General features: G+C 59.4%; 60 protein-coding genes, 1 tRNA gene and 1 pseudogene (2 of these 62 running past the window's edge). 37 read left to right on the top strand and 25 right to left on the bottom strand.

Features of this window, described 5'->3' with window-relative positions:
- On the top strand, positions 1 to 383 hold the 3' portion of the coding sequence (locus tag ACVVH8_RS06950; RefSeq protein WP_103307434.1) for a TPM domain-containing protein. 235 nt of this gene lie to the left of the window's left edge; 383 of the gene's 618 nt are visible here — the last part of the coding sequence; its start codon lies beyond the left edge, outside the window; its stop codon occupies positions 381 to 383.
- Between the two features lie 335 nt (positions 384 to 718).
- Positions 719 to 1,936, top strand: coding sequence for a class I SAM-dependent methyltransferase (locus ACVVH8_RS06955; protein ID WP_475229187.1), 1,218 nt, complete (start codon positions 719 to 721; stop codon positions 1,934 to 1,936).
- Positions 1,937 to 2,016: 80 nt separating this feature from the next.
- Here the strand turns inward: ACVVH8_RS06955 and ACVVH8_RS06960 are convergent, their stop codons facing one another.
- On the bottom strand, positions 2,017 to 2,922 hold the full coding sequence (locus tag ACVVH8_RS06960; protein WP_475229190.1) for a DMT family transporter: 906 nt from the start codon (positions 2,920 to 2,922) through the stop codon (positions 2,017 to 2,019).
- Positions 2,923 to 3,276: 354 nt separating this feature from the next.
- On the opposite strand from ACVVH8_RS06960, the gene ACVVH8_RS06965 reads away from it, so the two are divergent.
- Positions 3,277 to 3,858 carry a DJ-1/PfpI family protein gene (locus ACVVH8_RS06965; RefSeq protein WP_475229192.1) on the top strand — a complete coding sequence of 194 codons (582 nt, stop codon included), beginning with the start codon at positions 3,277 to 3,279 and terminating at the stop codon, positions 3,856 to 3,858.
- Between the two features lie 13 nt (positions 3,859 to 3,871).
- Positions 3,872 to 4,177, top strand: a complete 306-nt coding sequence (locus tag ACVVH8_RS06970) for a ribbon-helix-helix domain-containing protein (RefSeq protein ID WP_103305539.1) — start codon at positions 3,872 to 3,874, stop codon at positions 4,175 to 4,177.
- 84 nt (positions 4,178 to 4,261) lie between these two features.
- Here ACVVH8_RS06970 and ACVVH8_RS06975 read toward each other — a convergent pair.
- The 3 genes and pseudogenes from ACVVH8_RS06975 to ACVVH8_RS06985 all read right to left on the bottom strand — a co-directional run.
- Positions 4,262 to 6,811, bottom strand: a pseudogene (locus ACVVH8_RS06975) (TonB-dependent receptor); the annotation flags it as partial.
- A gap of 121 nt (positions 6,812 to 6,932) precedes the next feature.
- Positions 6,933 to 7,892: a FecR family protein gene (locus ACVVH8_RS06980; RefSeq protein WP_103305541.1), complete on the bottom strand. Its 960-nt coding sequence runs from the start codon at positions 7,890 to 7,892 to the stop codon at positions 6,933 to 6,935.
- Positions 7,889 to 8,425 (bottom strand): RNA polymerase sigma factor, encoded by a 537-nt coding sequence (locus ACVVH8_RS06985; protein WP_475229195.1) that lies wholly within the window; start codon positions 8,423 to 8,425, stop codon positions 7,889 to 7,891. Before ACVVH8_RS06985 ends, ACVVH8_RS06980 begins: the two co-directional genes overlap by 4 nt.
- A 156-nt stretch (positions 8,426 to 8,581) precedes the next feature.
- On the opposite strand from ACVVH8_RS06985, the gene ACVVH8_RS06990 reads away from it, so the two are divergent.
- The gene (locus ACVVH8_RS06990) at positions 8,582 to 8,926 is read left to right on the top strand and encodes a YegP family protein (RefSeq protein WP_475229198.1); all 345 of its coding nucleotides are present in this window, start codon (positions 8,582 to 8,584) and stop codon (positions 8,924 to 8,926) included.
- A 139-nt stretch (positions 8,927 to 9,065) separates the two neighbouring features.
- Here ACVVH8_RS06990 and ACVVH8_RS06995 read toward each other — a convergent pair whose 3' ends face one another.
- Together ACVVH8_RS06995 and ACVVH8_RS07000 are read right to left on the bottom strand one after the other, a co-directional pair.
- On the bottom strand, positions 9,066 to 9,947 hold the full coding sequence (locus tag ACVVH8_RS06995) for a dihydrodipicolinate synthase family protein (RefSeq protein ID WP_475229201.1): 882 nt from the start codon (positions 9,945 to 9,947) through the stop codon (positions 9,066 to 9,068).
- Positions 9,948 to 9,971: 24 nt separating this feature from the next.
- Complete coding sequence (locus ACVVH8_RS07000) at positions 9,972 to 10,754, bottom strand: aldolase (protein WP_401297924.1); 783 nt, start codon at positions 10,752 to 10,754, stop codon at positions 9,972 to 9,974.
- A gap of 106 nt (positions 10,755 to 10,860) precedes the next feature.
- On the opposite strand from ACVVH8_RS07000, the gene ACVVH8_RS07005 reads away from it, so the two are divergent.
- Positions 10,861 to 11,403, top strand: coding sequence for a helix-turn-helix domain-containing protein (locus ACVVH8_RS07005; RefSeq protein ID WP_103305546.1), 543 nt, complete (start codon positions 10,861 to 10,863; stop codon positions 11,401 to 11,403).
- Between the two features lie 166 nt (positions 11,404 to 11,569).
- On the opposite strand, the gene ACVVH8_RS07010 is transcribed toward ACVVH8_RS07005, so the two are convergent.
- Positions 11,570 to 12,586, bottom strand: coding sequence for a DUF4917 family protein (locus ACVVH8_RS07010; RefSeq protein WP_475229204.1), 1,017 nt, complete (start codon positions 12,584 to 12,586; stop codon positions 11,570 to 11,572).
- Between the two features lie 154 nt (positions 12,587 to 12,740).
- Here ACVVH8_RS07010 and yiaY point away from each other — a divergent pair, with 154 nt between their 5' ends.
- Positions 12,741 to 13,889 (top strand): L-threonine dehydrogenase, encoded by a 1,149-nt coding sequence (gene yiaY, locus ACVVH8_RS07015; protein WP_401297915.1) that lies wholly within the window; start codon positions 12,741 to 12,743, stop codon positions 13,887 to 13,889.
- A 173-nt stretch (positions 13,890 to 14,062) separates the two neighbouring features.
- On the opposite strand, the gene ACVVH8_RS07020 is transcribed toward yiaY, so the two are convergent.
- Positions 14,063 to 14,551: a DMT family transporter gene (locus ACVVH8_RS07020; RefSeq protein ID WP_475229207.1), complete on the bottom strand. Its 489-nt coding sequence runs from the start codon at positions 14,549 to 14,551 to the stop codon at positions 14,063 to 14,065.
- A gap of 77 nt (positions 14,552 to 14,628) precedes the next feature.
- Between ACVVH8_RS07020 and ACVVH8_RS07025 the strand changes: the two genes are divergently transcribed.
- The 8 genes from ACVVH8_RS07025 to ACVVH8_RS07060 all read left to right on the top strand — a co-directional run bounded on the left by ACVVH8_RS07025 (position 14,629) and on the right by ACVVH8_RS07060 (position 20,453).
- Positions 14,629 to 15,540 (top strand): LysR substrate-binding domain-containing protein, encoded by a 912-nt coding sequence (locus ACVVH8_RS07025; RefSeq protein ID WP_475229210.1) that lies wholly within the window; start codon positions 14,629 to 14,631, stop codon positions 15,538 to 15,540.
- A 21-nt stretch (positions 15,541 to 15,561) separates the two neighbouring features.
- Positions 15,562 to 16,296, top strand: coding sequence for a PA3715 family protein (locus ACVVH8_RS07030; protein ID WP_475229212.1), 735 nt, complete (start codon positions 15,562 to 15,564; stop codon positions 16,294 to 16,296).
- A gap of 37 nt (positions 16,297 to 16,333) precedes the next feature.
- Positions 16,334 to 17,050, top strand: coding sequence for a PA3715 family protein (locus ACVVH8_RS07035; RefSeq protein ID WP_103305552.1), 717 nt, complete (start codon positions 16,334 to 16,336; stop codon positions 17,048 to 17,050).
- A gap of 4 nt (positions 17,051 to 17,054) precedes the next feature.
- Positions 17,055 to 17,471 (top strand): fosfomycin resistance glutathione transferase, encoded by a 417-nt coding sequence (gene fos, locus ACVVH8_RS07040; protein ID WP_475229214.1) that lies wholly within the window; start codon positions 17,055 to 17,057, stop codon positions 17,469 to 17,471.
- Between the two features lie 60 nt (positions 17,472 to 17,531).
- Entirely contained in the window at positions 17,532 to 18,170 is a 639-nt protein-coding gene (locus ACVVH8_RS07045) for a LysE family translocator (RefSeq protein ID WP_475229217.1), read from the top strand.
- Between the two features lie 79 nt (positions 18,171 to 18,249).
- Positions 18,250 to 19,599, top strand: a complete 1,350-nt coding sequence (locus ACVVH8_RS07050; RefSeq protein WP_475229219.1) for a diguanylate cyclase domain-containing protein — start codon at positions 18,250 to 18,252, stop codon at positions 19,597 to 19,599.
- 116 nt (positions 19,600 to 19,715) lie between these two features.
- The gene (locus ACVVH8_RS07055) at positions 19,716 to 19,874 is read left to right on the top strand and encodes a KGG domain-containing protein (RefSeq protein ID WP_081500477.1); all 159 of its coding nucleotides are present in this window, start codon (positions 19,716 to 19,718) and stop codon (positions 19,872 to 19,874) included.
- 75 nt (positions 19,875 to 19,949) lie between these two features.
- On the top strand, positions 19,950 to 20,453 hold the full coding sequence (locus ACVVH8_RS07060; RefSeq protein WP_475229222.1) for a DUF4142 domain-containing protein: 504 nt from the start codon (positions 19,950 to 19,952) through the stop codon (positions 20,451 to 20,453).
- 59 nt (positions 20,454 to 20,512) lie between these two features.
- On the opposite strand, the gene ACVVH8_RS07065 is transcribed toward ACVVH8_RS07060, so the two are convergent.
- Entirely contained in the window at positions 20,513 to 20,923 is a 411-nt protein-coding gene (locus tag ACVVH8_RS07065) for a low affinity iron permease family protein (protein WP_103305557.1), read from the bottom strand.
- 233 nt (positions 20,924 to 21,156) lie between these two features.
- Between ACVVH8_RS07065 and tam the strand changes: the two genes are divergently transcribed.
- The 16 genes from tam (at position 21,157) to ACVVH8_RS07145 (ending at position 35,956) form a co-directional block, all read left to right on the top strand.
- Positions 21,157 to 21,930 (top strand): trans-aconitate 2-methyltransferase, encoded by a 774-nt coding sequence (gene tam / locus ACVVH8_RS07070; RefSeq protein ID WP_315447850.1) that lies wholly within the window; start codon positions 21,157 to 21,159, stop codon positions 21,928 to 21,930.
- A 167-nt stretch (positions 21,931 to 22,097) separates the two neighbouring features.
- The gene (locus tag ACVVH8_RS07075) at positions 22,098 to 23,099 is read left to right on the top strand and encodes an ATP-grasp domain-containing protein (RefSeq protein WP_475229225.1); all 1,002 of its coding nucleotides are present in this window, start codon (positions 22,098 to 22,100) and stop codon (positions 23,097 to 23,099) included.
- 93 nt (positions 23,100 to 23,192) lie between these two features.
- Positions 23,193 to 24,332, top strand: coding sequence for a trypsin-like peptidase domain-containing protein (locus tag ACVVH8_RS07080; protein ID WP_103305561.1), 1,140 nt, complete (start codon positions 23,193 to 23,195; stop codon positions 24,330 to 24,332).
- A gap of 70 nt (positions 24,333 to 24,402) precedes the next feature.
- On the top strand, positions 24,403 to 25,530 hold the full coding sequence (locus ACVVH8_RS07085; protein ID WP_315447846.1) for a phosphoribosyltransferase domain-containing protein: 1,128 nt from the start codon (positions 24,403 to 24,405) through the stop codon (positions 25,528 to 25,530).
- Entirely contained in the window at positions 25,520 to 26,278 is a 759-nt protein-coding gene (locus tag ACVVH8_RS07090; protein ID WP_315447844.1) for a trehalose phosphatase, read from the top strand. The genes ACVVH8_RS07085 and ACVVH8_RS07090 overlap by 11 nt, the downstream gene beginning before the upstream one ends.
- Positions 26,271 to 27,365: a cysteine protease StiP family protein gene (locus ACVVH8_RS07095; RefSeq protein ID WP_103305564.1), complete on the top strand. Its 1,095-nt coding sequence runs from the start codon at positions 26,271 to 26,273 to the stop codon at positions 27,363 to 27,365. The genes ACVVH8_RS07090 and ACVVH8_RS07095 overlap by 8 nt, the downstream gene beginning before the upstream one ends.
- On the top strand, positions 27,365 to 28,315 hold the full coding sequence (locus ACVVH8_RS07100) for an HpcH/HpaI aldolase/citrate lyase family protein (RefSeq protein WP_103305565.1): 951 nt from the start codon (positions 27,365 to 27,367) through the stop codon (positions 28,313 to 28,315). The genes ACVVH8_RS07095 and ACVVH8_RS07100 overlap by 1 nt, the downstream gene beginning before the upstream one ends.
- Positions 28,312 to 29,067, top strand: a complete 756-nt coding sequence (locus ACVVH8_RS07105; protein ID WP_475229228.1) for an HAD family hydrolase — start codon at positions 28,312 to 28,314, stop codon at positions 29,065 to 29,067. The genes ACVVH8_RS07100 and ACVVH8_RS07105 overlap by 4 nt, the downstream gene beginning before the upstream one ends.
- 2 nt (positions 29,068 to 29,069) lie before the next feature.
- Entirely contained in the window at positions 29,070 to 29,654 is a 585-nt protein-coding gene (locus tag ACVVH8_RS07110; protein ID WP_103305567.1) for a TerD family protein, read from the top strand.
- Complete coding sequence (locus ACVVH8_RS07115) at positions 29,654 to 30,835, top strand: TerD family protein (RefSeq protein WP_475229231.1); 1,182 nt, start codon at positions 29,654 to 29,656, stop codon at positions 30,833 to 30,835. The genes ACVVH8_RS07110 and ACVVH8_RS07115 overlap by 1 nt, the downstream gene beginning before the upstream one ends.
- A 46-nt stretch (positions 30,836 to 30,881) precedes the next feature.
- Positions 30,882 to 31,331 (top strand): tellurite resistance TerB family protein, encoded by a 450-nt coding sequence (locus ACVVH8_RS07120; protein ID WP_103305569.1) that lies wholly within the window; start codon positions 30,882 to 30,884, stop codon positions 31,329 to 31,331.
- 44 nt (positions 31,332 to 31,375) lie between these two features.
- The gene (locus ACVVH8_RS07125; RefSeq protein WP_103305637.1) at positions 31,376 to 32,377 is read left to right on the top strand and encodes a TerC/Alx family metal homeostasis membrane protein; all 1,002 of its coding nucleotides are present in this window, start codon (positions 31,376 to 31,378) and stop codon (positions 32,375 to 32,377) included.
- A 32-nt stretch (positions 32,378 to 32,409) separates the two neighbouring features.
- Entirely contained in the window at positions 32,410 to 32,985 is a 576-nt protein-coding gene (locus tag ACVVH8_RS07130) for a TerD family protein (RefSeq protein WP_475229233.1), read from the top strand.
- Between the two features lie 27 nt (positions 32,986 to 33,012).
- A complete protein-coding gene (locus ACVVH8_RS07135; RefSeq protein ID WP_213027823.1) occupies positions 33,013 to 33,591 on the top strand; it encodes a TerD family protein in 579 nt (192 codons plus the stop codon).
- A 174-nt stretch (positions 33,592 to 33,765) separates the two neighbouring features.
- Positions 33,766 to 34,725 carry a lysozyme inhibitor LprI family protein gene (locus ACVVH8_RS07140; RefSeq protein WP_475229235.1) on the top strand — a complete coding sequence of 320 codons (960 nt, stop codon included), beginning with the start codon at positions 33,766 to 33,768 and terminating at the stop codon, positions 34,723 to 34,725.
- Positions 34,726 to 34,777: 52 nt separating this feature from the next.
- Entirely contained in the window at positions 34,778 to 35,956 is a 1,179-nt protein-coding gene (locus ACVVH8_RS07145; RefSeq protein ID WP_213027825.1) for a DUF4236 domain-containing protein, read from the top strand.
- Between the two features lie 49 nt (positions 35,957 to 36,005).
- Here ACVVH8_RS07145 and ACVVH8_RS07150 read toward each other — a convergent pair whose 3' ends face one another.
- Entirely contained in the window at positions 36,006 to 37,250 is a 1,245-nt protein-coding gene (locus ACVVH8_RS07150; RefSeq protein ID WP_475229238.1) for a VWA domain-containing protein, read from the bottom strand.
- A 142-nt stretch (positions 37,251 to 37,392) separates the two neighbouring features.
- On the bottom strand, positions 37,393 to 38,121 hold the full coding sequence (locus tag ACVVH8_RS07155) for a class I SAM-dependent methyltransferase (protein ID WP_475229240.1): 729 nt from the start codon (positions 38,119 to 38,121) through the stop codon (positions 37,393 to 37,395).
- A 571-nt stretch (positions 38,122 to 38,692) separates the two neighbouring features.
- Between ACVVH8_RS07155 and ACVVH8_RS07160 the strand changes: the two genes are divergently transcribed.
- Positions 38,693 to 39,055, top strand: a complete 363-nt coding sequence (locus tag ACVVH8_RS07160) for a DUF6124 family protein (RefSeq protein WP_475229243.1) — start codon at positions 38,693 to 38,695, stop codon at positions 39,053 to 39,055.
- 70 nt (positions 39,056 to 39,125) lie between these two features.
- On the opposite strand, the gene ACVVH8_RS07165 is transcribed toward ACVVH8_RS07160, so the two are convergent.
- The gene (locus tag ACVVH8_RS07165; protein ID WP_103305577.1) at positions 39,126 to 39,533 is read right to left on the bottom strand and encodes a type II toxin-antitoxin system HicB family antitoxin; all 408 of its coding nucleotides are present in this window, start codon (positions 39,531 to 39,533) and stop codon (positions 39,126 to 39,128) included.
- A 36-nt stretch (positions 39,534 to 39,569) separates the two neighbouring features.
- Positions 39,570 to 39,749 carry a type II toxin-antitoxin system HicA family toxin gene (locus tag ACVVH8_RS07170; protein WP_475229247.1) on the bottom strand — a complete coding sequence of 60 codons (180 nt, stop codon included), beginning with the start codon at positions 39,747 to 39,749 and terminating at the stop codon, positions 39,570 to 39,572.
- Between the two features lie 360 nt (positions 39,750 to 40,109).
- On the opposite strand from ACVVH8_RS07170, the gene ACVVH8_RS07175 reads away from it, so the two are divergent.
- A complete protein-coding gene (locus ACVVH8_RS07175; RefSeq protein WP_213027829.1) occupies positions 40,110 to 40,628 on the top strand; it encodes a BRCT domain-containing protein in 519 nt (172 codons plus the stop codon).
- A gap of 19 nt (positions 40,629 to 40,647) precedes the next feature.
- Here ACVVH8_RS07175 and ACVVH8_RS07180 read toward each other — a convergent pair whose 3' ends face one another.
- From ACVVH8_RS07180 to ACVVH8_RS07205, 6 genes are all read right to left on the bottom strand, one after another.
- A complete protein-coding gene (locus ACVVH8_RS07180) occupies positions 40,648 to 40,830 on the bottom strand; it encodes a hypothetical protein (RefSeq protein WP_475229249.1) in 183 nt (60 codons plus the stop codon).
- Between the two features lie 253 nt (positions 40,831 to 41,083).
- Positions 41,084 to 41,157 (bottom strand) — tRNA-Gly (locus ACVVH8_RS07185).
- A 158-nt stretch (positions 41,158 to 41,315) separates the two neighbouring features.
- Positions 41,316 to 42,200, bottom strand: coding sequence for an alpha/beta fold hydrolase (locus tag ACVVH8_RS07190; protein WP_213027831.1), 885 nt, complete (start codon positions 42,198 to 42,200; stop codon positions 41,316 to 41,318).
- Positions 42,201 to 42,516: 316 nt separating this feature from the next.
- A complete protein-coding gene (locus ACVVH8_RS07195; RefSeq protein WP_315447823.1) occupies positions 42,517 to 43,209 on the bottom strand; it encodes a pseudouridine synthase in 693 nt (230 codons plus the stop codon).
- 33 nt (positions 43,210 to 43,242) lie between these two features.
- On the bottom strand, positions 43,243 to 43,473 hold the full coding sequence (locus ACVVH8_RS07200) for a cysteine-rich CWC family protein (RefSeq protein WP_103305583.1): 231 nt from the start codon (positions 43,471 to 43,473) through the stop codon (positions 43,243 to 43,245).
- Positions 43,466 to 44,953, bottom strand: a complete 1,488-nt coding sequence (locus ACVVH8_RS07205) for a sensor domain-containing diguanylate cyclase (RefSeq protein ID WP_475229252.1) — start codon at positions 44,951 to 44,953, stop codon at positions 43,466 to 43,468. The genes ACVVH8_RS07200 and ACVVH8_RS07205 overlap by 8 nt, the downstream gene beginning before the upstream one ends.
- Positions 44,954 to 45,191: 238 nt before the next feature.
- On the opposite strand from ACVVH8_RS07205, the gene ACVVH8_RS07210 reads away from it, so the two are divergent.
- Entirely contained in the window at positions 45,192 to 45,455 is a 264-nt protein-coding gene (locus tag ACVVH8_RS07210) for a hypothetical protein (protein ID WP_103305585.1), read from the top strand.
- A gap of 178 nt (positions 45,456 to 45,633) precedes the next feature.
- Entirely contained in the window at positions 45,634 to 46,041 is a 408-nt protein-coding gene (locus tag ACVVH8_RS07215; protein WP_475229254.1) for a hypothetical protein, read from the top strand.
- A 66-nt stretch (positions 46,042 to 46,107) separates the two neighbouring features.
- Here ACVVH8_RS07215 and ACVVH8_RS07220 read toward each other — a convergent pair whose 3' ends face one another.
- Positions 46,108 to 47,220: an enoyl-CoA hydratase/isomerase family protein gene (locus ACVVH8_RS07220; protein WP_475229256.1), complete on the bottom strand. Its 1,113-nt coding sequence runs from the start codon at positions 47,218 to 47,220 to the stop codon at positions 46,108 to 46,110.
- A gap of 132 nt (positions 47,221 to 47,352) precedes the next feature.
- Between ACVVH8_RS07220 and ung the strand changes: the two genes are divergently transcribed.
- The gene (gene ung / locus ACVVH8_RS07225) at positions 47,353 to 48,045 is read left to right on the top strand and encodes a uracil-DNA glycosylase (RefSeq protein ID WP_213027835.1); all 693 of its coding nucleotides are present in this window, start codon (positions 47,353 to 47,355) and stop codon (positions 48,043 to 48,045) included.
- 139 nt (positions 48,046 to 48,184) lie between these two features.
- On the opposite strand, the gene ACVVH8_RS07230 is transcribed toward ung, so the two are convergent.
- The 5 genes from ACVVH8_RS07230 to ACVVH8_RS07250 all read right to left on the bottom strand — a co-directional run bounded on the left by ACVVH8_RS07230 (position 48,185) and on the right by ACVVH8_RS07250 (position 53,622).
- Positions 48,185 to 49,219: an AbrB family transcriptional regulator gene (locus ACVVH8_RS07230; RefSeq protein ID WP_103305588.1), complete on the bottom strand. Its 1,035-nt coding sequence runs from the start codon at positions 49,217 to 49,219 to the stop codon at positions 48,185 to 48,187.
- Positions 49,212 to 50,726 carry a tripartite tricarboxylate transporter permease gene (locus tag ACVVH8_RS07235; protein WP_475229258.1) on the bottom strand — a complete coding sequence of 505 codons (1,515 nt, stop codon included), beginning with the start codon at positions 50,724 to 50,726 and terminating at the stop codon, positions 49,212 to 49,214. Before ACVVH8_RS07235 ends, ACVVH8_RS07230 begins: the two co-directional genes overlap by 8 nt.
- A 1-nt stretch (position 50,727) precedes the next feature.
- Entirely contained in the window at positions 50,728 to 51,186 is a 459-nt protein-coding gene (locus ACVVH8_RS07240) for a tripartite tricarboxylate transporter TctB family protein (RefSeq protein WP_103305590.1), read from the bottom strand.
- 56 nt (positions 51,187 to 51,242) lie between these two features.
- A complete protein-coding gene (locus ACVVH8_RS07245) occupies positions 51,243 to 52,220 on the bottom strand; it encodes a Bug family tripartite tricarboxylate transporter substrate binding protein (RefSeq protein ID WP_103305591.1) in 978 nt (325 codons plus the stop codon).
- Between the two features lie 109 nt (positions 52,221 to 52,329).
- Positions 52,330 to 53,622, bottom strand: coding sequence for an OprD family porin (locus tag ACVVH8_RS07250; RefSeq protein ID WP_103305592.1), 1,293 nt, complete (start codon positions 53,620 to 53,622; stop codon positions 52,330 to 52,332).
- 236 nt (positions 53,623 to 53,858) lie between these two features.
- Between ACVVH8_RS07250 and ACVVH8_RS07255 the strand changes: the two genes are divergently transcribed.
- Positions 53,859 to 54,390: the 5' portion of a response regulator gene (locus ACVVH8_RS07255; RefSeq protein WP_475229261.1), read on the top strand. The gene runs 140 nt beyond the window's last position; 532 of the gene's 672 nt are visible here — the first part of the coding sequence; the start codon lies at positions 53,859 to 53,861; its stop codon lies off the right edge, out of view.

Here is a 54,390-nt window from a genome sequence, read left to right on the forward strand (position 1 = left end):
TGCTGTGCCTGCTGTTTCGTCTGCCGAAGATCACCACCCATCTGGTACCGCGCCGTGTCCGGCACTGGCGCGCATCGAACCTGGCGCGGCGGCAGTTTCTCGAACAGAACCTGCATCACACGGTGGGCAGTACCGGGATGCTGATTTTTGTTTGCGAGGCGGAAAGGTACGTGGAGATTCTGGTGGATGAGGGCATTTCCAGACGGCTGGACAACAAGAGCTGGGATGCAATTGTCGCGGCGTTTACCGAGCAGGTCCGGCAAGGGCGCACGCTGGAAGGGTTTGTCAGCTGTATCGAGGCGTGTGGAGAACTGCTGAAAGTGCATGTGCCGGTGACGCAGGTGAGGAATGAATTGCCGAATCGGTTGATTGTGCTGGGGTAAGGCCTGGATTATTCGTCGATGCAGAGATCCAGCCCCTCACCCCAGCCCTCTCCCGGAGGGAGAGGGGGCCGATCGAGGTATCTGGCGCTCGACATCGACCTGTGGAACCGAGTCGATTATGGATTTGAAGCAAAACCTTCAAACCTGAGTTCGACTCGGTAATTCAGGTCGGCGTAACTTGTGAAAACACCTCGGTCAGTCCCCTCTACCTCTGGGAGAGGGCTAGGGTGAGGGTGCTTCTGACAACCGTTGGGTAAATAAGAGCGTGTCCCCAACCCCCATCCCCCCTAAAATACCGGCCATTCCCGATTTTGCCTGCCCGAGGCCGCTTGTCCATGTCCGTTACCGCCCCTTCCACCAAACCCACGCCAGACCACCACGCCCAGTTCATCGAGCTGCTGCAAACCAGCCTCGAACAGAACGGCTTCATCAAACTGGTGCTGGCCAAATACGTCGGTGAAGAGGCTGATCTGCAGCGGGTCATCATCAAACCGGTGACGGTCAAGGCGCAGCCGAATCTGTCGTTCGTCTATCGCTACAAGACCCGCGACATCACCAAGAACCTGCCGCTGAGCGAAGGCGTGGCGACAATTGCCGCGCTGTTGCCGACCTCGTTCAAAAATGCGCACTTGCTGGCCGTGACTGACGAAGCGCAGCTGGAATACAGCAAAAAGGGCAAATCTTCGCTGTTCAAGAGCAAACCTCAGCAGTTGCGCGAGGCGCCGTCCGCCGAGCACAACCGTGAGAAAAACCGTTTCCTGGAGTTGAGCCGACCGTTCCTCAAGGATCTGGGCGTGACCAACGCCCAGTACGAGTTGATCCCGGCGATGTCGCGCAAGTGGAAGCAGATCAACAAGTTCATCGAAGTCTTCAGCCATGCCCTGACCTCGTCGCCGCTGGCGCTGGACAAACCGGTGCGGGTGGCGGATTTCGGTTCGGGCAAGGGCTATCTGACGTTCGCCATCCACGATTACCTGCGCAACACCTTGAAGGCCGAGGGCGAAGTCACCGGCGTCGAGCTGCGCGAGGAAATGGTCAACCTGTGCAACGCCGCAGCAGCGAAGCTCGATCATCCGGGGCTGGTGTTCAAGTGCGGTGACGTGCGCAGCGTCGCGCCGAGCGAGCTGGACGTGATGATCGCCCTGCATGCCTGCGACATCGCCACTGATTATGCGATCCACACCGGCATCCGTTCGGGCGCGTCGATCATCATGTGCTCGCCGTGCTGCCACAAGCAGATCCGTCTGCAAATCCAGAGCCCGGCGCTGCTCAAGCCGATGCTGCAATACGGTTTGCACCTTGGTCAGCAGGCGGAAATGGTTACCGACAGTTTGCGTGCATTGTTTCTGGAAGCCTGCGGTTACGAGACCAAGGTTTTCGAGTTCATCTCGCTGGATCACACCAACAAGAACAAGATGATTCTGGCGGTGAAACGCGCCGAACCGGTGGACCCGGCGCAGTTGTTGGTGAAGATTCAGGAGTTGAAAGCGTTCTACAACATCAGCGAGCACTGCCTGGAAACCCTGCTGCGCGCCGACGGTTACCTGGCCTGAGCCAGATCCTGTGGGAGCGACGGTGCGACGACTCGACCTGCTCGCGAAAGCGCACTGACAGTCAGCGATGATTCTGTCTGTTACGGCCCCTTCGCGAGCAGGCTCACTCCCACATTTGATTTCACTGCGGTCTTGCGCCCGAGCATGACGGTCGCAATCACGCCGCAGGCAAACACCCAGGTGATTGGCTCGACATGCTCGCCAAAGAACAACGCCGAAAAGGCGATGGTGAAGAAGATCTGCAACAGCTGGATCTGACTGACCCGGGCAATGCCGCCCATGGCCAGCCCGGCGTACCAGGCGAAGAATCCCAAAAACTGCGAAAACAACGCCACATAGCCAAACGCCCACCAGGTCTTGGCGGACACCGCCCCTTGATGCTGCAGCGCCAGGTACAACACCGGGCCGATCAACAAGGGCGTCGACAGCACCAGCGCCCAGCAGATCACCTGCCAGCCACCCATCTCCTTGGCCAACCGGCCACCTTCGGCGTAGCCCAGCCCTCCGACGGCAATCGCGCCGAGCATCAACAAGTCACCAGCCTGAATACTGCCGGCACCGGTGTACAACGCATAACCGAGCACCAACGCACTGCCCAGCGCCGCGCAGGCCCAAAAGGCTTTTGACGGGCGCTCGTGGGACAACCACGCGGCGTAGAGGGCCACGCACAGCGGTTGCAAACCGTTGACCAGCGCTCCGTGGGACGCCGGCAAGGTCTGCATGGCCCACGCCGACAACACCGGAAAACCGAGAATCACCCCGGCGATCACCAGGCTCAGGCCTTTGATCTGTTTCCAGGTCGGCCACTTTTCCCGGCGCCACAACAACAGCAGCGCCGCCGGAACCGCCGCGAACAGCGCCCGACCGAGGCCGTTGAGCAGCGGATGCAGTTCCTGCACGACGATGCGGGTGAAGGGCAGGGTGAGGCTGAAAATCACAACCCCGAGCAGGCCGAGGGCCATGCCGGTGTTTTCGCGCGAGGACATGAGGGGGACCGGAATTGAAGGTGGCTGGGAATGACCTTCATAAAGCCATAAACCGCAGCGTTCGGGCTGCTACAGCTAGGCACAGACTTATCCGTACAGTTCCAGGCCGCCATCGCTGGCAAGCCAGCTCCCACAGGTTCTGAGGCGATCACCAATCTGCTGTTCAACTCGGACACTGTGGGAGCTGGCTCCCACAGGTTTCTGAGGCGATTACCAATCTGCTGTTCAACTCGGTCACTGTGGGAGCTGGCTTGCCAGCGATGAAGTCAACTCGGTAGTAGCCGGTTGTTACCCCGCCTCAGGGATAAGGTCTACCTTGAATACTCCCAAGTATTCTCCAGAGGAGTCCTCCCCATGGCCGCGAAAAAAATCCTGATGCTGGTCGGCGATTACGTCGAAGATTACGAAGTGATGGTGCCGTTCCAGGCCCTGCAAATGGTCGGGCACACCGTCCACGCCGTGTGCCCGGACAAGGCGGCGGGCAAAACCGTACGCACCGCGATCCATGACTTCGAAGGCGATCAGACCTACAGCGAAAAACCCGGACACCTGTTCGCGCTCAACTTCGACTTCGCCAACGTCAGTGAGGCCGATTACGACGCGCTGGTGATCCCCGGCGGTCGTGCGCCGGAATACCTGCGCCTCAACGAAAAAGTTCTCGATCTGGTACGTGCCTTCGACAAGGCCGGCAAACCGATTGCCGCAGTCTGCCACGGTGCGCAATTGCTGGCGGCGGCGGGCGTTCTCGAAGGTCGCGAATGCAGCGCCTATCCGGCCTGCGCGCCTGAAGTCCGACTGGCGGGCGGCACGTACATCGACATTCCGGTGACGGATGGCCACGTTCAAGGCAATCTGGCCACCGCCCCGGCATGGCCGGCGCATCCGAACTGGCTGGCCGGTCTCCTTGGCTTGCTCGGCACCAAAATCACCCTGTAACGAGGAAGCGCCGATGTGCGAGCTCTACGTCAAGGCTGACCCGATTCTCTACGAGTCACGCTCGCGCTCGCTGCGCATTTGCGGCGTGGTGACGACGTTGCGCCTGGAGAACCAGTTCTGGGACATCCTCAGCGAAATCGCCGAGGTCGACGGCATGACCACCAATCAGTTGATTGCCAAGCTGTATGAAGAGGTGATGGATTATCGCGGGGAAGTGGTGAATTTCGCGTCGTTCCTGCGAGTGAGTTGTACGCGGTATCTGAGTCAGCGGCGGGTAAGTGCGCCGGAGTTATCAGTGGTGCGGGCAGCGGTGAAATAGCCCGGACCGGGGTGACACTATCGCGAGCAGGCTCACTCCTACAGTTGGAATGCGTTCCCCTGTAGGAGTGAGCCTGCTCGCGATAGTNACACTCACCTTGGCATTGCGCCCCTGGCTATAAGCCAGGTCGCCGCTAAGCTCCGGGCGGTAGCTTTTGTTGAACAGGTTGTCGATGGTCAGGTTGACCTCGGTGCCCTTGAGGTACGCCTGCTGCGGTTTCCAGTTGGCGAACAGGCCCTGCACGTTGTAGCGGTCGTTGGCGTATTGGTCGTAATACACGTCACCGAGGGTGTTCTTGCCACCGCTGTAGCGATCGCTTGGCAAGCGATCGGTCTGGCGCACGAACTCACCCTGCCAGCCCACTTGCGCATCCCAACCCGGAATTTTCACGCCCATGACCGCCACCCATTTGGCCGGCTGAATGTCTCGTGCCCAGACGTTTGGCCCCCACGGGTTGGTGTAGGCACCTTCGTGCTTGCCGGTCATCCACGAGTAGGACAGCGAGCCAAACAGGTAGGTCGAGTCGTAGAAGCTTTCGACCTCGAAGCCCTTGATGGTCAGGCTGCCGATGTTGCGGTAGTTGCTCATCGGGCCAGAGCCCTTGCAGTCCGAATCGATCGTGCCGCCCTTGATCGCCTGATTCTGGCAGCCGACCCCGGTGGCCTTGAAGATCTCGTCGTCGATCTTGTTGCGATACAGCGTGGTGCGAATCTGCACGTTGTCGTTGTCGGTGAACACATTGGAGAAGTGGCTGATGTTACCGGCGCGCCAGCCCGTTATGCGTTCCGGGTCGAGGTCGACGCTGGTCGCGGTGCGATTGCCGATGCCCTGGACTTCGTACTGCTCGTCGATCACCGGTGCGCGCCAGGTTTTGCTGTAGTCGACGAAGAACGCAGTATCCGGTGTGACCTTCCAGAACGCTGACAAACGTGGCGACCAACCCGTATAAGTGCGGTCGCTGTAATCGTGGCCCATGGCCGGATTCGGGCTGCTGTAATACGGCGCGTCGTTGGCTTCGCCGCGGTTGCGTACGTGGTCGTAACGCACCGACGGCGTCAGGGTGAAATCGCCCAGCGTGATCGCGTCTTGCAGATAGAAAGCGTTGGTGTCGACCTTGCCCTTGGGCATGAAATACGGCTGGAAATGGCCAAAGTTGTACTTCGGCACATCATAGGCGGCGCCCGGCATCCACATGTCCGTGTCGCGGCTGTGCTTGCGGATTTGCACACCAGTGGTCACGGCGTGGGCCAAGGCGCCGGTTTCGAACAGGCTGATGTTGCGTAACTCGACGACGCGATCCTGGTAAGCCGTGTCCATTTTGCGACCGCCCGAGGCCGGCTGGAAAAACGCAGTAGCGTCACGCTCGTCGGTCTGGTCAGTGTCGGATTGCGAGTAGCTCAACTTCATGTCGATCAAACGGTTGTCCAGCGGCTGGTACTGGTAGAAACCGGACCAGGTGGTGTCGAGGGTTTCGCGGTTGGCAATCAACCGTTTCAACGCGCCTTCGTAACCGTATTTCTGGATGTTGAACGCGCTCGGCGGGCTCGGGTAAGAGGCAGAGGAAAAAGGGGTCCAGCGCTGGCTTTCCGAGTGCGAGTACGACAGGCCGGCGCTGTGCTCATCGGTCAGGTGCAGATTGACCTTGACCAGTTGACCGGCGACATCCTGGGCGCTGTTGGGCAGGCGCTTGGGGTTGAGCGGGTAGTTGTGGTCGCGATCCGGCAGGTTGTCGGCGAGCTTCATATCGTCGCCATCGCGTTTGGTCAGGTACACCAGCGCGTCGGCGCGCCCGTCGTCGGTGCGACCGAACACGGCACCCGTGTAAGTCTGCTGATGGTCGTTGCTGGCGTAGCCATATTTGACCATCGCGCCGCTATTACGGCCTTCTTGCAGCAAGTCCGGGGCATCTTTGGTTTCCATGTGCACGGTGCCACCGAAGCCACCGTTGCCGGTGAACAGCGAGTGCGGACCTTTTTCCACCTCGATGCTTTTGATCAGCTCCGGCTCGATGAAAATGGTGCCCTGCTGATAGCGCTCGAAGCCGCTTTTGCTCGCGCCGTCGAGGGTCATTGGCACATCTTCGGCCTCGCCCAGGCCCCAGATGTTGATCTTCTGGCCGCCGGGTTTCATCGAGCCGCTCATGCTCACACCGGGCAGCGTCTTCAACAGCGCGGGAATGTTGTTCGGTTGATGACGATCGATGTCGGCCTGAGTCAGCGTCGAGCGGCCGACAGTGCTGGAGTCGACTTCGGTGCCGGTACCAATCACGCTGAGCGCATCGAGCTGAATGCTGTCGCTGCTGCTGGTGACCGACTCCACCGGGCGCACCACGTACGTCTGGTTGACCTTGATCAGTCCGAACTGGCTGTGGTCGAGCAACTGGCGAATCGCCGCTTCCGCGCTGTAATCACCGTCGATGGCCGGAGCCTTGAGGTTGCGCAATTGCGCCTCGTCGAACAGCAACTGGATCTTCGCCTGCTGGGCGATCTGGCTCAGCGAAGTTGCCATCGATTGTGCCGGCAGGTGCAGGCTGATCGATTCGGCATGGGCTTGCATGCTGAATGCCAGGCAGGCGGCGGCGAGCAGGGTCGGTCGAAGGCAGGTGAGCGGGTACGGCGAAAACACGCGAAACATGGAATCCCCCAAAGCGGCAAAAGGCCAAAAAGGCCTGCGTCAGCAACGCAGACCGGAGGAAGACGCGGCAGACAAAAAAAACCTCACATGCGAATGCAAAATATTCTCATATGAGCCGATGTCAGCGGTTTTCGAGACGGATGCGCCCGTCGGCAAGGGCCACTGTTTTCACCGGGATCAGCGCGGGCAGGGCGTTGATCAGTGCGTCCGGATCCTCGACGTCGAGGTTGCCGGAGACTCTGATATGGCCCAGTTTTGCATTGGCCAGCAGCACCGGTCTGGCGCGATACAGGTTCAGCTCATCCACCAGACTGGCCAGTTCGCGGTTGCGAAACGACAGGTGCCCGGTGCGCCAATCGGCGACCTGGCTGACGGCCAGCGTTTGCTGCTGCACGCTGCCGCTGTCCAGATCGACCGCCGCTTGTTGTTGTGCGCCGAGCAGCAATGACGTGCGCGGGTCCGGTGCGAAAGCGACCTGGCCATGGGCGACGCTGACTACCAGCTGCTTGTCGGTGCGCCGGACATCAAAACCGGTGCCGACCACCCGCACGGTGGCGTCGCCGGTTTGCACCCACATCGGCCGTTCCTTGTCCGGGGCGACGTCGACATAGAACTGGCCGCGTTCGAGAAAGATCCGCCGCTGATGGCTGTCGTAATCGACGCGCAGTTGCGTGTTGGCGTTCACCGACAGCGTGCTGCCATCCGGCAATTCGACGGTGCGCATGCCTTTGGATTGCGCGGCGATCTGCTGCTGGAAAACCCCGTAGGACGTGCCCAACTGCGTGGCGAGCACCGCGCCGACCAACGCCGCCGCAACGGCCAGGGTAGGGCGCCAGAGGCGTTTGGGTTTTTGCAGCTTGAGCGGCGTCGGCCGATTCAGTTGCTGCAATTCGCCAAGATCGGCCCACAGTTCTTCGAACGCCCGATAGGCCTTGGCGTGTTCCGGTTCGCGCAGCCATTGCTCGAATGCCTGTCGGACAGCGCGGCCCTGTTGCTGGCGATTGCGGGTAAACCATGCGGCGGCCTGACCGTCGATGCTGTCGTCCGGCAATTCGCTGTCGACTTCGTGCGGGCGGTTCATTCTGGCTTCTCCATGCCGTTGTCTTGCTCAAGGCGTTGTTTGCAATGCATCAGTGCGAAGGCGATGTGTTTCTCCACCATGCTCAGCGAAATCCCCATGCGCTCGGCAATCTGCGCCTGACTCAAGCCTTCAAAGCGGTGCAGCATAAGGGCCTCGCGCCGACGTGGCGAGAGTTCGGCCAATACTTCCTTGAGATGCTCCAGCCGTTGCTGGCGCTGCGCCGCTGCCATCGGATCGTGCTGCTCATCGGTAACCGGTTCGATATCGCTGTCGTGATTGGGCTGGACGATGTGCCGCACTTTCTGCCGGCGCCAGTGATCACGCAGCAGATTGCGCGCCATCTGGAACAGGAAAGCGCGCGGCTGCTCGACCTTGGCCCGGTCGCGATAGTCGAGCCATTGGGTAAATACGTCCTGGGTCATGTCCGCCGCGTCGCTGGGATTTTCCGTGCGTTTGCGCAGGTAATGCAGGATGTCCCCGTAAAACCGGCGAAATGAATCAGCCGACAGAGGATCGGGCGTGAGGCGGGGCATGGATATCCTTCTCGACGAAGCGGGGGCGCAGAAAGTCGCGGATGATATCGAGAATTATTGTCATTTGTCATGTTGGCGATTTGGCGCTCATCCAGCAGTGGCTAAACCGGCGAAACCGTCTTTACTGTCGAGGGTTCAATCCACAGGAGCAGCAACATGTCCGGATGGTACGAGTTGAGTAAAAGCAGCAACGGCCAGTTCAGGTTCGTGCTGAAAGCGGCGAATGCCGAGACGATTCTGACCAGCGAGCTGTACACCACCCGCGCGGCAGCCGATGGCGGCATTGCCTCGGTGCAGACCAACAGCCCGCTGGATGAACGTTACGAGAAGAAGTCGACCAAGGACGGCCATCCGTACTTCAATCTGAAGGCGGCCAATCACCAGGTCATCGGCAGCAGCGAGTCGTATTCCTCGGACGCCGCTTGCGATAAGGGCATTGCCAGCGTGAAGGCCAACGGACCGACCAAAGTCATCAAGGACAAGACCCTGCCGGTCCTCTGAACTCACTTTCAAATCCAGCATCATTCCTGTGGGAGCTGGCTTGCCAGCGATGAGGCCATATCATTCAGCATTGATGTTGACTGATACGCCGCCATCGCTGGCAAGCCAGCTCCCACAGTTTTTCTGTATTGCCGAAAAATCAGCGCAGGGTTTTGAGGATTGCCTGCAGCTGACCCCGCCCGGTTTCGCTCAACGGAAACACCGGCAAGCGCGGATCGCCGACTTCCAGCCCCGTCTCACGCAAACCGGCCTTGATCGTCGCCGGCAAACCACCTTTGAGGATGAAATCCAGCAGCGGCAACTGGCGGTAGAACAGTTCGCGCGCCTTGGCCATATCTCCCGCCAGCGACGCCGCGTACAGATCCAGGTTCAGTTGCGGGATCAGGTTCGGCGCCGCTGTGCACCAGCCTTTCGCCCCGGCCGCGAACGCTTCCAGCGCCAGCGGGTTGCAGCCGTTGTAGAACGGCACCTGGCCTTCGCCAAGCAATTGCAGCTTGTGCATGCGCTGGATGTCGCCGGTGCTCTCCTTGACCATGGTGACGTTTTCCACCGCACCGACGATCCGCAGAATCAGGTCGACCGACATGTCGGTGCCGCTGGTGGCCGGGTTGTTGTAGAGCATGATCGGCACGCTGATGCTGTCGCCAATGGCACGGTAGTGGGCGAGGATTTCTGCCTCGGTGAGTTTCCAGTAGGACGCCGGCAGCACCATCACCACGTCGGCGCCATGGGCCTCGGCAAAGCGCGCGCGGCGTGCGGCTTTGGCGGTGGTCAGGTCGGACACGCTGACGATGGTCGGCACACGTTTGGCCACATGTTTGATGCTGAACTCGGCGACCTGATCCCACTCCGCGTCGCTCAGGTAAGCGCCTTCGCCAGTGCTGCCCAAGGGGGCGATAGCGTGCACGCCGCTGTCGATCAAGCGATCGATCGATTTGCCCAGCGCCGGCAGATCCAGCCCTTCGCCGTTGGCGCCGAACGGGGTGATGGTGTAGCCGATGATGCCGTGAATGTTGGACATGGGGATGACTCCGTCAAATGGGTTTCAGTTCAGGCAATCGGCGTGTTGGCGCAGGTTCTGCCGAGCGTAATAGTTGAAAGCGGCGGCGTGGCGTTTCGGTTTCGACACCCAGTCATGCGCCTCGCGGCCCAGCTCAGGAATGATCGGCTTGATCGTTCCGGCCGCCATCGCCAACAGTTGCAGCTTGGCGGCGCGCTCGATCAATTGCGCAATGACACAGGCTTCCTCGATCGTGGTACCGGTCGACAACTGGCCGTGGTGCGACAGCAGGATCGCGCGCTTGTCGCCCAGGGCCCCGGCGATCAATTCGCCTTCTTCGTTGCCCACCGGCACGCCCGGCCAGCCTTCGAGAAACGCGCAGTCGTCGTACAGCGGGCATAGATCCATGTGCGAGATTTCAAGCGGCACTTCCAGCATCGACAGCGCAGCAATGTGCGTCGGGTGGGTGTGGATGATGCAATTGACGTCCGGGCGGGCGCGGTACACCCAACTGTGGAAACGGTTGGCCGGGTTGGCCATGCCGTGACCTTCGAGCACTTCCAGGTCCTCGTTGACCAGCAGCAGATTGCTCGCCGTGATTTCATCGAAGCCCAGGCCCAGTTGCTGGGTGTAATAGGTGCCCGGTTGCGGGCCACGGGCGGTGATCTGCCCGGCGAGGCCGGAGTCGTGACCGCTCTCGAACAGAATCCGGCAGGTCAGGGCCAGCTTTTGCCGGTCTGTCCACGTATTATCCGCCAGGGTGTTTTGCATCTGGGTCAGCGCTTGCTTGACCAGTTGGTCTTTGGGTAGTGCTAATGTCTTGGCCATGTCTGTGTCCTTTGGGTGATTGCAAATGACACTAAAGAGGCTATATGACACAAAGTGTCATTGGCAAGCACAAATCGTCGCCTCCTCAATGGAATAACCGCTGCGCATGTCTATCCGTTTGAAATTATTGAGAAAAAAACTTGGCGTAACCCTTGAGGCATTGGCCGAAAAATCCGGCATGACCAAGAGTTATCTGTCGAAAGTCGAGCGCGGGCTGAACACCCCGTCGATTGCCGCTGCGCTGAAACTGGCGAAAGCGCTGAACGTGAAAGTCGAGGAACTGTTCTCCGAAGACAACGTCAGCCTCGACAGCTACAGCCTGGTGCGCAGCCACGAGCGGCAGTCACTGGCGGCCAACGATCAGAGCCCGGGTTATGCGGTGCTGGCGCATCAGGTCAGCGAGCGCAACCTGCTGCCGTTCATCATCTACCCACCGAGTGAGTTCACCGACAAAACCTTCAAGGAGCATTTGGGCGAGGAGTTTCTGTTTGTCCACGAAGGGCAGGTGGAAGTGGATTTCATGAACGAGCGGGTGCTGCTGGAACGCGGCGATGCGCTGCACTTCAATGCGCAGAAACCGCATCGGATTCGCTCGGTGGGCGAGGTGCAGGCGCAGTTGCTGGTGGTGGTGCACAGCGCCGAAGAATGAATGTTCTGTTGGAGTTGGCCAGTATCCGCAGCCTGGATGTCGACGGGTTTATCGCTATCGCTGGCAAGCCAGCTCCCACAGTGTCATGTGTCGAACTTCAAATTCTGATCCAGGCAGAAGTCCTGTGGGAGCTGGCTTGCCAGCGATGGCGTCAGAAGCCTTGCCGCTAAACCTCGACGGGCACCGACAGCTTTGGATTCCCTAGCGCATGCGTCTTCGAATCAAAGAAGCGCAACTCAACCCCCATCCCCTCGAACACCTTCGCGTAATGCCGCTTCTGGTGCTGAATGAACGCCGCACTGCGCGGGTAAATCGAGATCGCCACCATCTTCGGTTTCGCCAGACGCAACGCCCGAACGATATGAGCGTCGTGCTCACCCAACGCATGGCCAAAGATGCACAGACTGTCTTCATGGCCCAATAACTGCTCATAACAGAACGACAGATAATCCGAACTGCGGATGGTCTTGAGCTTGTCCGCGCTCGGCCCTTCGGTGACGAACAGCGGCACGTCATCCAGTGTCTTGATCGTGTTGTTGATCGCGAAACTGCCGAGCAGTGTGCCCTCAGTCGAGGTCAGTTTGCGTGCGGTGCCGTCCTGATTGCGCACCAGGTGCAGACCACCGTGCAGGTACAGCAGGCGCGGTTTGCCGGTGGCGGTTTCGCTCAGGTCGAAACTCGCGTTGGCAGCGTTGAACAGGTCGTCGATGGCTTCGCTTTTGTGCTGCAGAGCCCAGTAATTGAGCAGGTCGTAATTGGTCGTGAACACCGTGCGATAACGCGCCAGTTCTTCATTCAGCGTGGCCAGCGTCGAGGCCTGCACCAGGCGCCATGGAATGTGCACGGCGTGCACGGTGTTGATCAGCGCTTCCTTGATCGCGTAGTAGCGATTGCGCGGCGCCGCCGAGCTGACGGCCAGTGCCTTGTTGACCCGGCTGGTGGTTTTCAGTGCGCCGAGGACTTGCTCGAAACTGCGTGTCTGCATTGCATCGAACACCGCCAGTTCCGACGGGCTCAACGGTTTCTCTTCCACCGTGCGGGCGTTTTCGAACAGCGAGTCGTAGCCGAAGTCGTCCCACACCGCGCGGCTGGCGCCGTTACCCACCAGCAAACCCTTGAAGTCGGTCGTGCGCAGGGTGTTCCAGTCTTCGAGGGTCGCGTCGACATCCAGAAAATCGCTCATTGCTTGGCACATCTCAAAACATAGGGGCTGATGGGCGGCGACTTTATCACGAGCGGGCATTGAGCCAGATCAACATCGGCCGTGACTGATCGGTCGATCCTGTATCCATCCACCGAGTCGGACGGTCGGTTCGGCCCCAGTCAGGAGATACACGATGAGCAGCACCTTTTTCATTCCGGCGGTCAACATCATGGGCAGCGGATGCCTCGACGAAGCCATGATCGCGATCCGCAACCATGGTTTTCGCAAGGCGCTGATCGTTACCGACGCGGGGTTGGCCAAGGCCGGTGTGGCGAGCATGATCGCCGAGAAACTGGCGATGCAGGACATCGATTCGGTGATCTTCGATGGCGCCAAACCGAACCCGAGCATCGCCAACGTCGAGGCCGGGTTGGGGCTGCTGAGGGAAAGTCGCTGTGATTTCGTGGTGTCGCTGGGCGGCGGTTCGCCTCACGACTGCGCCAAGGGCATTGCCCTGTGTGCGACCAATGGCGGACAGATCCGCGATTACGAAGGCGTCGATCAATCGAGCAAGCCGCAACTGCCGCTGATCGCCATCAACACCACCGCCGGTACCGCCAGCGAGATGACCCGGTTCTGCATCATCACCGACGAATCGCGCCACGTGAAAATGGCCATCGTTGACCGCAACGTCACGCCGCTGCTGTCGGTCAACGACCCGGCGCTGATGGTCGCCATGCCGAAAAGCCTGACCGCCGCTACCGGCATGGACGCCCTGACCCACGCCATCGAAGCCTACGTCTCAACCGCCGCCAACCCGATCACCGACGCCTGCGCGTTGAAGGCCATGACCCTGATCAGCAACAACCTGCGTCTGGCCGTGCGCGACGGCAGTGATCTTGCCGCGCGGGAAAACATGGCTTACGCGCAATTCCTCGCGGGCATGGCGTTCAACAATGCATCGCTGGGTTACGTACACGCGATGGCGCACCAGTTGGGCGGTTTCTACGACTTGCCTCACGGCGTGTGCAACGCGGTTCTGCTGCCGCACGTGCAGACGTTCAACGCGCTGGTGTGTGCCGATCGCCTCACCGATGTTGCGCACGCAATGGGCGCAGACATTCGTGGCTTCAGCCCGGAAGAGGGCGCGCAAGCGGCGATCAGCGCGATCCGCTGCCTGGCCAGTGACGTCGAGATTCCCGGCGGGCTGCGTGATCTCGGCGCGAAATGCACCGACATCCCGATTCTCGCCGCCAATGCCTTGAAGGATGCCTGCGGTTTCACCAATCCGCGGGCGGCGGATCAGCGGCAGATCGAGGAGATTTTCCGCAACGCGTTTTGAGATCGGCTGCATTCTGAAAGAGTTTGGCTGCTACACCGACGCCATCGCGGGCAAGCCCGCTCCCACAGTTTGCGCGGCGATACATAAATCTGTATTCGCCGCAGAACCCTGTGGGAGCGGGCTTGCCCGCGATGACTGACTTCAAGGCAGCGCAAATCCATCTGCTATTCCCATCACCCAACCGTCACTACATTCCTCTCAAACACCCCGCCAAACTGAATCAACACCACCCCGGCAATCAGCAAAACCGCGCCAGACACCCGCGACAATGTCAGCTGCTTCTCGACCAACCCGAACAGCCCGAAGTGATCCAGCACCATCGAGGCAATTACCTGGCCCGCCAACGCCAACGCCACAAACCCTGAGGCCCCAAGCCTGGGCAAAAGCATCACCGCCAGCGCCACAAAACACACCCCGAACGCGCCCCCCGCCCACATCCATAACGGCGCCTTGCTGATAAACGCCAACGACGGCAACGGCAAGCGCAGCGCCACAATCACCGGCAACAACACCAGAACGCTCACCAGCAAGGACGCCAGCGTCGCCCACAACGGATGCCCCAATCCGCGCGCCAGGTTGCTATTGATGGCGCTCTGAAACGGCACAACCGCCCCGGCAAAAGCGGCCAACGCCAACAAACCGGCCCACTGCAACGTACTCATGTTCTACCTCCAACAGGTTTTGCTGGACTCTAGGCTATTCGTCGAGCAGATTTAAATTCCGTTTTGTCATCCAGAACATGCATCAAATGAATGATCTGCGCCGTATCGATCTCAATCTGCTGGTGATCCTCGACGCTTTGCTCAGTGAGCAACATGTCACCCGCGCAGCCGAGCGCCTGCACCTGAGTCAACCGGCGGTCAGCCATGCGTTGGCGCGCTTGCGCGACCTGCTCGGCGACCCGTTGCTGGTGCGCGCCGGTTCCAGTCTGGCGCCCACTGCGCGGGCGTTGGAACTGGTCGCGCCACTGGCCGAAGCGCTGGCCCAGGTGCAATCGTTGCTGGCGCCTAACACTTTCGATCCGGCCAGTGCCCGCCGTACTTTTCGCGTGGCGATGTCGGACTATGGCGCGGCGATTATCCTGCCCGCACTGATCCGCACCTTGCGCCGCGAAGCGCCGGGCATCGATTTGCAGATCAGCCACGCCAGCCGCGAAGGCATGCTTGAAGGCGTGCTCAACGGCGATATCGACGTCGCTGCCGGGGTGTTCCCGGAAATGCCCAATGAACTGCGCAGCACGCTGCTGTTCGAAGAGCGCTACGTGTGCCTGCTCGACCGTCAGACATTGCCCGCCGACGGTGTTCTTGATCTGCCGACCTACCTGTCACGCCCGCACGTGCTGCTGGAAATGCGCGGCAGCGGTACGCCGGAAATCGAACGGGCGCTGACCGCTTTGCGCGAACGCCGCCGCGTTGCGATCAGCCTGCCGCACTGGAACGTCGCACCGCAGTTCATCAGCGGCACAGACCTGATTCTTACGGTGTCGTCGCGGGGGCTGCGGGAGATTGATCAGCGCGAATTGATCGTCGTGCCGCCGCCATTCGAGATACCGCCGTTCACGTTTGTGTTGGCGTGGCATAAGCGTCGGGGCGGGGATCAGGCGTTGAACTGGTTGAATCGCACGATTGAGGAGGGGATAGTGCGCGGCTGAAAAGTTATCAAGGAGCGGGATGTGACAGTGAAGTCTGGATTGATCCGGTGCGTGGCGCTGGGTGGGTGGCTGCTGGCGGGGCAGGCGTTTGCCGATTGCACGCCGCCAGCGGTGACGGGGCAGTGGGACTTTTCTGTGTGCAAGGATTGGCCTGTCGATCCGCTCCTGACGATCACCGCGGTATCAAAATTTGTAGCGGATCCGGTGTACGCCAAAGGCGAAAAAATCGGCACCTACGATTTGGATTTATCGGTGTTGTCAGCAGACGATTCGACATCGCTCGCCACCTGGCATCAACCCTCTGCGTTTTCCACGGATGCCATCGAAATGGAGAGCGTGGAACTCGACACCGCGCGCTACAAGCTCACACCGACGCTGCGTGCTTTTGGTGTACGGGCGATTTTCAAAGGCTCTTCAAGCGTCAATCCGTTGAATGAAACCGTACTCTCGCTCTATGTGAAAGAGGGCGGAAAATTGCGTCCGGTGCTGGATCGTCTGGTGGTTTACCGCTTCAGTGGCGAGTGGGATGGCAACTGTGCGGGCGATCGCGGGACTACGGTTCGCACGATTGAAATAGGTAAAACCAGCTCTCACGGATTCGCTGACCTGATCCTCAAATCGGTCACTACCGGGCTCACCGGAGAAGGGCCACCGGACACCTGTGAAATCAAGACCACCCATTACAAGCCCGAACTGACCACGCTGCGCTACGACGGCAAATCGTACGTTTTGCCTAACGATGTCCAAGGCCTGTAACCGGCCTGCCACACTCGATTTTTATCAAGGAAGAACAATGTTCAGCCCAACCAGACTTCTTATTGCTCTCGGTTTTCTGGCCATCACCGCCCAAGCCCAGGGCGCCTGTACCACCAAGGCCTATGACGGCCAATCAATGTCACGTTGCGTCGTCTGGCCGGCCTTCCCGAATCAGGCGATCTCAGTCAAGACCACGTACCTTGCCGACTCCGGCGGCGACGATGCCGGGGTGCTCGATCTGGATCTGGCGATCGTCAATGCCAGCGACGCAAAAACCATCGCCACTTACCGTAAACCAGGCGCGTACAACTCTGATGCCATTCGCTTTGACGATCTGCGCATCGACACCGGCCGCTATCGACTGGCGCCGGACATCCGCGCGTTTGGCCTGCGTTCAATGTTCGGGCACAGTTCCAGCGCGATTCCCTACGAGAAAACCGATCTGGCGCTGTATGTCCGCGAAGGCAATGAGCTGCGCCCGGTACTGGAAGGCTTGGTGGTCTACAAGAACCACGGTGAGTTCATGAGCGGTTGCGCGGGCTACATGAAGAAAACCCGCAGGACGCTCGAAATCGGCACCACCAGTCATCACGGCCTCGCCGATCTGATCATCACCACCAGCGGCAGCAAGATGAAAAACACCCAGTCGGGCGATCAGTGTGTTTCGAAAACCACCGACCTGAAGAAAACCCAGATCACCCTGACTTACGACGGCCAGCAATACGTCGTCCCTGAAGACCTCAGAGGTTACTGATCCGATGCTCAACGGCCTCAACCACCTGACCCTGGCCGTCACTGATCTGAATCGCAGCCTGGCGTTCTATCGCGACGTGCTGCAATTGCGCGTCGACGCGACGTGGGATGCCGGTGCCTATCTATCGCTGCCCGGGTTGTGGCTGTGCCTGTCGCTTGACCCGAAACGTAACGCCGAGGCGTCCGCCGACTACACCCATTACGCTTTCAGCCTCAATGCGGCGGATTTTCCGCTGTTCGTCGAGACACTAAAAGCGGCCAACGTGCAGGAATGGCGGGATAACCGCAGCGAAGGTGCGTCGTTCTACTTTCTCGATCCCGATGGCCACAAGCTCGAAGCCCACGTCGGTGGACTGGCTTCGCGGCTGGCGGCATGTCGACTGAAACCGTACGCCGGCATGCGTATTTACGACGCGCCGTGATCTGACACATTTTGCTGATATAGACTGGCGGCCACGTGTTCTGGCGCTTGCAGGTATTCCATGACCCCATCGTTACTAATGGCCGTTCTGGCCTCGGGTTTCATTTACGGCATTACGCCCGGGCCGGGTGTGCTGGCGGTATTCGGCATAGGCGCGGCCCACGGGCGACGGGCCGGGGCAGGGTTTCTCTGTGGGCACCTGCTCGGCGACGTGGTCTGGTGCAGCACCGCATTGATCGCGATTGTCGGCGCACGGGAAATAGGCAGCACTGCGTTCGATGTGCTCGGCGTACTCAGCGGCTTGTACCTGTTCTGGCTGGGCTGGCGCGCGGTGCGTGCGCAAAGCCGCAGCGATGACCAGCCGCAAGGCGCGGCGCGCAATCCGTTCTGGCACGGCATCCTGTTCGGCTTGACCAATCCCAAGGCCTATCCGGTGGCGGTGGCGACGTTCACAGCGCTCCTGTCGAGCCGCGCCGAACTACTCAACTGGTCGATGCTGCCAGCGCTGATCGCCCTGAGTTTCCTCGGCGGATTGCTGGCTTACGCTATCCTCATTGGCGTTGTCGGCGCGCAGCGAGTGCGCACGATTTATCAGCGTCATGAACTGCTGATCACCCGGTTGTGCGGTGTGATGTTCATCGGTTTCGCCGTCAATGCGCTGCTACATGCGCTGCCGGGGCTGATGCCGAACAAGGTTTGATGTTACGTGCAGGGATGCGGGATCGAACGGTCAAGGATGGTTGATCAGTGCTGCATTGCCCGGACACCTGTGCTGAACCATGGAAAGCCGAAATTCCGCGCCGTTGGCGAGTTTTATCGACCTGTTGCTGGACGCCGTTTGCGCGGTGGACAAGCAGGGTCGCTTCGTTTTTGTCAGTGCCGCCTGCGAGCGCATACTCGGCTACACGCCTGAGGAATTGATCGGCCGGCAAATGATCGAGCTGGTGCACCCGGCGGATCGCCAGCGCACCCTCGCTGCCGCCAGCGAGATCATGGGTGGCGAGCCTAAGCTCAATTTCGAGAACCGCTACGTGCGCAAGGACGGCGGCGTCGCTCACATTCTCTGGTCGGCGCGCTGGTCGGAAGTGGATCAGTTGCGCATCGCCGTGGCCCGCGACATTACCGAACGCAAGCAGGCCGAATCGCGGCAAGCGGCGCTGTATGCGATTTCCGAGGCGGCGCATGTGGCGGAAGATTTGCTGGCGTTGTTCAAACGTATCCACCTGATCATCGGCGAGTGGCTGCCGGCGATGAATTTCTCGGTGGCGCTCTACGACGAACACTGTGCACAGCTGAACTTTCCCTATCACGTTGACGATCACGAATTGCAGCCCGAGCAACCCGGGACGATCACCGGGCGCCTGTGTACGCAAGTGATCCGTAGTGGTCAGCCGATTCTTCTGACGCCGGACAGCGCCGATTCCCCGCCCGATTTTGCTGCATTGGTGGCCGAACAGAATTCACCGTGCTGGCTCGGCGTCCCGCTGAGCTCGAAAAACGGCACCATCGGCGCGTTGATCGTCAAAAGTCTGCCCGGCGGCGAGCGCTACACCGAACAGGACAAGGAACTGCTGCAATACGTCTGCGCCCAGGTCGCTACCGCCATCGAGCGTCAGCAATTGCACGCGCGACTGCGGCGCATGGCGCAATACGATCAACTGACTCAACTGCCCAATCGTGAGCTGCTCCGTGACCGTCTGAAGGCTGCATTGGCCAGCGCCCGCGAGCACTCCGGGCACATGGCGCTGTTGTATGTCGACCTGGATCGCTTCAAGCAGGTCAACGACACCTTCGGCCATGCGGTAGGCGACATGCTCCTGCAAACCGTGGCCAACCGCCTCAAGGGCTGCGTGCGCGAGACCGATACGGTCGCGCGGATCGGTGGTGATGAGTTCGTCGTGCTGTTGCACAGCGTGCAAGCGGTGGAAGATGCCGACAGCGTCGCGCAAAAAATTCGCCAAGTGCTGGTGCAACCCATGCGCCTGGATGGCCACAACCTGCAGATCGAACCAAGTATCGGTGTCGCCCGCTATCCCGAGCATGGTTGCGAGGAACATCAATTGTTTCGCCATGCCGATCAGGCGATGTATGCCGCCAAGCGCCAGAACCATCGCGCGCTCAATGGCTGATGCGGGTTCACCGTTCGTCGCGACGCGGGCAACTTTTCTAAACCTTTGCCTGCCGGAAAATTCTCAATCTAGGCGGGCACCTGCTCGCCACGATCAATACCAAGAGGTAGAGAATCATGCCTAATTCAAGAAACTCGAACTCGGGAAACTTCGCCAACGATCGAACGAAGGCGTCTGAAGCCGGTCGCAAAGGTGGGAAAACCACCACAACGACGGTCGATAAAGAGCCTGCGAAAACAGACATGGGCCGCAAGCCCGCTCAGAAATCGAAGTAGTCGGTGAAGGTTGTTTTGATTGAGAGGCGGGGGCGCAAGCTCCCGCTTGAATTTTGAGAGAAGGAGGGCGCGACCATGAGCCGGATGGCCACCCAAGTACGTCTTTTGAGTTTTGTCACTGTTCTGGGACTGTTCGCCAGCAGCGCTTTTGCCCAGTCGCCAGCCGAATTTATCAACGATGCATCAGCCAAAGGCATGGCTGACATCGAAGCCAGCCGTCTGGCGCATCAGAAGACCGAATCCAAAGAGGTCAAGGACTACACCATCGTCGTCATCAACGACCGCACCACGGCCAATCAGCACTTGGCGAAAATCGCCAAAAAGCTCGACCTGCCCGTCGCACCGCGTGACGAGATGGCCGACAAGGCCAAGGAGATGATCCCTGAAGTGAAAGACGGCGCAACCTTCGACCAGGCCTACGCCGCCAGCCAAGTCAAAGCCACTGAAGAAGCCATTCAGCAGATCCAGCAAGAAGCACAGACCACCGATGTTCCGGAGATCAAGGCTTTCGCTGATGAGACATTGCCTAAACTGCAAAATCATTTGGAGATGGCCAGAGCGCTGCAAGCCAGCCGCTAATCTCAAGTCTTACAAGAATCCTGTGGCGGGGGAGCTTGCTCCCTCGCCACAAAGACGATTCAGCAATCATTCAAATCCTGCTTCGGCTTGCTCTTCTCGCCCAGACCTTCAAGGTTGAACACCTCCCCTTCACCCAGCGTACGGTAGTGCTTGCGCAACGCTTCAAGTTGCTTCAAATCCAACGCTTCCAGCCCCAGCATTGCGTTCTGCGCCTCCTTGGTTACCAGCAGCAACTCATCGATCTTCAAGTGCAGAATGTCGGTATCGCGGTTCTGCGTGTTCTGAATCAGGAACACCATCAGGAACGTGATGATCGTCGTCGAGGTATTGATGATCAGTTGCCAGGTGTCGTTGTAATCAAAAATCGGCCCGGTCAATGCCCATAACCCAATCAGGATCAGCGCCCCCATGAAGGTCTTGGGGCTGCCGGCCCACAGGGCGAGCTTCTGGGAAATCTTCGCGAATTTCATGGCCGTGTTCCTTATTGGCGGAGTGCTTGAAATTCAGACACTGACGGCATTATGAAAATTCTGTTTGTTACCGAGGTATTCCATGTGAAATCGGCCTTGCGACTGGTTTCGTCATGATTGGCCTTGAGGTGTGAGTGATCGAGCTGAAATGCTTTGCAACGAGTGGCTCTGGAACTGCTCGCGTCGCTGCCTGTATCGTGACCAACCGCTGAATGCCCCGACAGGAGAACGCAATGAGTTGGTCCGCCAAACAGTACGTCGCTTTTGAAGATGAACGCACTCGCCCGGCCCGCGATCTGCTGGCGGCCATTCCTGCGGCGCAGGCGCAAGCGGTGGTCGATATCGGTTGCGGTCCGGGCAACTCGACGGAGTTGCTGGTGCAGCGTTTTCCCGGAGCGAAGGTCAGCGGACTCGACAGTTCGCCCGACATGATCGACGCCGCCCGCAAGCGCTTGCCGCTGTTGCAGTTCGATGTGGCCGAGATTGATCAATGGTCCGATGCAGGTCCGTTCGATGTGATCTTTGCCAATGCGGTGTTGCAGTGGGTGCCGGACCACGCGACGCTGTTGCCGAAGCTGGCGGGCAAACTGGCGTCAGGCGGGAGTCTGGCGATCCAGATGCCGGACAACCTCAACGAACCCTCCCACCGGCTGATGCGCGAAGTCGCCGCAAACGGCCCGTGGGCCAGCAAACTCGCCGGTGCCGCCGGGCAGCGCACTGACATGGCGAGTGCCAGCGAATACTTCTCTATGTTGCGTGCGCACTGCGCGCGAGTCGATGTGTGGCGCACCACCTATCACCATCAGCTGGCGGGCGGTGCGGCGGGCGTCGTCGAGTGGTTCAAGGGCAGCGGGTTGATTCCGTTTCTGAGCCCTTTGACTGAAAGCGAACGGGCGCAGTATCTGCAGCAGTATCTGACCGAAATCGAAAAGGCTTACCCGGCAATGGCCGATGGCTCGGTGCTGTTGCCGTTCCCGCGCCTGTTTATTGTGGCCACCCGAGAATAAACCCGAGAAGCACTAATGACGCTCCGAGAGCGCCAGATCCACTGCCGAATGTTCCCCTTGAGTTTGCAGTGGAAGACGGTACTGTCCGCACCCATTGGCGGATGTGAGACGAACGTTCTCAGAAAATGTTTCGGCATTCGGCGTAACGACAAGGGAGGGTAAACATAGTGATCTGGTTTCTAGAAGGGCAGTCCAGTCAGCGCGACATCATTCTCGGCGCGCGCGAGGCGCTGCCGGCCGACGTGAAGATTTATGCGTCGCATCGACGGGATCGCCCGGAAATCACCTCGTTCGCCGACATCAGCTTTGTGGAGCCTGCGGACAATCAGGAACGCATCGATTGGGTCATTGCGACCGCTCAGGCTCACAACATCAAAGTCATCCTGGCGGGCCGCGTTGGCAGCGTCTTCGAACAGGCTCGGCAGCGCTTCGAGGAGGCCGGCCTGGTACTGGTTACCGGCGCACTCTCTTTGGATACGTTTGATCGGGTCGATAACAAGAGCCGATTCACCGCTGAGGCAGAGCGAGCGGGGCTGGCCTGCGTGCCGGCGATCACCGCCGCCAATGCCGAAGAGATGCTCGCCGCTTATCAGACGCTGAGTGCATCGGGCGAAGTGTGCGTCAAGCCGGCCGTGGGTATTTATGGCCAGGGGTTCTGGCGTTTCAAGGCAGGTGCCGACCCTTTCCGCTGTTTCGCCAACCCCGACGAGCGTGAGGTCAACTTCGACCTTTATATGCATGCCTATCGCTCGGCTGATACGCCGCCGCCACCGATGCTAGTGATGCCCTATATGGCGGGAAGCGAATGTTCGGTGGATATGGTCTGTGAAGCCGGTCGCCCGATTGCGTTTGTTGGCCGTCGCAAGACCGGTCTGTATCAGTTGCTCGAGCGTGAAGGTGCCGCTGTAGAACTCGCGCTCAAGGCAGCCGAACACTTTCAATGCGATGGCATCGTCAATGTCCAGACCCGTGACGATGCAGACGGTAAACCGCATCTGCTGGAAATTAACGCTCGTTACTCCGGGGGCATCGGTTACACCCGGGAAGCGGGTTTGAACCTGCCCGGCATCTTTGCCACTCGTCGGCTGGGTTTGCCTGAGCCTGCGGGCGTTTGGCGGCCGAACGTGCGTTTAAAAGGGGTGACCGTGGCTGCAATAGCATCATCCTGATGTTAAATAGACATATGGAATCTGTTACCATTTGCGCGTTTTGGTCGTTCGATACGGCCCCATGCAGGACGCAAGACAAGGAGTTTTCAAGGAATGATGGTGCTCGCGCCTGGCGCAAACACCGCAGTATCAAACGCCCGGAGTGAATGGACTCTGGAATGTGGAAACTCCTCGGCTTTCGGGGAGTACGCCGCCGTTGCCATATTGCCGGTTGACGAAAAACGCCGCCCGAAAGGTGATGCCGCCCTTTTTCAGACGCCACGCGCGTGGATGGAATGGGTCGGCGATCAGCAAAAAGTCGGTTGCAAGCTGAACCTGGATGAAATTCCGGCCGGCAGCGACCGTGTGTTGCTGGTGGTCTACACGTTCTCCGCCGTTGGCCCGGTCAGTGAGCTGAAGAACCTGCGCCTGCAGGTGGATGGCCAGATCGAGTACTCCCTGGATCTGCGCGAAAACGGCGAATCCGCCATCATCATCGGCGAGTTTTACAGCCGCAATCAGCAGTGGAAATTTCGCGCACTGGCCGAAGGTTCTGCCTACGGGCTGGCGGCACTCGGCCGTCGCATCGGCCTCGATATCGACGAAGCCCACCCCAATGGACGCCAGAACGCGCCAGGCTCCGGCAGAGCCCCGGACAGCGCCACCGGCACTGCTTTCGCCGTTTCTCCTACCCATGTCATGACTTGTGCCCACGTCATTGAAGGCATGCGCGAGATTCACATTGCCTCGTTTGACGGACGCTATCGTGTCGACCCCGTGGTGGTCGACCGGCGCAACGATATTGCTCTTTTACGGGTGATCGACTGCCCGCCGTTGAAACCGGTGGCCTTCAAGTCCGGATTCGGTTGCGATCTGGGTGAAGACATTGTCGCGTTGGGCTTTCCGCTGGCCGGTTTCGCCGGTGGCGGCGTCCACGTCACTCAGGGTGGTGTGTCGGCGCTGTTCGGTTTGCGCAACGATGCCAGTCTGTTGCAGTTCACGGCGCCCATTCAGCCGGGCTCAAGCGGTAGTCCGCTATTCGATTTTTCCGGTGCCGTGATTGGCCTGGTGACCTCTTCGGTACCCGATGCGCAAAACATGAATTTTGCGGTGAAAGCCTCGCTGCTGGTTTCGTTCCTCGATGCCTGTCGGGTCGATGGAAAAATAAATGCGTCTGGCCAGACGTTCACAGCGGCGCAGTTGGCTCGCGAAGCACAAGCATCAATGTGGCGGGTGGAAGCCACAAATCTCTGATTCACTTTTGAATTGAAACCCACGGAAGAGGCGCTGGATCTTCGATCACACGCCAAGTCAGGAATTGTTAATGGAATCTGGTACAGCAACGAAAGCGCTGAGCGCACAACTGATGCGTGGACGTCTGGACGTCAACGTTGATGATGCTGTCATTGCCCCCGAATCACTGTTCGGCTTTGCCGAACGACGTAATCCGAAGCGCGCATTCCTGTTCGTGTCGAAAGTACTCGGACGGCATATTCCGGTCCGGCCATCAGTGATGGCCGCCAGTTTTGAAAGTCTGGCCGCCGAAATTCCGGCGGACCTGCCAGGCCCTGTGCTGGTCATCGGCATGGCCGAAACCGCAGTCGGCCTCGGCGCCGGCGTTCACCGTGCGTACAGCGCCACTCGCCCCGATACCGTGTACATGGTCAGCACCCGTCACCCCACCGGAACCGAGTTGTTCGCCCGTTTCGAAGAAGAACACAGTCACGCCAGTGCGCATCTGATTCACCTGCCGGTCGATCCGCAAGTGCGTGAGCAGATGCTCAGCGCCCGTTCATTGGTGCTGGTTGATGATGAGGCCTCGACGGGCAAGACGTTCATCAATCTGCATCGGGCGCTGGTCGATGCCGGTCTGGATAAACTCGAACAGGTCGTGACCTGTGTACTCACGGACTGGTCCGGCGGCGCGGTGCGTGATGCGCTGGGTGATTGCGCGCATCAGGTTTCCCTGCTGCAGGGCTCGTATCAATTCCATGAAGACCCGGATGCGCCTTTGCCCGACATGCCGGCGGTGGGCACCATTGCTGCCGGTGACTGGCCGGTGAGCGCGGAAAATGACTGGGGCCGCCTCGGCGTGCGGGCTGTCGCCGACACCCTGGCGCCAGGCCTTCAGGTACAACCGGGTGAGCGGATTCTGGTGGTGGGCACCAGCGAGTTTGTCTGGCGTCCGTTCCTGCTCGCCGAACGTCTGGAACGTGCTGGCGCCGATGTCCATTTCAGTTCGACCAGCCGCTCGCCGATTGCGCTGGGCCATGCGATCGAGCATGCCTTGTCGTTCGCCGACAACTACGGTCTGGGCATTCCAAATTTTCTCTACAACGTGCGTCCGGGTCAGTTCGACCGGGTGCTGATCTGTTCGGAAACCCCACAGCAGGCAGTCTCTGCCGAACTGTTGAAAACCTTGAATGCGCAGGTGATCGTCGATGCCAAGTAACCGTCCGTTGACGCTGGTTGATCTCGACGACACGTTGTTTCAAACCGCACGCAAGATGAAAGAGGGCACACCTCGCCACACCGCGACCCTGGATGTCGACGGTCAGCCCAACGGTTACATGAGCCCGGTGCAGAAATCGATGGTCGAGTGGCTGCTGGCGACGACCGATGTCGTCCCGGTCACGGCGCGCAGCGTAGAAGCGTTCAGCCGGGTCCGGTTGCCCTTTCAGCACGGTGCCATCTGCTCCCATGGCGGTGTGATCCTCGGCGCGGACGGCACGCTCGATCAGGCCTGGCAGGCGCGCATGGAAGACCTCCTCGCCAACTATCAGCGCCGCCTGCCGGAGCTGAGTGAGGCGACGCTGGCCATCGGCAAGCAACTGGGCATTTCCCTGCGCGGCTGGGTGGTCGAAGAGCAGGGCTTGCGCCATTACGTGGTGACCAAACACAACGAAAGCAGTGACGACGTTCTCGACGCGGTGCTGGCTGAAGTCCGGGCGCAAGGCTTGCTGGATGGCCTGCACATTCATGGCAACAGCAACAATCTGGCGTTCCTGCCGCAAGGCCTGTCGAAGCAGGCGGCGGTTCAGGAATGGTTGCGCCGTGATCGTGAAATCAACGGTGAACGCCCTGTGCTGGGCTTCGGCGACAGCATCACCGACCTGGCGTTCATGGAGGAGTGTCACCTGTGGGCGACCCCGACGCGCAGCCAGTTGGCCAAGCGGGCAGGGGCTTCGATCCATGAGTGATGCGATCTCCAGCCTGGTGACGGTGGGCAGTGCGAGCTACGCGCCGGATGACGTGCATTTCCTGCTGCAGGCGGTGCAGATGGACGTGACGGACGTCGAGGAAAAAGAGCGCCTGATTCAGACGAAGCAGAAGCACTATTCCGAAATGATCAGTCTGGAAAGTGCCCCAAGCGATGTGCACAAGGCGCTGTACGATCGGGTGCTGGCGCAGAACGGCGCGCGCATGGCGACGGATGTGCAGGCCTTGGCTCTGGGCTTGAACGAGGCCTGCACCGGCGCTTCGATTGTGCTGGTTTCGTTCGTGCGTGCCGGACTGCCGCTGGGTGTGCTGTTGCGTCGCGCGCTCATCGACATGGGGCGCGAAGCCTTCCATTACGGCATCAGCATCGTCCGTGATCGCGGCATCGACACGGTCGCCCTGGAAGCCATTATTCAGACCCACGGGGCCGAGAACATCGTCTTCGTCGATGGCTGGACCGGCAAGGGCGCGATCAGCGGCGAAATTCAACGCAGTCTTGGCGCAGACGCACGCTTCCCGAAATCTCCCCGACTGGTCGTGCTGGCTGACCCCTGTGGTCGCGCCTGGATGGCCGCTTCGTCCGAAGACTGGGTGATTCCGTCGGGGATTCTCGGCGCCACTGTCTCCGGCCTGGTGTCGCGTTCGATCTGGCCTGAAAACGGCGGACTGCATGGCTGCGTGGTCTACGACCACTTGCGCGAACACGATGTGACACAGACGTTCATCGAGCAGATCGAAACTCACCGTAAAACGTTGGGCATCGTGCCGAAAGCCGTGCCATGGACCGACGCACAGCGTCTCGAGCTTCAGGGGGCCGCCACCCACGTCGTTGCAGCACTGGCAGCACGTTTCGAGGTGAGCAACCTCAATCGGGTCAAGCCAGGCATCGCCGAGGCGACCCGCGCAGTGTTGCGCCGCGTCCCGCACCATGTGCTGATTCGCGACCGCAACGACAGCGACGTGCAATTGCTCATGCACCTGACCGAAGCCGCCGGCGTACCGGTGGAAGAGGTCGGCGCGCAGTTGGGCCCTTATCGGGCAGTGACGATCATTCGGAGTCTGGGCTGATGAAGATGCTTTCTCCTTACGCCCTCGGGGCCACGCTCTACATGCCCGCAACTCGCGCCGATCTGTTGGACGTGGTGTTCCGCACCAAGCTGCCGGAACTGCGTTCGCTGGTGGTGTGCCTGGAAGACGCGGTCGCGGACATTGATATCGAGACGGCGCTAGCCAACCTGCATGGTTTGTTGACGGTCATCGAGCAACGCGGTGGTCGGCCAGAGGGCGGCCCGCTGCTGTTCGTGCGCCCGCGCGATTCACAGATGGCCGCTGTTCTCAATGACTGGCCGCTGATGGCGCATGTCGACGGCTTTGTCATCCCGAAACTGACCCTGGCCAATCTGGGCGCCTGGGAACAGGCCGTGACCAACCCTGCGCTGTTCCTGATGCCGACGCTGGAAACCACGGACGTCTTCAACCCCGGCGCGATGGTCGAACTGGGGCATGCCCTCAAGGCCAGCCTCGACCAGCGAATCATCGCCCTGCGCATCGGTGGCAACGATTTGATGGGCAGCCTCGGTCTGCGCCGCAATCCGACCACCACGCTCTATAGCACGCCGATGGGCTACGTGATTCCGATGCTGGCGGGGGTCATGGGTTCGCTGGGCTTTGCCCTGACCGCGCCGGTGTTCGAACAACTGGCGTCGCCGCAGTTGCTCAAGGAAGAACTGGAATTCGATATCGCCCATGGCCTGGTCGGCAAGACTGCCATTCACCCCAGCCAGATCGAAATCATCCAGGACACGTTGCGCGTCAGCCTCGAAGACTTCAACAGCGCCAAGCTGATCGTCAGTGACGTGGCCCCGGCGGTATTCCGCCACAACGACGCGATGTGCGAGCCCGCCACCCACTACAAGTGGGCGACGAACATTCTTGAGCGCGCGCGCTGGCACGGTATCCGCCATGCGGAAAACGGTGTCGGCGAAGTTTCGATTCGCCTGGCAGAGGCCGCAGGATGATAGAGCAGATCGACAACCCCGCCGCGCCGCAGCGACCAGTCCTCGCCGTGTTTGATTTCGACGGCACGCTGACCCGGCACGACAGTTTCGTGCCGTTTCTGAAGTTTGCGTTCGGCAAGCGTGAGTTCAATCGGCGCCTGCTCCGACTGGCGCTGCCCAGCCTGCGATTCGTCGCCCGGCGGATGAGCCGTGACGAACTCAAGGCGCAATTGATCCGTACGTTTCTGAGCGGTGTGAAGCTTGAGTGGCTGCAACAGCAGGCCACGAGTTATTGCGCGCAGGCCTGGCCGCGCCTGATGCGTCCGTCAGGTTTGCTGGCGATCGAGGCCGAGCTCAAGTCCGGTGCCGTGGTGACGTTGTGTTCCGCCTCGCCTGCACTGGTCTTGCAGCCTTTCGCCGAGCGCCTGGGCATCAACTTGATCGGTACGGAACTGGAAGTGGTGGACGGCGTATTGACCGGGCACATCACCGGCGACAACTGTCGCTGCGCGAACAAAGTCATCAGGCTGGAAGCGGTTTACGGCAGTTTGTTGCAATACCGGATCAGGGCCTGGGGCGATACCCGCGGCGATCACGAATTGCTCGCGGCGGCCGAAGATGCGCACTGGCGGCACTTTCACCCGTCATGGCGACGTGGACGCCTGCGGGTAAGCAATGGAAGAAATCCGGGCGTGCGCGATGCGCAGGCCGACCTGCATGAGGCGCGCACATCCGAGCGGCCCATGAACACCGATGACCAACAAGGAGCGTAACGATGGTACTTACCCTAGAAAAAAAGCAGTCCATTTCCCTGGAAAAAACCGCTGGTACGGCGCTGTCCAGCGTCAGCCTCGGCCTGGGTTGGGACCCGGTGAAGGCCGGCTTTCTCGGCAAGCTGATGGGCAATGGCGGTGATATCGACCTGGACGCTTCGTGCATCCTGCTCGACGGCAGCCTGCAGCCGGTCGACCTGGTCTGGTTCCGCCAGCTCAAGTCGCAGGACGGCTCGATCCAGCATTCCGGCGACAACCGCACCGGCGAAGGTGCGGGTGACGACGAAACCATCCACGTTGACCTGCAACGTCTGCCGGCCGTCGTCCAGCACCTGGTGTTCACCGTGAACAGCTTCACCGGGCAAAACTTCGAAAAAGTCGAAAATGCCTACTGCCGCATCGTCAACGCCAGTAACAAGAACGAACTGGCCCGCTTCAATCTGTCCGAGCGTGGCGCTCACACCGGCATCGTCATGGCCAGCCTGTCCCGCGACAGCGATGGCTGGAAATTCACCGCGATCGGTCAGACCACCAATGGCCGCACCGCCGACGATCTGGTCAACCTGGCCGTTCAGGCGCTGCGTTAATGGCGACCCTTGCTCCGGGCGGCAACGCGCCAGTTGCCAGCGGCCCGCTTCGCGTCGACATCAATTACTCGCCGATTCCTGGCGCTGACATTGATGTCTCGGCCTTTGTTCTGGGAACCACGGCAAAGGTTCGCGGCGATGGCGACATGTGCTTTTACGGGCAACCGAGCGTATTGGGCGGGGCAGTCACCCTGTCCGACGCCTCGGCGGGTCGTGCGGTGTTCACGGTCGATCTGAGCCGACTTGAAGCGGCCGTGGAAAAGGTCGCACTAACCGCCACGATCTACGAAAACAAGGCCAGTTTCGAGCGGGTCTCGCAGTTGTCGGTGGTGGTGTCCGGGGGCGTCGAAGCGCAGATCCCGACCAGTGGCATGAAGGAAACCGCGCTGATCCTCGGCGAGTTTTATCGTCGTCAGGGCGAGTGGAAATTCCGCTGTGTCGGACAGGGCTTCAACGGTGGACTTGAGCCGTTGGCCAGGCACTTCGGTGTGGATGTGGCTGCTCCGGCAGCAGCGCCGACACCGGCTCCAGCCCCAGCCCCAGCCCCCGTGCCGCCAGCGGCTCCTGCGGCAGCGAAATCGTCGATCAGCCTGAGCAAGGTCACCCTCGACAAGACCCGCAGCTCCATCAGCCTGGAGAAGACGGCGGCCGGCTTCGGTGAGATCAAGGTCAACCTGAACTGGAACAAGCGCAGCTCCGGCGGCTTCTTCCGCAGCAGCACCTCGGTCGACCTGGACGTCGGTTGCCTGTACGAGTTGCAGGACGGTGAAAAGGGTGTGGTGCAAGCCCTTGGCAACTGCTTCGGCGAATTGAAGCATGCGCCTTACATCCAGTTGATGGGCGACGACCGTACCGGCTCCGTGGCCGGTGGCGAATGGATGCACATCAATGGCGGCAAGTGGGCAGAAGTGCGCCGCATCCTGATTTTCGCCTTCATCTACGAAGGCGCGCCGAACTGGCGCGAGACCGATGGCGTCGTGACCATTTACATCCCGAATCAGCCGGACATCGAGGTTCGCCTCAACGAAGAGGGCGGTCGCCATGGCATGTGCGCCATTGCAATGCTCGAAAACGTCAACGGTGCCGTCAAGGTTTCCCGGCGAGTGGATTTCCACCGCGGGCATTCGGCGATGGACGAAGCCTACGGCTGGGGCATGAACTGGCGCGCCGGCTCTAAATAGTTACCTTGGCGGGGCTTGGTGCCCCGCCCTTTGAGAGGACCTCAAAATGCTTGCATGGCTTAAAGAAAACGCTGCATTGGCGCGGGACAAACTGACCACTGAGGTGAGCAAGTTCAAAAACCAGAAATTCATGGAGGCCACGACTGCCGCGTGCGCAATCGTCGCCGCTGCAGACGGTGAGATTTCTTCCGCCGAGAAAACCAAAATGGCCGGGTTTATCAATAACTCGTCGGAATTGAAGGTTTTCAACATGGCCGACGTCATCAAATCCTTCAACGGTCACTGCGAAAAGTTCGAGTTCGACTTTCAGATCGGTCAGGCGGAAGCGCTCAAGGCTATCGGCAAGATCAAGGGCGATGCCGGTGCCGGCCGCCTGCTGGTGCGTGTCGCGTGTGCCATCGGTGCGTCGGATGGCAATTTCGACGACAAAGAAAAAGCGGCATGCCGTCTGATTTGCCTCGAGCTGGGATTGAACCCGGCTGATTTCGAACTTTAAGGAGCGGTACCTTGGACAGTCACATTGGATTTCCCCCGCTGACCATGGCGGTGTTCGTCGGTATCGCGCTGGGCGCGCTGCTGCTCGACATGGTCACCCACCGTGGGGACAAACCCATTTCGCTGGCCAAAGCCTCGATCTGGTCGATTTTCTGGATTGCGATCTCGCTGGCGTTTGCAGGCTTTCTGTATGTCCAGCACGGGCCGGATGTCGCGAGCCTGTTCGTCACCGGTTATGCGCTGGAAAAAGTCCTCAGCGTCGACAACCTCTTTGTATTCATGGCGATTTTTGCCTGGTTCAAAGTGCCTGATGGCATGCGTCACCGCGTGCTGTACTGGGGCATCATCGGCGCCATCGTGTTCCGTGGGATCTTCGTTGCCATCGGTACCGGTCTGCTGGCGTTCGGCCCGTGGGTCGAGATCGTGTTCGCCGTGATCGTCGCCTGGACAGCCATCATGATGCTGCGCAGCGGCGGTGATGACGAAGAAGAGGAAGACTATTCCAAGCACATGGCTTACCGCTTTGCGCAAAAACTCTTCCCGGTATGGCCAAAGCTGCACGGCCATAACTTCTTCGTGTCGCGCAAGCAACTCGAAGTGGAACTGAAGAAACCCGAGAACCAGGGCATGACGCTGGCGGCGAAGGGCACCATTTTCGCCACGCCACTGTTCCTTTGCCTGGTGGTCGCAGAAGTTTCCGACATCCTGTTTGCCTTCGACTCCGTACCGGCAGTCATCGCCGTGAGCCGCGAGCCGCTGATCGTTTACTCGGCCATGCTCTTCGCCATTCTCGGCCTGCGGACCATGTACTTCGTCCTGGAAGCCCTGAAACGCTATCTGGTGCACCTGGAAAAATCGGTGATCGCGCTGCTGTTCTTCATTGCCGTCAAGCTGGGCTTGAACGCAACCGATCACATGTTCCACCACGGCTACACCATCGATGCGAACACCAGTTTGCTGATCGTAATGGTTGTATTGGCGATCGGTGTCGTCGCCAGTCTGATCTTCCCCGGAAAGGAAGAAGAAGCACCGATCGAAAACCAATGAGTAATCGTCTTCACCACAAGGAGTAATACCCCATGGCACTGTCTCTTACCAAAGGTGGAAACCTGTCGCTGACCAAAACCGACCCGAGCCTGAGCAAGATTCTGGTTGGCCTGGGCTGGGACCCGCGCGCCACTGACGGCGCAGAGTTTGACCTGGACGCGAGCGCTCTTCTGCTGGGTGCGAACGGCAAGGTCCGCAGCGAAGCCGACTTCATTTTCTACAACCAACTGAAAAGCCTGGACGGTTCGGTTGAGCACACCGGTGACAACCGCACCGGTGCTGGCGACGGCGACGACGAAGTGATCAAGGTCGACCTGAGCCGTGTTCCGGCCGACGTGGAAAAGGTGGTTTTCGTTGTCACCATCCATGACGCCGAATCGCGCAAGCAGAGCTTTGGTCAGGTGGGTGGTTCGTTCATCCGCGTGGTCAATGACGTGACCAGTGCCGAAGTGGTCCGCTACGACCTGGCTGAAGACGCCTCGACCGAAACGGCGATGGTGTTCGCTGAACTGTATCGCCACAACGGCGAGTGGAAATTCCGCGCCGTTGGTCAGGGTTATGCCGGTGGTCTGCGCGCCCTGGCCAACTCCTACGGCATGAATTTTTAACCAACCCCCAACAAAAGGAATGTGAACATGGCTGTAAGTCTGTCCAAAGGTGGCAACGTTTCGCTGTCCAAAGAAGCTCCGGGCCTGTCCGAAGTGATCGTGGGCCTGGGTTGGGATCCGCGTGTCACTGACGGCACCGAGTTCGACCTGGATGCTTCGATTTTCATCGTGGGTGAAAACGGCAAAGTCCTCGACGACAACGGTTTCATTTTCTACAACAACAAAAAATCCACCGACGGCTCCGTCGAGCACCTGGGCGACAACCGTTCGGGCGCTGGTGAAGGCGACGACGAGCAAGCCACCGTCAAGCTCAACGGCCTGGCGGCTGCTGTGAAGAAACTGGTGTTCTCGGTGACCATCCACGACGCCGAAGCCCGCAAGCAAAGCTTCGGTCAGGTGTCCAACGCCTACATCCGAGTGATCAACAAGGCTGACGGTAAAGAGCTGGCTCGCTACGACCTGAGCGAAGACGCTTCCACCGAAACCGCGATGATTTTCGGTGAGCTGTACCGTAACGGTGAAGAGTTCAAGTTCAAGGCGATCGGCCAGGGTTTTGCTGGCGGCCTGAAGCCTCTGGCTGAAGCCCACGGTGTGAGCATCGGCTAACCCGCAAGGGTTGAGAAGGCCCCCTCGCGAGGGGGCTTTTTCTTGTCCGTCGTTCGTACGGCAGTGGTACTTGAAAGCAAAAAAGGGAATGTTTCGGCGAGTGGATGGTTGGCGTTCTGGCAACGTCGTTGGGCATCTACCGCAGGGTTTGCGTACACAAAAGGGATTTCGACCATGTCACGCTTGTTTCTCGGCTCAAGCTTCTTTGGCTTGCTGCTGGCGCTGTGCGCTGCCCCGGTATCGGCAGCGAGTTTTGATTGTTCCAAGGCCACCACTTTTGCCGAAAACGCAATCTGCGCAGAGGGGGCCCTCGGCCTGCTGGATGAGCAATTGAACGCCAAGTACGTTCGTGTGCTGGAGAGCGCCTCTAACCCCAGTGACGTCCGCCAGCAGCAGCGTGAGTGGCTGCGTTTGCGCGACAACTGCAAAACCGGGCAGTGCCTGTCGTCCTCGATGTCACAAAGGCTCAGCGAGCTGACGCAGCAGTTGGCACAACCTGTCAGGCCCGTGGTCGGCTCCGTCACTAAACCGGGCGTGCCGGCGGCGACCCTCGATCCTGCAGTTAATCCCGGCCCCGTACAGGTATCGGCAACGGCCAGGCCGGCAAGTCCCGTGCGCAATGCGGCGGACGATCATCAAGCGGTTCTGAACCTGAAAATCGCGCTGTTTGTCATGGCGGTTTTGCTGCTGATCTGTGTCTGGTTGCATCATCGGGGATCGATGACGATTTACCAGGACTACACCGACGCACTGTGGACCAGTCTCACGCCAATCCTCGGTATTGGCACCTACTTTATCTGCAGTGCCTGGCTGGAAATTCCTGCCCGCTATTCGGCGATTGCCGCCGGGGTGCTGGCGTCGCTCATGGCCTTGCAGGTGATTGTGCAGACGTACCGCAGCAACGGCGTGTCGTTGTATTTCTTGCTCGCACTGTTCGCAAAAATCGCCTTGCTGACGTTTTACTGCCTGATGATGCTGATGTTGTTCGCCAGCAACGCCAGCAACAAGCGCGAGGCCCGGCGCAAGCGCGGTTGGGCTGTGGCGGTGACGACGGTTTTTGTATTCCTCTCGGGGTGGATGTGCCGGCATCGGCAGTTCTCTTCGATTGACGACTACATCGCTGGCAGAACGTAAGCCTTCACGGTCGCGGTGCTGACCTCAGCCAGACAGGACGCAAGGAGCAATCATGGGATTTCGGTTCAGCAAACGGATTACGTTGGTGCCGGGCGTGCGCCTGAATATCAGCGGTTCCGGGGTGAGCACTTCAATCGGTCCTCGGGGCCTGAGCATGACCATTGGCCGCAATGGCACTTACCTCAATGCGGGGCTGCCCGGTACGGGGCTGTCCTATCGTGAGCGCATTGATCGTCCTGCTCGGCAGCGCACTGCGGCAACGGAGTACACCGGCCCGGTGAAGATCAAGATCACCGACGAGGGCACTCTGCTGATCACCGATATCGATGATCAACCGTTGTCGGCAGCCATCGTCAAACGGGTGAAGGCCGAGAAGGAGCAGGACATTCAGCAGTTGCTGGAGAAGGCCGCGCAGACGATCAATCGTGATCTTGAGGATTGCCTTGGGGTGCATTTGCCGACACCGCGCCCAGGATCGCTGCCGGCGATTCCCGCGCCTTTTTCCATAGAGGCCCCGGCAATGCCTGTGCAGTTGACCCCAGGCCTTGTCGATCGAATGCTCCTGCGTGCAGCGAAAGTCGTTCGGCAGGCCGAATCGCAGTTGGCAGCTTACGCTCAGGAACTCGCCGAATGGCAGGCCACTCGCGATGCCCATGAGTTCGAGCGGACAGAGATCGAAAAGGCTTTCCGCTTATCGGCCAAAGGCTTTAGTGCGCAAATGGAGAAGGCGCTCAACTATGTGCTGAGCGGCATTGCGTGGCCCAAGGATACCCGGGTGGCCTACGAGTTTTCTCAGGATGTGTGCGGCATCGCGCTGGATATTGATCTACCGGACGAAAGCGATATGCCACGGCGTATTGCCCAAGCCACTGGCAATGGTCGCCTGACCTTCAAGAAACGCACCGATGCCCAGGCGCGCCGCGACTTCGTTGCGATTTGTTACGGTTCGTTGTTTCGGGTGACGGGTGAGGTTTTTGCGTTGTTGCCCGGAATCGGCAACGTGCTGGTGTCGGGTTATATCCAGCGTGATGATGCGGCCAGCGGGACAGTCGAGGATCACTATGTGATCTCGGTGGTGATTTCACGCAGCCAATGGAATTCGCTGAACTTCGACCGACTGAGTGAAATCGATCCGGTCGCGGCACTCGACAATTTTGGCGCGCGGGTCAAGCTTGACCGTTCGGCGCGATTCGCTGCCATCACACCGCTGCCGATGTCGGCACTGGATTGAGTCCCCGGTCCGCGCAGGACGACCCCGTGCGCGGGTTGTCGGCAAATCGTCAGCGAATGATGCCCTTGGCCCTGGCCTCTTTGAGCCAGATCGGGAATTCCGCCATCAACATGTCGTAGAGCTGCTCCTCAGAGATGTCGTGCAGATCGTCCAGAGCAAAGAAACCGCAGTTGTCCACCACGCGCCCCGGCAGGGTGTCGAGTTTCTCCAGAATGCCGTAGCCATGGCCACCGAGTCCGACGAATTGCCAGAAGATCGGCAGGTTGGCCGCCTCGACCATCAGACGGGTAATCTTGGTGCTTTGGGACACGCCGCCGTCGCTGATGAACAGCACATACATCGGTGTACCGTCATTGCTTTGCTGAAACTGCTCGATGACCTTCTGGATGACTTTGGGCTCATCGTTGATGCGGCTGCCCAGCTCCCATTTTCTCCAGCCGCCATTGTCGGTATCGATGAAGGCTTTGTGATTGCTCAGGGTCACTGGCGAGAGGCGCAAAGGCTTGGCGCCGAACGCCCAGCAATCGAGTTCGCCGTCCTCATCGAACGACACCGCCAGCGGCAGTAACCGGTCGACGACTTCCTGCACCCGCCCCTTTGCGTACTGATGGTTCATCGAGCCGGAAGCGTCGAGCACCAGCACCACCCGGGCCTTGGTCTGGGTGAGGTTGGCTTTCTCCAGGCTGATCTGCGCTTTCTTCGCCAGACTGACCAGATGCGGTGCGGCGTCGGCGATTTTTTTCTCGAGGGATATTTTCACCGGGGCTGGTGCGGGTGCAGGGCTTTCGGCCACTTCGCCACCAAAGTGGTTCACCAACGCATCCAGGCCTTGTGCGTACCCTTGCAGGTTCGAGAGCAGGCGCCACTCGCCGTTTTTGCGATACAACTCGGCCACCATAATGGCTTTTTCGGCGCTGAACGTTGCGCCGGAAAAAGCGCAGTGGGCGACGGCCTGGCCGGCAGGATTGGACACCGTGAAGTGGCTGGCACCGATTGCGCTCATCGCCCCGGTACCGTCGATGGAGGCCGTGAACACCAAGCGGTCAATCGACGCTGGCAATTGCGCAAGATTGATCTGAAAACGCCCCTGATCTTCGATCTTTACGCTGGCGCACGGCGTGGTCGGCTGGTTGAAAAAGACCATGTAGCGATCGTCGGAAAGTTTGCCCTGCGCGTCGACGCCGAAGCAGACGAAATCGATCACATCGCTGGACTGGATCTGTACCGCGAGTGTGAGCGATTGCCCCTGAAGAATGTTTGAAAGAGGTAGTCGTTGTCCCTGGGTGATCTGCATCTTGCTTCCTTGAGTGGTGGGTACTGCCTCGACGCAAGTTTGAGTGCGCCGGATATTCTGCTGCCCGATGGAAAAGCGGGCGATTGGATCGCCCGCGCATTATCACCCTAAAACCCGGGCTGGCCGGTCGAAAGATTTGGCCTCAGCGCTGCACCGCCACCAACATCATCATTGGCCTTTCGCGCTCTTCCGCCAGCGCCGGTTGTGCCGCCACTTCGGCATCGCTCGGGCCCCATTCGTTGAGATGACGAAGGGTGAAACCAGCAGCGATCAGCGAATTGAGCAACGTCCCGACCGTACGATGTTGCTTGATCACACCGTCGGCCAGCCAGTTCGTCACCCGCTCGCCCTCCATCTGATAACTGTCCAGTGGCCAGCGCTTGTGCCCCTCGTTGTCGATCAGCCAGCCGGGATTGCTCGGCGCCATGAAGATCGGGTGTTCGATGGAAAACACAAAGTGCGAACCCGGTTTCAGCGCCGCGTAGAGGTGAGCAAACAACCCCGGCAGATCCTTGATGTAGTGGAGCGCCAGAGAGCTGTAGGCCAGGTCGAAACTGCAAGCGGGCAAGTCGAGTTGTTCGAGGTCGGCGCGTTCATAGCGGATGTTCGCCGCCGAAGTTGTCTCGCGTGCGCGCTCCAGCATTTTCTCCGAGACATCCAGCCCCAGCACGCTGGCCGCGCCGTGTTCACTGGCCCAGCGGCTGAACCAGCCGTAACCGCAACCCAGATCCACCACGTGCAAACCGTGCATGGAGGGCAGCAACGCCTTGAGCGCCGGCCATTCCGGCGCGGCATCGAGGCCGCCGATGGAGCGGTTCATCTGGCTGTAGCCCTGGAAGAATTCGGGATCGTCGTAGATGTTTTGAGTCATGGTGAAGGCTCTTTTGAGTTCGATCATCAGCGGCAAAGTGGCCGCGATTGGAATCCCTCGAAAGTGATGGCGCGTATTCGTCGATGGCCGCGCAGGGGGAGGGTGGTGGCTGATGGGGAGATGCTAGTCGGTTGGGTGGGAGGTGAAAACCGGTGGAGTGTTGTGGATCTGTAATGTCGGGAAAATCGCTATGTGTTATCGCTGCGTAAACATCTTCCGGGTGAGGCGTTTAAAGGCGTGCAGTGTTACGTCCTGAAGCCTACAAATCCTTGCGCCGTTGCCTACCGCTACGCCAGAATCCGCCGGCTTGTGCGCTTTAGGGGCGGTCGGTAACTTGGTTCGCGTCACTGATTTCCAGTGATCGGGTTTAGTAGCCCGGCATCCTCAATCTAAATAGCTGCATGAGTACCACTCAGTCAGGCGAATGCTTGCACCTGATGGTGGCTGTGCGCATGGCGCCCTCGGGTGCGCCGGATTTGGATTGGGGTCCGGTCTACTAACTTGCGCACAGCTGCCACCCATCCGTTTAGTAGCGAGATCGGTTGCGGCCTTACTAAAAGGTCTCAATCCAATGTTCAAAGTAACGCCCAATCCGCCGGAAACCGATCCGGCCTCCCCCTACGAATCACCTGATTCAAAGAAATTCCACGAAGCCGCCGAGCGCGCCCTCGACCACTACCTCAGCCCAACCGCGCAGATCATGGGTTCCACCCGCGAACCCGAACCGATGTACCTCGCCAACCCTGCCTACGACACCGAATCCTTGCTCGCCAACGCCAGCGAAACACTCGGCTCGGCCACCACCATGCTCAACAACTTCGCCGCGCTGCTCGACACCTCGCACCGCAAGACAGCGCTCGGCATTGCACAGGTCGTCATGTTGGGGGAGTTGGCGGTGAATCAGGCGCTGGATAAGGTTGTGCCGGGTGAGTAGTCGCATCAAAGTCGATATCTGGCAGATATAAAAAAACCGGCCCACGAGGCCGGTTCCCAAGCGCCCGGATTTAACCCTGCTGCAACACCTTTAACGCTGCAGAGGCCAGAAACCCGGAACGGCTTTTCTCTTCCGGGTGATGCAACACATATTCATCAATGCGGTTGAGCAAGTGCCCCGGCAGGGTGATGTTGAGTTTTTGGGCTTTGCCCAAATACTTGAGCACATCGATATCCACCACGGCCCATGCACAGCCGGTGTATTTCGGGTTGGCCACGTGCAGGCTCAGCTTGCTGGCCGCTGGAATGGGAGCGCCGTCGTCCGCGAGAATCTCGAAATGACCTTCGATGGCTTCGCGAGCCATGGCGACGGCATCGTCCAGATCCTCTCCGGCGGAAAAGCATCCAGGAATGTCCGGGACTTCTACACCCCAGGCGTGTTGGTCATCGCCAATTGAAATCGCAATCGGGTAGAGCATATTCGTTGTCCTCCATGGCGCAACTGACTCAGAGAGTCAAAGCAGCGGCTGCTGCAAAATACTGATGGACGTTTTCTTCAGCAGATCCTTTTTCGGATGTGGCACGGCGACCAGTCCAGGTTTGGTCGGATGCTTGAAGTGATGGTGACTTCCTTTGATCCGTACCAGATACCAACCGTCTGCGACGAGTTGGCCGATTAAAAAACGGCTATTCACAACACCTCCTTGTGGTGTGCTTGGTGGGTACTATACCTATTGAATTTTTATGATCAACACTATAACCACCGGGCGGTTGTCGTTCGCTGTTGGGTGGCTGACTTAGCGCAGTCTAGGTAAGACCGAAGCGATGGCGAGGTGGGTTTGTTACCGGGTTTTGCTTATGTTCATGGGGCGATCTTCCGCTGCAAAATAATGGAACACATCTTTTTCTGACGTCACTGCTCGGGCTGCTAACGTTGAACTCTAATGAAGGTCATGGACACTCAACGAGCCTGTTGAAAGGGATCACCTCTCGATAAAGCCAGCGTAGTAATGCATGGAATTTGGCCATGTGATCGTCAGAAGGGAGTGAAACGGATGTCGACTCTAAAATTCAGCTATAGAGATGCAAAGGGCGATTTAAGTCAGCGGGAGTTGATTCATTGGTCAGAGAGTTCGGTTTACATTCAAGGACGATCGGCCAGCGATACCTTTCCTAAAACCTATCGCAAGGATCGCATCATCGAAGTATTGCTTGGGGCTGAGCTGCTCTTAAATGAGGCCGCTCCTCCTTCTCCGAGGCTTCAGCACAATCGAAAGCCACCGGCGCTCGTTGCTTCAGAAGCCGCTTCGCAAACGCCTCATCCGAAAATGTCACCGGGTAGGATCAATCAAATTCTTTTCACTGGGTTCGCAGCTGCACAACGGGCTGAGCTTGAGCAAAAAGCAGTGGAATATGGGTTGAGGGTCATGAGTACGGCAGGCAAGACGCTGACGTTTCTTTGTTATGGTGAAAATGCGGGGCCAACCAAAGTTTCCAAGGCACTTGAGGCTGGAGCTTTCATCATCAACTCAGAGCAATTCTTGAATCTGATCACAACGGGAGAAATCCCCTGAAGTCATCATTTCGATCAGCTTACGCATTTAAACCTGCGCCAACCGCCGAATGCTTGGTATGTGCGGCCAGCATCACCTCATTCTGCTTCTTGGTAGCTTCGGTCAGAACTTCACGGTAAACACGTTTTTTTTCGTGCGATTTCGCATTACGGATGAAGTCTGCGAATGGGCTTGCGTACTCCTGTTTGAATCCGATTGTCATGGAATTGCTCCGTCATTGATCCCGAGCATGGGCATCACTTCGTGCGTCGCATGCTTCTCAAGGATTCTCGTTAGAGAGATCAAAGCGTAAGAGGGGAGGGGGTATCTGCAATCAATGATGTGTTTCCGAATCATTCCGCGCTGCCCAAACGGCCAACCTCAAATCCCAGCCACAAAAAAACCGGCCCTATAGGCCGGTTTTTTCTATCCCTGCATCCCCCGTCAAAAAACACAACGTGAGACCAATATTCGAGTGGAGCGGGTAGAGGGAATCGAACCCTCGTCGGAAGCTTGGGAAGCTACTGTTCTACCATTAAACTATACCCGCTCAGAGCGGCTGACTTTGTACCAGACTCGGCCACGGATTTGAAGTTTTTCTTTTACTCATGAACGCTTTAAATCACTGAAAACGGTCAATCGCGGGCGAGCACTGTGGTGAGAAAAGCAAAATCTCAGCCCGGCAGCCTCGCTCGCGACGACGCTCTTTCAAATAGCCAATGCATGTTGATCCTGAACAAACGAGTATCGCGTGCGGCTCGCCTGCGGTGCCGGTTTCAAGAAGCCGAGCAGGGCGTTCTGGCTATCGCGGCACGCCGCTTTGTGCTCCATGTCGAGGAAATGCCCGGTAGCCTGCAGCGTGGTGAAGGTGCTCTGCGCCACGTGGTTGCCGAACAGGCGCGCATCCTCGGCGGCGGTGTATTCGTCCCATTCGCCGTTGAGAAACAGCACCGGTACGTTGATTTTCTTCGCCGCGTTCAAATAGCACTGGCGATCGCTGTGCAGCACGTCACTGATGTGGAAGTGCATCTGCCCGTATTCGTGCTCGGCCAGGCTGCTGACGTGGCGATAGTTGAAGCGTTTGAACAGCGACGGCAAGTGTTTGCCGATGGTGCTGTTGACCAGTTCACCGACCCGATCGCCGTCGCGCTGGCCAAGGTAGTCGACGCCGCGTTCCAGGTAATCGAGCATGTGCGCGTTGATCACTGGCGAGAACGAGCTGATCACGGCTTTCTCGATGCGCCGTGGCTGGTGCGCGAGGGCCACGAGCGTCGCGGCGCCGCCCCAGGAGAACGACAACACGTGTTCGGCGGCGAAGTGGTCGATCAGCTCCAGCAGGATCTGCCCTTCGACTTCTTTCGTCAGATGTTTCTCGTGACGGTTGTGGGCTTTTGACCGGCCCGCGTAGGGCTGGTCGTAGCAGACCACGTTGAATTGCGGGTGCAGGTTCTTCACGGTTTGTGCAAACGACGCAGTCGTGGCCATCGAGCCGTTGACCAGGATGATGGTCTTTTCTGCGGCGTCTGCGCGATAGAACTCCGTGTAAACCCGATACTGACCCTGTATATCCAGCACAGCGATTTCTGGCCTCATGTCATAAGACTCCTGGCAAGCAAGCGGGTATGCGCGCAAAAAGAGATTGCACGAGCTTTGTGACAGGTAGGCATACGCCTGGAATTTGCTTGGCCCATGTCGATCCATGACAGCGGTCGACGGGTATTGTTATTGGCGGGCATTCTGCCGGCTGAGGCGCAACCCAGAGGGCTGACGACCGGCAAAAAGTTTCTTGGATGTATGGTGTGACTAATCGGTCACAATTTGGCCGACGTCCTGATTCAAGCAGGGGTAGGAGGATCGCGCAAGTGCCTTTGGTAAATTGTTCGACAACTTCTGCTGAGCGGTCGCCGGCTTAGAACAAATGAATCTCTTCGGTGCGCAAAGCGCGGTACTCGCCCGGTTTTAGCGCGTTATCGAGCGGCAGAGGGCCCATGGATTCGCGGTGCAGGCGCAGCACTTTGTTGTTGAAGTGGCCAAACATGCGCTTCACCTGATGGTAGCGACCCTCGACGATACTCAGGCGCGCCGACCTCGGGCCGAGCAGTTCCAGATGTGCAGGCTGCGTGGTCAGGTCTTCGAAAGCGAAGTAGATGCCCTCGGCAAACGTCATCGCATACTCCGCGCCAATGTCCTGCTCGGTTTCGACGTAATAAACCTTTGGCAGTTTGGTTTGTGGCTGGGTCAGGCGCCGCGACCAGGTGCCGTCGTTGGTGATCAGCATTAAACCGGTGGTGTTGAAATCCAGACGTCCGGCAATGTGCAAGTCGTCCTTGTCCGGTTCATCGAGCAGGTCGAGCACGGTCGGATGTTGCGGATCGCGGGTGGCGCTGACGCATCCCGGCGGCTTGTGCAGCATGAAGTAGCGCGCCGGTTTGCCCAGTTGCAGCACCTCGTCGTCGACTTCGACGCGGCTGAATTCCAGCACTTCGCTGTGCGGATCCGTGACGACTTTTCCGTCAACGCGCACGCGCTTTTCCACCAGCAACAGGCGAACCTGCTGACGGTTGTAGCGGGGCAAGTTGCTGAGGAAGCGGTCGACGCGCATGTTCAGGTTTCAGTGGATGGCGGGGCGCGCATCTTACGGGATCGACGGCTTGGCCGCTTGCAGTTGCGCCTCGACCTGCGCGCAGCGCGGGCACAGGCAGGATTTGTTCCGCAGTTCCGGCGGCAAGGCTTCGAGCACGGCCGCGTCGATGCTGACGCCGTAGCACCAGCATGCGCGGTCGGCGGTGCGCGGATCGGCCAGGCTGCAATCGTTGCGGGCGCCGCAGGCCGGGCAGAGTTCGGGTCTTTCGATGACGTCAGGCATAAGTCGAGTGAGGCATTTCCGCGCAGGTGCGGTTGCGGCCGGTTTGTTTGGCCCGGTACATCGCATGATCGGCCCGCGACAGCAGGCTGTGCAAGGTGTCTTCGCGTTGCAGGGTGGTGGCGCCGATGCTCACGGTCAGATTCAGGCTGTGGCCGTTGTAGGCATATTCGTGCTGCTCGACATGCTGGCGGATTTTCTCGGCAATTTTCTGACCGGTGTCGCCGTCGGTATCCTTCAGCAAAACAATGAATTCCTCACCGCCCCAGCGGCAGACAATGTCGGCATGGCGCAGGCAACTTTGCAGGTCGCGGGCAAAACCGATCAGCACCTGATCACCGGCCATGTGCCCATAGGTGTCGTTCAACGCCTTGAAGTGATCGAGATCCAGCAACAGCGCGGTCAATGGCTTCGTTTCCCGTTGCGCTTCGTGCAGGGCTTGCACGGCGAGCAGATCGAAACCACGGCGGTTCGGCAGCTCGGTGAGACTGTCGAGGGTGGCCTGGGCCTGGATCTTCGACTGAAATCGTTTGATCACCCGGTTGAGCAAGGCCAGCACAATCAACGTCACCAACAGGCAAATCAACAGATTCAGATACAGCGACTGACGGATCTCGCTCAGCGCGCCGTCCTCGCGTTTATCGACGAACAGGTACCAGTTCAACTCCGGAATAAACCGCACGTTGAGAAAATGCCCCTGGCCGTGAGCGGAGTATTCGTAGCTGCCGCTGTGCGGTTTCGGCAACTGACTGACCAGACTTCTCATGCTGTCGAGTTCGCCAAGGCTTTGCCCGCTATGCGCACCTTCTGGCCCGCCCTCGGCACCGGTCAGCACCAGTCGGCCGAAGGTGTCGACGAAGTACACGCTGCGTTGATAACGCTGTTGGTACTTGTCGATCAGCTTGATCACCGCATCTACGGTCAGACCCACGCCGGCCGCGCCGATAAAGCGGTTGTGGTAGTCGTAGACCTTGTAGTTGATGAAGAACGTCAGGTTGTCCTTGTTGGCCAGATCCGGGTCGACGTTGATCTCGTACGGATCTTTCATGTCGCGCACACGGAAGTACCAGGCATCGCGGGGTTCATCGACCTTGACCTGCTTGAGCACGCCTTTGGCGTGGTAGTAGGTGAGGGTGCTGTTGGAAACGAAGAACGCAGTGTAGGCGCCGTAATGGCTCATGACTTCGTCGAGGTAGCGGGTCATCTGCTCGGGATTCTGTTCGCCGTTCACCACCCAGTCGCGCATGAAGGTGTCGCGGGACATCATCGAGGAAATCAGGATCGGTCTGATCAGATCTTTCTGGATTTCCGAATAGACCGTGTCGGATGTCAGCGGCAGTTCGGTGTTGACGATGTTGTCTCGAATCGACGTGCGCGAAGCGTAGTAACTGAGCAGCGACGTGGCGAGAAAGCCGGCGCCAAGCAGGGCAATCAGCGTCAGTACCAGTGAGCGTTGCGAGTACAGCGGAGAACGAAGCGGCATGGCAGTTCCGTTGGCAGTGGCCCGATGGCAAGCATTCTAGTGGCACTGCGCGGAAATAACTGCTCCATGCGCGGCGCGAATGGTCGCTTCTGTATTGGACATCAACCTGTGGTTTTCAGGGTTCCAGCACCACTGATCTGAAGCCGGACTGAACCGGGCACTTGATCGATCCGCGTCAGTCAAAAGCTGTATCGGCTGCTCTGTCCTGTTGCGGCTGTGGGTCTTTCAGGAGGCCGTCATGCGAATTTCGAAACTGTTGCGTCGAGCACTGCTTGGAGCCGTGCTCGGTCTGGGCTTGTCCGGTTGTTACTACTACGCCGGTCCCTACGATGCATATCCCGCCACGTATTACTCTCCCGGCTATTACTCGCCTTATTACTACGGCGGTTATTACGGCCCGCGCTATTACGGTGGCGCGCGTTATTACTATGGTGGTCGCGGCCATTACGGCGGTTACGGACGCGGTTATCACGGCGGCGGATACCACGGTGGGCACCACTAATCACCTCCTGAATGACGGAGTTGGCGGATGAACAAGGTTTCATGAATCACTTGTTTCAACTTGTTTCAGAAACGCACCAGATTCTGAAAACGCTGTCAGATACTTCGTCAGTCACCGAATAAACGACTGACGCCTGCCAGCGTCGCTGGTGTGGCTACCCGCGGTCCAGGAGGCCGCCATGTATCGCCGAATTCTTCTGCTTGCCGTGATGTTTTTTTCCATTGGCGGATGCGTCCCTTATTCATACGGAGACAGCTATTACAGGTCAGAGGTCTACACCTCACCCGCGCCGGCGTACTACAACGGTGGCGGCACTTATTACAGCGGTGGCAGCACGTACTATTCGGCCCCGCGTTACTATCAGCCAGCCCCGCGCTACTACCAGCAACCGCGTTATTACCAACAGGCGCCACGCTACTACCAGCCGGCTCCGCGCTACTACGAAAGCCGTCGTTGGCACGGCAATGATCGTGGCGGCTGGGACGGCCACCGTCGCGGCGGCTGGGACAACGATCACCGCGGTCGCGGCAACTACGACCGTCACAGTGGTCGCGGCGACCACAACGGACGTGGCAACCGCTGGTAATCCACCGCAAACAAAAAAGCGGCGCATTGAGCGCCGCTTTTTTTGTGCCTGCTTTTTATTGGAGGGTCAGTATTGGCTCAGATCAGCCAACGGATGCCGCCCCTCCCAGACCTTGTGAAAATGCGCCTCGACCACCGCATCCGGCACACTGCTGACGTCCGGCCAATGCCAGTGCGGCTTTTGATCCTTGTCGATCAGCCGCGCGCGAACCCCTTCGCTGAACTCCGGGTGCCGGCAGCAATTAAGGCTCAGGGTGTATTCCATCTGGAAAACTTCAGCCAGCGACATATGCCGCGCACGGGTGATCTGTTCCCACACCAGATGCGCGGTCAGGGGTGAACCTTCGCTCAGGGTTTTTGCCGCTCGAGCGATCAGCGCGTCGCTGCTGTCACGTTGCAGGCTGATGGCTTTCCAGGCACAACTCACGTCGCTGACGTCGAGCAGTTCGTCGATCTGCCGACGCCGTGGCAGCCACTGCGGCTCGGGCATCTGCGCCAGCGCTTCCTGCTGCAAGGCCTTGAACAGACTGTTGAGCTGCATGGCGGTCTGTTCCTGCCAGTTGAGTTGCAACAGGCCTTCGATCAGTTCTGGCTGCTGCTCGTCGAGCAGGAAACGGTCGGCCAGATCCAGATCAAGCGCATCGCGGCCGTTCATGTGTGCGCCGGTCAGGCCGAGGAACAAGCCGAGCTTGCCCGGCAGCCGCGCCAGAAACCAACTGGCGCCAACATCCGGATACAGACCGATGGTGATTTCCGGCATTGCCAAACGGCTGCTCGGCGTGACAATCCGCGTGCTCGCACCTTGCAACAAACCCATGCCGCCGCCCAGCACGTAGCCGTGGCCCCAGCAGATCAACGGTTTCGGGTAGGTGTGCAGACTGTAGTCCAAGCGGTATTCCGCAGCGAAAAATTGCGCGGCCAGCGGCGGTACTTCGCCGGGATGGGCGCGACAGGCTTCGACCAGGCTGCGCACTTCACCGCCAGCGCAAAAGGCTTTGGCGCCATTGCCGCGCAGCAATACGCAGACAATTTGTGGATCCTTGGCCCAGGCATTCAACTTGTCGCTGAGGGCGTTGATCATCGGCAGAGACAGCGCGTTCAGCGATTTTTCAGCGTCCAGGCTGGCGATACCGAGGCGTGCGCCGTCGGTGCCGGAGAGTTCTTCGAAGTGCAGATTCATCGTGACCTCGATCGGGAATTTGAACGATCAGTATGATCGCTGTGTGGGAAAGTGCCTGATGTGCATCAGATCAATTGACAAGCGTGGTCGGCTTTCCTAGGGTTCGCCCCATTGTTTTTGCCGGGTATGACCATGACTGCTGACGACCGTATCAAACTCGAACCGAGCTGGAAGGAGGCACTGCGTGCTGAATTCGACCAGCCCTACATGGCAGAGTTGCGCAACTTCCTGCAGCAGGAGCGGGCGGCCGGCAAGGAAATCTATCCGCCGGGTCCGCTGATTTTCAATGCGCTGAATTCGACGCCGCTGGATAAAGTGAAAGTGGTGATCCTCGGCCAGGACCCGTATCACGGCCCGGGACAGGCCCATGGCTTGTGCTTCTCGGTGCAGCCGGGCGTGCCGGCGCCGCCGTCGTTGGTCAACATCTATAAAGAGTTGAAACGCGATCTGAACATCGACATCCCGAACCACGGTTATCTGCAGAGCTGGGCCGATCAGGGCGTGTTGATGCTCAACACCACCATGACCGTCGAGCGCGCCACCGCCAACGCACACAAGGACAAGGGCTGGCAGTTTTTCACCGATCGGATCATTGAGCTGGTCAGCGAGCGCCAGCCGCATCTGGTGTTCATGCTTTGGGGCGCGCATGCGCAGAGCAAACAGAAGCTGATCGACGCGACCAAGCATCTGGTGCTGACCTCGGTGCACCCGTCGCCACTGTCGGCGTATCGCGGATTTTTGGGCTGCGGGCACTTCAGCCGGACCAACAAGTTTCTTGAGCAGAATGGCGAAACGCCGATCGAGTGGCGTTTGCCGCCGGTTTGATGTCGGCCTGAAGGGCCCCATCGCTGGCAAGTCGAGTCGTCGCACCGCAGCTCCCACAGGTTTTTGTGGGTGCCACAATTATGTGTACACCTCAGAACCCTGTGGGAGCTGGCTTGCCAGCGATAAAGTCGACTCGGTGTTACTCGGGATTACGATTCCAGTATTTGAACAACGGCTCCGCCAGAAACAGCACAAACAACAGCCGCATCACCTGCATCGCCGTCACCAGCGGCACCGACAGTTGCAGGGTCTCCGCCGTCAAACTCATTTCGGCAATCCCGCCGGGCATCATGCCCAGCGTCAGTGAGCGCAGATCCAGATGGGTCAAGGCACTCAAGCCCAACGCCGCCAATGTGGCGATCAACATGGTCAGCGCCGTGCCGATCAACGTGCGGCCCATGAACGACGGCGCACGCCGAAAAAACTGTCGATTGAAGTGGCAGCCCAGGCCGCTGCCGATCAACCACTGGCCAATCTGACTGCCGCCATTGGGCAACCCGATGTGCAGATCCCAACCGATGCTCACCGCCGCACTCACCAGCAACGGCCCGAACAGCCACGGATTGGGTTGACGCAAGCGCTGCCAGAGCCACGCGAGCAGACCACCTGCCGGAAACAGGATCGCCAGCCAGCGCCAATCGACACTGCCAGCGTGAGCAATCGGCGTGCCGTCACCGAGCAGATACTTGAACGCCGCCGGCACACACAACACCACCACCAACACCCGCAGACTTTGCCCTGCCGCAACGTGGCTGAGCATCGCCCCGTTGCGTGCGCCGAGGTTGACCATCTCGCCGGATCCACCGGGCATGCTCGAGAAAAACGCCGTGGCGCGATCCTCCCCGGTGCGGCGCATCAACCACACGCCAACCACCGCCGACACGCTGGTCACCAGCGCACCGAAAAAGATCAGACCGAAATGACTGAGCACCTGCTCCATCACCACCGGGGTGAAGTGCAGGCCGATGCCGATCCCGACAATCCACTGGCCGCACTTGCGGCCGCCGGGGATTTCCGTGAGTTGCCACGGCGTCAGGCAGCGCACGAGGATGATCGCCAGCAACGAGCCGACCATCCACGGCAGTGGCCAGCCGATCTGGCTGGCGAGGTAACCGCCAAGCAGACCGACCAGCGGGGTTCCCCACCAGGATTTCAGTGAGGCGCGATCAAACATCGGCGATGGCGCGACGCGCGACCGAACGCTTGCGCCAGATGCGCAGCAGCGGCATCAGCAACATGATCGCGGTCAGTACCCAGACACCGAAGGTGATCGGGCTCGTCCAGAGGATTTCCAATGCACCGTTGGAAATCGACAGCGCCCGACGCAGGTTCTGCTCCATCAGACCACCGAGGATGAAGCCCAGCAGCACCGGCGACAACGGGAAATCGAGCTTGCGCAGGATGTAACCGAAGATGCCGATACCGACCATCAGGAACAGGTCGAACGTGGTGGCGTGCACCGCGTAGACGCCGATCCCGGTGATGATCGCGATCACCGGCACCAGTGCCCAGTTCGGCACCGCAAGGATGCGCGTGAAGATACGGATCATCGGGATGTTGAGGATCACCAGCATGATGTTCGCGATGAACAACGAGGCGATCAGGCCCCAGACGATGTCCGGTTGTTGCTGGAACAGCAGCGGCCCCGGGGTGATGTTGTACAGCGACAGGGCGCCGATCATCACTGCCGTGGTGCCCGAACCTGGAACGCCGAGGGTCAGCATTGGCACCAGCGCGCCACAGGCCGAAGCGCCAATCGCAGTTTCCGGCGCGGCGAGGCCACGGGCATCGCCTTCACCGAACTTGCCGCTGGCACCAGCGATACGCTTCTCGGTCATGTAGGCCACGGCACTGGCCAGCGTTGCACCGGCACCCGGCAATACGCCCATGATGAAACCGAGCAGGCCGCAACGGATGTTCACCACGAACACCGAAGACGCTTCCTTGAAGTTGAACATCATCCGCCCGGTGGCTTTCACTGCTTCCTGACCGCGATGGGTTTTCTCCAGCAACAGCAGAATCTCGCTGATCGAGAACAAGCCCAGCACCAGCACAACGAACTGTATGCCGTCGGTCAGGTGAATGTTGTCGCCAGTGAAGCGGTAAACGCCGCTGTTGGCGTCGATGCCGACGCTCGACAGGAACAGACCGATCAACGCCGCAATAAACGTCTTCAGCGGTCGATCACCGGCCATGCCGCCCAGGCAGACAATCGCAAACACCATCAACACGAAGTATTCCGCCGGCCCAAAGGCAATCGCCCATTTCGCCAGCAACGGCGCGAACAGCACCATGCCGCAGGTGGCGATAAACGCACCGATAAACGAACTCCACGCCGACAGCGACAGCGCCACACCGGCCAGACCTTTGCGGGCCATCGGGTAACCGTCGAGGGTGGTCATTACGGTCGATGCTTCGCCGGGAATGTTCAGCAGGATCGAGCTGATCCGTCCGCCGTATTCGCAGCCCAGATACACCGCTGCCAATAGAATCAACGCCGACTCCGGCGGCAGGCCGAGGGCAAAAGCAATCGGAATCAGCAGTGCCACGCCGTTGATCGGGCCAAGGCCCGGCAGCAAGCCGACGACGGTGCCGATCAGTGTGCCGGTCAGGGCCGTGACCAGGTTGTACGGGCTCAGCGCGACGCCGAAGCCCTGCCCCAAATAACCGAGGGTATCCATATCAGTTCTCCAGTACGTCGAGCAGGCCAAGGGGCAGCGGAACGTCCATCACACGGTCGAACAGCAGGTACAGACCGATGGCCATCAGCGTGGTCACCACCACGCTCGGCCACCAACGACCGCCATACAGGCGCGCCATCGGAATGCCGATCAGGATGCTGCTGAGGATGAAACCCAGCGGTTCGAACAGACCGGCGAATACCAGCAACAAGGCGACGCAGATGGCAATCTTGGTCAGCGTTTCGCGATCCAGCGGTGGATCTTCATCGCTGTGTTTGATTGGCGCCGGGCGGAACACCATGTACAGCAGCGCCGCGCCCATCAGGCCGAGCATCAGCAAAGGGAAGGCGCGCGGGCCCACCGGTTCGTAGGAAAAAGCCGCTTGATACGGCCACGCCATCAGGGCCAGGCCGGCGCAAACCAGCAACAGCACTGAAGCGAAAATGCGTTGAATAAGCATGGGAGCTCCTGTGCCGCGTCCCCGCAATCGGGAACGCAGCCGCTAGACAGAGGCGATCACTGGATCAGGCCGAACTCTTTGGCCAGCACTTTGTAGTCCGCAACCTGCTTCTTCACGTAGGTGTCGAGTTCCGGACCGGTCATGGCAAACGGGAACAGTTCACGCTGATCGCGCAGCTTGGCGAACTCGTCGGAGGCCAGCAATTTGTCAAACGAATCTTTCCACCAGGCGTAGTCTTCATCGCTGACTTTTGGCCCGAGGTAGAAGCCGCGCACCACTGGCCAGACGATGTCGTAGCCTTGCTCGCGAGCGGTCGGGATGTCTTTCATTTCCGGTTCGTCGAGACGCTTGTCGGCGAACACTGCGAGCAGACGCATATCGCCGCTCTGGATGTGCGGCATGGAGTCGGAGATGTCGGTGCTGCCGACCTGGATGTGGCCGCCGAGCAGGGCGGTGGCGATTTCGCCGCCACCTTCGAGGGCTACGTAACGCAGGTCACGCGGGTTGATCCCGGCAGCCTTGGCGATCAGCGCGGTTTGCATCCAGTCCTGGCTGCCGACGGTGCCGCCGGAACCGATGACCACGGAGCTCGGATCTTTCTTCAATGCCTGAACGAGATCGTCGAGGGTCTTGTAGGGCGAATCGCTTTTCACCGCGATGGCACCGTAGCTGGTGCCGACGGCAGCGAGCCAGCGCACATTGGTTTCATCGAAACGGCCGAACTTGCCTTGGGCCAGGTTCAGCAACGAACCGCTGGACCACGCCACCAGCGTGCCGGCATCGGCCGGACGTTGCGCAACCACGGCGTTGTACGCCACCGCGCCAACGCCGCCGGGCATGTAGGTGACACGCATCGGTTTGGTCAGCAGTTTTTCGTTGACCAGCGCGCTCTGCACCAGTTTGCAGGTCAGATCGAAACCACCACCCGGCGAGGCCGGGGCGATGCATTCCGGACGTTTCGGTTCGGCCATGAGTTGGCCGGCAACCAGCACCGTGCCGATAGCTAAAGCAACTTTACGCAGTGACAAATTCATTGGTCTCTCCACAGGTTTTTTTGTTGTAGGGGATTCTTTGTAGGAGTTGCCGAAGGCTCGGATCGCGATCAGACGATCTTTTGATCTTCATCTTCGACATTTCAATCAATTACCAAAGCGCAACGCTATAGCTCACCAACAACCGCACTTCATCAGCATCGCGAGCGGAGTAATTCGAGCGATAAGTGGCATTACGCAAACGCACGGCGACATCCTTCAAGGCGCCGCTTTGTACTACATATTTGATCTCGGTGTTGCGCTCCCACTCTTTGCCTTCTTCACCGTTCTTGAGCTTGATGTTGTCACCGCTCAAGTAACGGCTCATGAAGCTCAGACCGGGGATGCCGAGTTTGGCGAAGTCGAAGTCGTAACGTGCTTGCCAAGAGCGTTCTTCGGCGCCGGCGAAGTCGTTGATCTGCACGAAGTTGACCAGGTACGGGTCGCTGCCATCGACATACGGGAATGCGCTGTCGCCGGACATGTGCTGATAACCGGCGCTGAACTTGTGGCCGCTCAAGGCATAACTGACCAGACCGTTGAGCGAGCGGTTGTCGATTTCGCCGCCACGCGCCGCGCCCTGATCGTCACTGACGGCAAAACGCAGGTCGGTGGCAAATGTGCCCGGGCCCATCGGGCGCGAGGCGACCAGACCGAAGAAGTGCTGGTTGTAGACTTCGTCGAGTTGCGCGAAGTGGTAACTGCCGGTGATCTTGTCAGTGAACTTGTAGTCAACGCCGCCGAAATCGAAGTGCTTGCCGGCAGCGGTGCCGGCAAAACGGCTGTTCTTGTTGTTGAGGGCGATGTCCTCGAAATCGGTGCTGTCGCGATCCTTGGCTTTCTCCAGACGTCCGCCGGTGAAGGTCAGGTTTTTGATTTCTTTGGACGTCAGCAATCCGCCTTCAAAGGTCTGCGGCAGGATGCGTCCGTCGTTGGGCTTGAGGATCGGCAGTTCGGGGATCAGGCTGCCGATTTTCAGTTCTGTGGCGGAGATTTTCACTTTGCCGGTCAGGCCGACTTTGGAGTACTCGTCAGCCGCGCGCCCGTCGTCGTGGGTCGGCAACAGGCCGGTGCCGGTACGGTCCGGGCTCGAATCGAGCTTGACCCCAAGCATGCCCAACGCATCGACACCGAACCCCACGGTGCCGTCGGTGTAACCCGATTGCAGATTGAGCATGAAGCCTTGTGCCCATTCGTCACGCTTGGATTGCTGGGCGCTGGTGCCATCGCGAAAGTCGCGGTTGAAATACATGTTGCGGGTTTCGAAGGTGGCGCTGCTGTCTTCGATGAAGTCGGCAAAACTCAACGGCGAAAAACCGGCGAGGGCGGCGGCGCTGGCGAGGGTGGCGTGGCTGAAACGGGAAGGGCGAACGGGCATGAGAGCCCGGGTCTGCATGGACGGCATGCGGGTGTACTCCGTTTATTGTTCTTATTGGTCGAAAACGCTTCGTGGCGTTTTTCGTCACGCTGTGTGGCAGCAGCGACGGCAGTCGAAACTGTCCGTAAACCGACTCTAACGGCCCAACCTTTCGCTAACCTTTCAGCTGACTTTCACGGTTTTCGGGCTTCACAGCGGCGGTTGCGGCTGTAAACTCCGCGACAAAGAGTGGCGCCGGCCACCCCTGAACGAGGTAAGAATCCATGCGTGTCCTGCTCGTCGAAGACCATCTGCAACTGGCCGAAAGTGTGGCCCAGGCGCTCAAGAGCACCGGTCTGACCGTGGATGTGTTGCACGATGGTGTCGCCGCCGATCTGGCCCTGAGCAGTGAGGAATACGCGGTGGCGATTCTTGATGTCGGCTTGCCGCGCATGGATGGATTTGAGGTGTTGGCGCGCTTGCGTGCTCGTGGAAAAAATCTGCCGGTGCTGATGCTGACCGCGCGCAGTGATGTGAAAGATCGCGTGCATGGCCTCAATCTCGGCGCTGACGATTACCTCGCCAAACCGTTCGAGCTGACCGAACTGGAAGCCCGGGTCAAAGCCCTGTTGCGCCGCACTGTGCTCGGCGGCGAGCGCCAGCAGCGGTGCGGCGTGCTGGCCTATGACCTCGACACACGGCGCTTCACCCTCGGTGAAGAGCTGCTGACCCTGACCTCCCGCGAGCAAGCCGTACTCGAAGCGCTGATCGCCCGACCGGGACGGGTGATGAGCAAGGAGCAACTGGCCGCGCAGG

Source organism: Pseudomonas trutticola BRTCR10 (genome assembly GCF_056155105.1).

Bases quoted from the DNA above. Each gene is read 5' to 3' on its own strand.
- ACVVH8_RS06955 (WP_475229187.1), top strand. From the start codon at position 719: ATGTCCGTTACCGCCCCTTCCACCAAACCCACGCCAGACCACCACGCC.
- ACVVH8_RS06960 (WP_475229190.1), bottom strand. From the start codon at position 2,922: ATGTCCTCGCGCGAAAACACCGGCATGGCCCTCGGCCTGCTCGGGGTT.
- ACVVH8_RS06965 (WP_475229192.1), top strand. From the start codon at position 3,277: ATGGCCGCGAAAAAAATCCTGATGCTGGTCGGCGATTACGTCGAAGAT.
- ACVVH8_RS06970 (WP_103305539.1), top strand. From the start codon at position 3,872: ATGTGCGAGCTCTACGTCAAGGCTGACCCGATTCTCTACGAGTCACGC.
- ACVVH8_RS06980 (WP_103305541.1), bottom strand. From the start codon at position 7,892: ATGAACCGCCCGCACGAAGTCGACAGCGAATTGCCGGACGACAGCATC.
- ACVVH8_RS06985 (WP_475229195.1), bottom strand. From the start codon at position 8,425: ATGCCCCGCCTCACGCCCGATCCTCTGTCGGCTGATTCATTTCGCCGG.
- ACVVH8_RS06990 (WP_475229198.1), top strand. From the start codon at position 8,582: ATGTCCGGATGGTACGAGTTGAGTAAAAGCAGCAACGGCCAGTTCAGG.
- ACVVH8_RS06995 (WP_475229201.1), bottom strand. From the start codon at position 9,947: ATGTCCAACATTCACGGCATCATCGGCTACACCATCACCCCGTTCGGC.
- ACVVH8_RS07000 (WP_401297924.1), bottom strand. From the start codon at position 10,754: ATGGCCAAGACATTAGCACTACCCAAAGACCAACTGGTCAAGCAAGCG.
- ACVVH8_RS07005 (WP_103305546.1), top strand. From the start codon at position 10,861: ATGTCTATCCGTTTGAAATTATTGAGAAAAAAACTTGGCGTAACCCTT.
- ACVVH8_RS07010 (WP_475229204.1), bottom strand. From the start codon at position 12,586: ATGAGCGATTTTCTGGATGTCGACGCGACCCTCGAAGACTGGAACACC.
- yiaY (WP_401297915.1), top strand. From the start codon at position 12,741: ATGAGCAGCACCTTTTTCATTCCGGCGGTCAACATCATGGGCAGCGGA.
- ACVVH8_RS07020 (WP_475229207.1), bottom strand. From the start codon at position 14,551: ATGAGTACGTTGCAGTGGGCCGGTTTGTTGGCGTTGGCCGCTTTTGCC.
- ACVVH8_RS07025 (WP_475229210.1), top strand. From the start codon at position 14,629: ATGCATCAAATGAATGATCTGCGCCGTATCGATCTCAATCTGCTGGTG.
- ACVVH8_RS07035 (WP_103305552.1), top strand. From the start codon at position 16,334: ATGTTCAGCCCAACCAGACTTCTTATTGCTCTCGGTTTTCTGGCCATC.
- fos (WP_475229214.1), top strand. From the start codon at position 17,055: ATGCTCAACGGCCTCAACCACCTGACCCTGGCCGTCACTGATCTGAAT.
- ACVVH8_RS07045 (WP_475229217.1), top strand. From the start codon at position 17,532: ATGACCCCATCGTTACTAATGGCCGTTCTGGCCTCGGGTTTCATTTAC.
- ACVVH8_RS07050 (WP_475229219.1), top strand. From the start codon at position 18,250: ATGGAAAGCCGAAATTCCGCGCCGTTGGCGAGTTTTATCGACCTGTTG.
- ACVVH8_RS07055 (WP_081500477.1), top strand. From the start codon at position 19,716: ATGCCTAATTCAAGAAACTCGAACTCGGGAAACTTCGCCAACGATCGA.
- ACVVH8_RS07060 (WP_475229222.1), top strand. From the start codon at position 19,950: ATGAGCCGGATGGCCACCCAAGTACGTCTTTTGAGTTTTGTCACTGTT.
- ACVVH8_RS07065 (WP_103305557.1), bottom strand. From the start codon at position 20,923: ATGAAATTCGCGAAGATTTCCCAGAAGCTCGCCCTGTGGGCCGGCAGC.
- tam (WP_315447850.1), top strand. From the start codon at position 21,157: ATGAGTTGGTCCGCCAAACAGTACGTCGCTTTTGAAGATGAACGCACT.
- ACVVH8_RS07080 (WP_103305561.1), top strand. From the start codon at position 23,193: ATGATGGTGCTCGCGCCTGGCGCAAACACCGCAGTATCAAACGCCCGG.
- ACVVH8_RS07085 (WP_315447846.1), top strand. From the start codon at position 24,403: ATGGAATCTGGTACAGCAACGAAAGCGCTGAGCGCACAACTGATGCGT.
- ACVVH8_RS07090 (WP_315447844.1), top strand. From the start codon at position 25,520: ATGCCAAGTAACCGTCCGTTGACGCTGGTTGATCTCGACGACACGTTG.
- ACVVH8_RS07095 (WP_103305564.1), top strand. From the start codon at position 26,271: ATGAGTGATGCGATCTCCAGCCTGGTGACGGTGGGCAGTGCGAGCTAC.
- ACVVH8_RS07100 (WP_103305565.1), top strand. From the start codon at position 27,365: ATGAAGATGCTTTCTCCTTACGCCCTCGGGGCCACGCTCTACATGCCC.
- ACVVH8_RS07105 (WP_475229228.1), top strand. From the start codon at position 28,312: ATGATAGAGCAGATCGACAACCCCGCCGCGCCGCAGCGACCAGTCCTC.
- ACVVH8_RS07110 (WP_103305567.1), top strand. From the start codon at position 29,070: ATGGTACTTACCCTAGAAAAAAAGCAGTCCATTTCCCTGGAAAAAACC.
- ACVVH8_RS07115 (WP_475229231.1), top strand. From the start codon at position 29,654: ATGGCGACCCTTGCTCCGGGCGGCAACGCGCCAGTTGCCAGCGGCCCG.
- ACVVH8_RS07120 (WP_103305569.1), top strand. From the start codon at position 30,882: ATGCTTGCATGGCTTAAAGAAAACGCTGCATTGGCGCGGGACAAACTG.
- ACVVH8_RS07125 (WP_103305637.1), top strand. From the start codon at position 31,376: ATGGCGGTGTTCGTCGGTATCGCGCTGGGCGCGCTGCTGCTCGACATG.
- ACVVH8_RS07130 (WP_475229233.1), top strand. From the start codon at position 32,410: ATGGCACTGTCTCTTACCAAAGGTGGAAACCTGTCGCTGACCAAAACC.
- ACVVH8_RS07135 (WP_213027823.1), top strand. From the start codon at position 33,013: ATGGCTGTAAGTCTGTCCAAAGGTGGCAACGTTTCGCTGTCCAAAGAA.
- ACVVH8_RS07140 (WP_475229235.1), top strand. From the start codon at position 33,766: ATGTCACGCTTGTTTCTCGGCTCAAGCTTCTTTGGCTTGCTGCTGGCG.
- ACVVH8_RS07145 (WP_213027825.1), top strand. From the start codon at position 34,778: ATGGGATTTCGGTTCAGCAAACGGATTACGTTGGTGCCGGGCGTGCGC.
- ACVVH8_RS07150 (WP_475229238.1), bottom strand. From the start codon at position 37,250: ATGCAGATCACCCAGGGACAACGACTACCTCTTTCAAACATTCTTCAG.
- ACVVH8_RS07155 (WP_475229240.1), bottom strand. From the start codon at position 38,121: ATGACTCAAAACATCTACGACGATCCCGAATTCTTCCAGGGCTACAGC.
- ACVVH8_RS07160 (WP_475229243.1), top strand. From the start codon at position 38,693: ATGTTCAAAGTAACGCCCAATCCGCCGGAAACCGATCCGGCCTCCCCC.
- ACVVH8_RS07165 (WP_103305577.1), bottom strand. From the start codon at position 39,533: ATGCTCTACCCGATTGCGATTTCAATTGGCGATGACCAACACGCCTGG.
- ACVVH8_RS07175 (WP_213027829.1), top strand. From the start codon at position 40,110: ATGTCGACTCTAAAATTCAGCTATAGAGATGCAAAGGGCGATTTAAGT.
- ACVVH8_RS07180 (WP_475229249.1), bottom strand. From the start codon at position 40,830: ATGACAATCGGATTCAAACAGGAGTACGCAAGCCCATTCGCAGACTTC.
- ACVVH8_RS07190 (WP_213027831.1), bottom strand. From the start codon at position 42,200: ATGAGGCCAGAAATCGCTGTGCTGGATATACAGGGTCAGTATCGGGTT.
- ACVVH8_RS07195 (WP_315447823.1), bottom strand. From the start codon at position 43,209: ATGCGCGTCGACCGCTTCCTCAGCAACTTGCCCCGCTACAACCGTCAG.
- ACVVH8_RS07200 (WP_103305583.1), bottom strand. From the start codon at position 43,473: ATGCCTGACGTCATCGAAAGACCCGAACTCTGCCCGGCCTGCGGCGCC.
- ACVVH8_RS07205 (WP_475229252.1), bottom strand. From the start codon at position 44,953: ATGCCGCTTCGTTCTCCGCTGTACTCGCAACGCTCACTGGTACTGACG.
- ACVVH8_RS07210 (WP_103305585.1), top strand. From the start codon at position 45,192: ATGCGAATTTCGAAACTGTTGCGTCGAGCACTGCTTGGAGCCGTGCTC.
- ACVVH8_RS07215 (WP_475229254.1), top strand. From the start codon at position 45,634: ATGTATCGCCGAATTCTTCTGCTTGCCGTGATGTTTTTTTCCATTGGC.
- ACVVH8_RS07220 (WP_475229256.1), bottom strand. From the start codon at position 47,220: ATGAATCTGCACTTCGAAGAACTCTCCGGCACCGACGGCGCACGCCTC.
- ung (WP_213027835.1), top strand. From the start codon at position 47,353: ATGACTGCTGACGACCGTATCAAACTCGAACCGAGCTGGAAGGAGGCA.
- ACVVH8_RS07230 (WP_103305588.1), bottom strand. From the start codon at position 49,219: ATGTTTGATCGCGCCTCACTGAAATCCTGGTGGGGAACCCCGCTGGTC.
- ACVVH8_RS07235 (WP_475229258.1), bottom strand. From the start codon at position 50,726: ATGGATACCCTCGGTTATTTGGGGCAGGGCTTCGGCGTCGCGCTGAGC.
- ACVVH8_RS07240 (WP_103305590.1), bottom strand. From the start codon at position 51,186: ATGCTTATTCAACGCATTTTCGCTTCAGTGCTGTTGCTGGTTTGCGCC.
- ACVVH8_RS07245 (WP_103305591.1), bottom strand. From the start codon at position 52,220: ATGAATTTGTCACTGCGTAAAGTTGCTTTAGCTATCGGCACGGTGCTG.
- ACVVH8_RS07250 (WP_103305592.1), bottom strand. From the start codon at position 53,622: ATGCCGTCCATGCAGACCCGGGCTCTCATGCCCGTTCGCCCTTCCCGT.